We start from the raw sequence: 55,611 nt of genomic DNA, 5'->3' as shown, positions 1-55,611 counted from the left end.
GGAGGCAGAGGCGCCTTCGGCGCCCGCAGCCCCCGCCGCTGCTGCCGCAGCCCCCGCGGCACTGGCTGTGGACCTTGAACCCGATTACCCGGAAGGCACCGAAATGGTGCAGACCACGGTCCGCGAAGCCCTGCGCGACGCCATGGCCGAGGAAATGCGCCGCGACGAAGACGTCTTCCTGATGGGTGAAGAAGTTGCCGAATACCAGGGCGCCTACAAGGTCTCCCAGGGCCTGCTGGACGAATTCGGCTCCAAGCGGGTGATCGACACCCCAATCACCGAGCACGGCTTTGCCGGCATCGCCACAGGCGCTGCCTTTGGCGGTCTGCGCCCGGTTGTCGAGTTCATGACCTTCAACTTCGCCATGCAGGCGATCGACCACATCATCAACTCGGCCGCCAAGACGCTCTATATGTCCGGCGGCCAGATGGGCGCACCGATGGTGTTCCGCGGCCCCAACGGCGCCGCTGCCCGCGTCGGCGCCCAGCACTCGCAGGACTATGCCGCCTGGTACATGCAGATCCCGGGCCTGAAAGTGGCGATGCCTTACTCAGCGTCCGACGCCAAGGGCCTGATGAAGACCGCGATCCGCGACAATAACCCGGTCATCTTCCTGGAGAACGAAATCCTCTACGGCCGCGCCTTCGACGTTCCCAAGCTGGACGACTACACCGTGCCCTTCGGCAAGGCCCGCATCTGGCGCGAAGGTTCGGACGTGACCATCGTCTCCTTCGGCATCGGCATGCAGTATGCGCTGGAAGCAGCGGACAAGCTGGCGGAGGAAGGCATCAGCGCCGAGGTCATCGACCTGCGGACGCTCAGGCCCATGGACCTGCCCACGGTGATCGCCTCGGTGCAGAAGACCAACCGCCTCGTCACCGTCGAGGAAGGCTGGCCGCAAGGCTCCGTCGGCAGCTACATCGCCTCGGAAGTGCAGCGCGACGCGTTTGACTACCTGGACGCGCCGGTTGCGGTCTGCACCGGCAAGGACGTGCCGATGCCCTATGCCGCCAACCTGGAACGCCACGCGCTGATCACCACGGATGAGGTGGTCGCGGCAGTTAAGCAAGTGACTTACCGCTAGAGGCAGAGATGGAGATCAGGGGCCGCGATCCCGAAACCGAATGCTACCGCGTCGAACTGCAAGTCGACGGGCGAACAGTCAAGGCACTGGTTCCCGAACGTCTCGCAGCAGACACAAGGCTGATCGGATCGCGGCCCTCCCATCAGGACGCCTATGTCTGGATGGCGGAACACAAAGCCAAGATCGAAGCCGCGATCACCCTGCTGGCCCGCGGCAGCAAGCGCCCCAAGGCGCCCTATGACCAAATTATACTGATTGAGGAGCGCTGAGATGCCCACCGAAATCCTGATGCCCGCCCTGTCCCCCACCATGGAGGAAGGCACCCTGGCCAAATGGCTGGTCAAGGAAGGCGATACCGTCTCCTCGGGCGACTTGATTGCTGAAATTGAAACCGACAAGGCCACCATGGAGTTCGAAGCCGTAGACGAAGGCGTGGTCGGCAAGATCCTGATCGCCGAAGGCTCCGAAGGAGTGAAGGTCAACACCGCCATCGCGGTGCTGCTGGAAGACGGCGAAAGCGCTGATGACATCGGCTCGGCTCCGGCTGCTGCAGCAGCATCGCCTGCCGCGGCAGCAGCAGAGCCGGGGCCCGCCCACGCACCCTCTCCTGCCGCGGCAGCCCCTGCCCCGGCGGCACCGGCAGCATCCGATGGCACCCGGATCTTCGCTTCGCCGCTGGCGCGCCGCATCGCTGCGGACAAGGGCCTGGACCTGAGCGCGATCACAGGCTCTGGCCCCAAAGGCCGCATCGTCAAAGCCGACGTCATCGACGCCCAGCCGCAGGCTGCTGCTGCCGCAGCACCTGCCGCTGCGCCTGCCGCAGCAGCCCAGGCCCCAGCCGCTGCGGCTGCGCCTGCGCCTGCCGCAGGCCCCTCGGCCGATATGGTGGCCCGCATGTACGAAGGCCGCGACTACGAGGAAGTCTCGCTGGACGGCATGCGCAAGACCATTGCAGCCCGCCTCACCGAGGCCAAGCAGACCATCCCGCATTTCTACCTGCGCCGCGACATCCAGCTGGATGCGCTGCTGAAGTTCCGGGCTGAGCTGAACAAGCAGCTGGAAGGCCGCGGCGTGAAGCTCTCGGTCAACGATTTCATCATCAAGGCCGTGGCCCTGGCACTGCAGGCGGTTCCGGATGCCAATGCCGTCTGGGCCGGCGACCGCGTTCTGAAAATGAAAGCCTCCGACGTTGCCGTCGCCGTTGCCATCGAGGGCGGCTTGTTCACCCCCGTCCTGCAGGACAGCGATACCAAATCGCTCTCGGCGCTGTCGTCTGAGATGAAAGACCTGGCGTCGCGCGCCCGCGAGCGCAAACTGGCGCCGCATGAATACCAGGGCGGCAGCTTCGCCATCTCAAACCTCGGCATGTTCGGCATCGACAACTTCGACGCCATCGTGAACCCGCCGCATGCGGGCATCCTGGCGGTCGGCTCTGGCGTCAAAAAGCCGGTTGTGGGCGCCGATGGCGAGCTGAAGGTCGCCACCGTGATGAGCGTCACCATGTCGGTGGACCACCGCGTGATCGACGGCGCCCTGGGGGCGGACCTGTTGAAGGCCATCGTCGAAAACCTGGAAAACCCGATGGTGATGCTGGCCTGAACCGCCGCCGCCAACCCGCACAAAAGCCCCGGTCAGCAGCCGGGGCTTTTTCTTTTCAAGCGCTCATAACCGCCATTAAGGTAACAAGGGAGCGTGCGCCCCCTTCTTCTTTGCTTAATTACTCAAATGCGCTGCGGCTTCAGCCCGTACGCCGCCAGAAACGGTGCGCCAGAGCAGATCAATACCGGTAGCCCGGTGTCGAAGCCGACAGCGCCGCCTCTTCCGCATCCATCTCTGCAGGGATGCCATCGAACAACGGCGTAGACAGGTACCGCTCGCCGGTATCCGGAAGCACTGCCAGCAGCACCGCGCCTTCCGGCGCAGCTTTGGCCACTTTGACCGCAGCCGCCAGGCTGGCCCCGCCGGAGATTCCGGTCAGAATGCCTTCCTCCGCTGCTAGCCGCTTCGACCAGGCAACGGCCTCGTCGCCGCTCACCGGCTCCAGCCCATCGAAATAGCTCTGGTCCAGCGCTTCCTGCAGAACCAGCGGGATAAAGTCCGGGGTCCAGCCCTGAATCGGATGCGGGTTGAAGGCAGGATGGGTCGCTGCTGGCTCACCCGCGCCGTTGCGCTCCTGCGCCGTGCCCGACTGCACCAGCGCTGCGTTCGCGGGCTCGCTAAGGGTGATCTTCAGGCCAGGGCGGGCATCCTTCAGCACCCGACCCAGGCCCGACACAGTGCCGCCGGTGCCATACCCCAGCACCACATGATCCAGCTGTTCACCCTCAAAATCCCCGAGGATCTCTTGGGCGGTGGTCGCCTCGTGAATATCGGCGTTGTCCTTGGTCTCGAACTGATGCGCCAGGAACCAGCCGTTCGCTTCAGCAAGCTCGCGCGCCTTGGCCACCATGCCCACGGCCTTGTCCTCCTTGCGGGTCAGCACAACCTTGGCGCCGAGCATCCGCATCAGCCGCCGCCGTTCGACCGAGAAGCCGTCATGCATTGTGATTACCAGCGGATAGCCCTTGGCCGCGCAAACCATGGCAAGCCCGATACCGGTGTTGCCGCTGGTCGCCTCCACCACGGTCTGGCCCGGCTTCAGCCGCCCATCCCGCTCAGCCGCCTCGATGATGTTCAGCGCCAGCCGGTCCTTCACCGACCCCGCCGGATTGAACGCCTCGAACTTCACATAGACCGTCACATGCTCCGGCGCGATGCGGTTCAGCCGGATCACCGGCGTATTGCCCACGGTCTCCAGGACGGACCCGTAAAGCCGCCCGCGCCCCTCAGTCGTATAGATCATCGCCTGCTCCTGTCAGGTTGGAATTTCTCTCGCGTTTCCAAGGAAATATGCGGCCGGGCTGGGCCCGGTTCAAGATATGCGGCCAGACCGCCGCGAAAGAAGAACCGCCGTCCAGGCAACCGCCCTGCCGCCCGAACATAACCGCCTGACCCGAGCGTCCTTCAGAAGGCTGGCCGCTTCTTCCCGTATCAGGCGGAAGACCATTCTCCGGCACCTCATCCGCCGGTTCCACACCACAGCCAAAACAGAAAAAGGGGCGTCAAACGCCCCCTTTCATCTTTCCCAAAATACTCATGCCCCGGCGCTGGCGCCGCAAGCCTCACTCCGCGGCGGGAGAGCCTGCCGGCACCACCTGGTCCATGTTGACCGACGGCTGGTCGCACCCTGCCTCGCCAACGATCTTGGCAGGCACACCGGCCACCGTTGTGCACGGCGGCACTTCCTGCAGCACCACAGAACCGGCTGCAATCCGGCTGCAATGGCCAACCTTGATGTTGCCCAGCACCTTGGCACCGGCCCCGATCAGAACGCCATCGCCGATCTTGGGGTGACGGTCTTCCTCTTCCTTGCCGGTGCCGCCCAGGGTCACCGAATGCAGCATCGAGACATTGTCGCCGACCACCGCAGTCTCACCGATGACGATGGAATGGGCATGGTCAATCATGATCCCCTTGCCGATCCGGGCGCCGGGGTGAATGTCGATCCCGAAGATCTCGGAAGTGCGCATCTGGAAGAAATAGGCCAGGTCCTTCTGGCCCTTCTCCCACAGGTAATGGCTGACGCGGTACGCCTGCACGGCCTGGAACCCCTTGAAATAGAGGATCGGCTGCAGCAGCCGGTGGCTGGCCGGGTCGCGTTCGTTGATTGCCATCAGGTCGGCGCGGGCGGCCTCCACCAGTTCCGAGCAATCGGCATAGGCGTCATCCACGATCTCGCGCAGGATTGTCATCGACATCTCGTTCGAGGAAAGCTTGGCGGAAATCCGGTAGGACAGCGCTTTCTGCAGCGATTTGTGGTGCAGGATACAAGCGTGGATCAGCCCGCCCATCAGCGGCTGCGAGGCCACTGCCTCTTCAGCTTCGCGGGTAATCCGGTCCCATACGGGATCGACCGGGGTAACGGCTTGGCGCGTCTTGATCATGGCTCAGCATCCTTTCTTCGCCCACGATAGCCATCTAAGGTGGAATTGCGCAAACGCAAACCCTTGATGGAACATATTTCCAGCAAGAATGAGTCCGGACCGTGAAACTGGTTGCACCGCCGGCCCGCACCGCGCGCATTGGCGCGGGGTGCCATGCCCAACGGCTGGCCGGGCAGGTTTCCTGCACGGATCAGCCGGCGGGAGCACCGCCTTCTGCCTCGTCCGCAAGTGCTGCCACGCCGCCCAGCACCATCTGGAGGCATCTAAGATAAGCCGGGTCGTCCCAGAACGGTTCATCTGCCAGCTGCCACCGCCGGGCCGCCGCCGACTGCGAGCCATCACCCCAGCGCGGATGCGGGCGGCCATACAGCTTTTCGTGCACAAGGGCCTCCACGGCACCGCTGAAAATCCTGCGGCAGACGCCGCCCCGCGCCTCAGGCGCAACCGCCAGAAGCGCCCGGGCGGCCGCTGAGATATCGCCCGGCAGCACCGGCCGCCTCACCCCAGCGCTGCCCGCGCTGCCGGCCCGGCACCATAGCGGGCAGAAAGCTGCGCAACTTCCAGCACATCGCCGGCCAGGACGCCGTCTGCGGCCTGCCCCGCTGCGGAATATGACCATTGCGGTGCAGCTGCGGTTTCCTCGCGCAGCACAGTGGTGCCGCGCATCACCCGGATCCGGTAGGCCTCGACCTCCTCGCCCAACGGCACTTCAGCCAGATCCCAGCTATCTCCCTCGATCCGGGTGCGGCGGATCCAGGAGACCTCAATGTCCGCCCCCAGCTCCCCTGCCACGCGCAGATGCACCGGCGCATACGGCCGCAGCCCGATACCATCGAAACTCTCCTGCAGATGCACAAAGGAGGGATCGTCCAGCGCCCTGCGGGCCGGGCCGATCCGGTAGTGGCGCAGCCTTCGCCGCTGTTCCGGCGCCAGTTCCATCTGCACTGGCGTGCCATCGAGCAGCACCACAAATGACCCGGCCGGCCACACCTCCGGCATCACCGCATCGGTGCCCAGCTGCCCTCTTAGCCTGCCGCGCAGCAGATAGGTTTGCGGCGCGATCAATTCGGCCTCGCGGAACTGAAACAGCTCCCAGTTCTCCGCGCTTCCGTCGCCGATGGCAGCGGCATTGGCGCCGTTCAGCACTGCCTGCGCCTCGCGGCTTTCCAGGCTGCCGAAGATCAGTTTCACCTGCAGATCCGCCCCAAGGTCCCAGCGGCCGCTGCCGCTGGACAGCAAGGGCGTTTCTGTCACCCCAACCACCTGGCGGCCGGCAATCACCTGTTCCAGCCGGTAATTCTCATCTGCCTCAGAGCTATAAACCGCCACGCTGCCAGGCCAGGCTTCTGCGGTGAGCGCCAGATGCGGCGCATGCGGCACCTCATCGCCGCGCATCAGCGGCAAATCCATGAACAGCGGCAGCACTGGCCCGGGCGCCGCAAAGGCGTTCACCCCGGGCATCTCCTCTGCAACCGCCGCATTGTCATACAGGCCCGGCTCGATCCGGACCGCGTCCACCAGCTGCGCGTCCGCCTGCTCCACCCGGTCGATCCGGTAAAGCCGTTCACCGCCCTCCAGCGGCAGAGATATCACGTCCCCCGCCCCGAGATGCAGCATCGACGGCGGCAGCTGCAGCCGCAGAGTATCGCGCGAGATCCGCGCTTCCGCCAGCCAGCGCCCAACCACCTGGCGCGCTTCTGCCCGGGTCAGCGCAAGCGGCAATTCGTTCTGACTCACCGAATGAGTTGCCTCGTCCGGCAGCACCGCCTCGACCGCTGCCGCCGCATGATCTCCACCCCATTCGGTAAAGCGCAGCCGCACCCGGCCTGCCAGCTCTGCCTCGCTGGAGCGGCTCAGCTCAGTGGTGCCCTGCAATTCATCCGTTTCGGCCAAATGCTCCAGCACCAGCGCCTCCGCCCCGGTTCCTTTGCGCATGCGGAATTTCAGCATCCCGTCGCGTTCGATCGCATCAAACCCATGCCGCAGCATCAAGGGCTGCAGCACCGCCCGGGCGTCGCTCACATCCGGGTTCACAAACCCATGAACGACCCCGTAAAGCTCCGAGACATCAAAATCCTCCAGCCCGGCAGCCCGGCAAATCTCCTCAACGACCGAAGCCAGCGTGCGCTGACCGGCCCGCCCGTTCAACCAGTGGCCGCGAAGGTAGTTTTCACCGTCGTTCCAGATATCAAGCCGGCCGGGAAAGGCCGGAAACGGGCGGGCATCCCAGGCCCACACATAGGCGTTTGCCATATCGATCATCCGGCCGCCGTATTCCTCGGACACCGGGTTTCTCGCCGCGTCCCCCCAATAGCCCAGCACCGCCCTCAGGTAATGGATCTGAATAAGATCATCCCGCAAGCCATTGGAATATTTTGGAAGTTTCGATTCCGAACTTTTTGGATCCAGAAACTTGTTTGGCTGATTGGTGCCTTTGTCGATGGCCGCGCAGCCCAGTTCGGTGAACCAGATGGGTTTGGATTGCGGTACCCAGGCGGTCGGCGCCGCCTGACGCACTCCGCCAATTCTGTCGTGATGCTCGTTGAGCCACCAGTTGCGGATATCCTTGTAGCGCCAGACCCAGGGCTCGCCATAGGCGCCATCGGTAATACTAGTCCGGATCTGCGCTGCCTCAGCCTCGGGCGAGTGGTAATACCAGTCATAGCCCTCTCCGCCCTCGACATTGCCTTGCAGATAGTCCGGGTCATAGATCGCCGGCACCCCGGCCTGAGCATCCAGGTGATCCTCCCCTTCGCGCCAGTCGGACAGCGGCATATAATTGTCGATGCCGATGAAATCGATTTCCGGGTCAGCCCACAGCGGATCAAGATGGAAGAAGCGATCCCCTTCAGGCGACTGATAACCCCAGTACTCGGACCAGTCCGCCGCATAGCCGATCCTGGTTTCCGCTCCCAGCAGCAGCCGGGCTTCCGCCGCCAAGGCCTGCATCGCCGCAACAGCCGGAAAACCAGCGGCCCCGCGGATCTGCGTGAGCGCCCGCATTTCCGAACTGATACAAAACGCCTCCACCCCGCCGGCTGCAGCACACAGCGCCGCATAATGCAGGATAAAGCGGCTCAAGCTCCATTCCTCGGGACCGGAGTAAGAGACGGTGCCGTCACCCACCGCGAAATCCGCGGCCGTGACCGTTCCAAAGAAATCAGCCACCTCAGAATCCGCTGCTGGGCTGCCGTCCGGGGAGCCCGGCCGGCCGGGTGCTGCAGACAGGGTAATCCGTCCGCGCCAGGGCAGATGCGGCTGGCTGGCGGCGCCGGTCCAGGGATCCGGCAGGGTATTGCCCTCGCCCTGGTCCATCAGGATGAACGGATAGAACATCACTTTCAGGCCGCGCGCCTGCATTTCACGGATCGCTTGCACAACACTGGCATCCGCCGGGGTGCCGCCATAAAGCGCGCCATCCCCCCCCGACAGCACTTCCCCGGCGGCACTGCGGTCCACTCCGCTGACGCTCCAAGGAATGCTGCCTTCGGCATCCTTATGCTCCACTTTCGGCCGCAGCGTGCATGTGCCGCAGCGCAGGTCATCGCCGAACCAGGACACAATCAGCGAAGCAGAGCCGCAGGAGGGCAACTCTGCTTCCAGTGCATTCAGCGAGGTTTTGAGATCGCTTACCCCTGATGGCGAATGGGCATTGGCAGATTTGGCCGAGCCCGGTCCGCCGGAGTAATGCACCGTATCTGCCGCCAGTGCGTATTCACCAGTGCCCGGCATCAGCGCCACGCCCTTAACCAGCTGGCCCAGATCCTGCGCATAAGTGCTGCTTTCGGGCTGTTCGGGCCGCAGCACATCAAATGAGAACTGCGGCACCCGGTTTCCGAAACGCCCAAGCTCCAGGTTCTCGATCACAACATAGGCGGCGCCGCGGTAGGCGGGCACCTGACCCGGCCCTTCGATTGCTTCCATCACCGGGTCAGGCAGCTGGTCTGCGCTGCCGGTGTAAACGGTCATGCAGAGATCCCCGGGCGACACTTCCTCGCCATCTGCCCAGACCCGGGACACATGGGCGATCTCGCCCTCGCACAGCGCAATCGCCAGTGACACTGAATAGCTGTAGCTGGTCACCTGCGGCTGTCTTGGGCGCCCCTTGCCGCCGCCTCCGCCGCTGGTGGATGCAGTTTCCAGAAAGCGCGAGGACCAGATCACCTGCCCGCCCAGCCGCATCCGGCCGTACAGCTGCTCCTCAGCCGCGCCTTCGCTGGCCTGAGTCAGGCGGAACCGGTCCACCTTGCCTGTTTCCACAGGATCAGAGCCCGAGCCCAGCAGACGCTCGTCGATCAGCCGACCCAGGGTGGCCCCCGCCGCGCGCCCGATCACCGCCGAAGACAACCCGGCAATGCCGCCGCCGATTGTGCCGCCGATGGCTGCGCCTGCAGCCGAAAGAAGGATAGTCGCCATCAGATCTGCTCCTTAAGGAAATCGGAAACGCGCCACGATCCGGCGCTGCCAGGGCGGGCTCAGCGGGCTTTCCACCACCCCGCGGCCTGCGTAAGCATGGATAAATGCAGCCCCCTGAGTGCGGCTTCCCGCCTGGCCGCCAAACCAGGCGGGGCTTGCGCAGGCCGCGGATTGCACCCCCAGGTGCTTGGCCACCGATCCCTGCCGCATCCGGAACAAGATCACATCGCCCGGGGCTGCAGCCGGCAAGGGTTTCTCCACGAGATGCCGCCGTGCGGCCAGCCAAAGCGCTTCCGCGCCCTGCGGTTCAGACCAATCCATCGTGTATGCAGGCGGTATCTCCGGCTCGCAGCCCAGCAGCTCGCGCCACAGCCCCCGGATCAGGCCCAGGCAATCGCATCCCGCGCCCTTGCACGACGCCTGGTGGACATAAGGTGTCCCGATCCAGCCGCGCGCGGCGCTGACCACCCTGCTGCTCACCTCCGGCTTCCCCCGGTATTGGCACCGGACTGGCGCGGCACCGCCATCACCCAATCCTCGCCGGGAATGTCAGGGAAGCCGCGGAAATTCAGCAAATTGTTGAACTTCAGCCGGCAGGTTTCCATGCGCTTGTCGCACCCGGCCTCAAGCCGCAGCAGATCGCCGGCCGCCACCGTAGCCCGGACCGGCTCCCAAAGCGTCACTCTGCGCTCCTCCGCCGTGCTCTGGTCAGACTTGACCGGGGCCCATAAACCCTGGGCCGCACCGCTCAGCACCGTCAGCCGCCCGTCCGCGAACCAGCCGGGTTCAAAGCCCGGCAGGGCCGCCCAGCGGAACACTTCATTGCTTTCAACACCGGCGGCGGGCAGTTCCACCGCATACCCCGGCGTATCCAGGTCAAACCGGCAAGCACTGTCGCCCAGCACCGCCGTGCACGGTTTCTGGTAAATCCGGCCCTGCGGCTGATTCAGCGCTTCGGTCAGCCCGCGCAGCTCCGCCTCAAAGGCGCCGCCCGCGCGGCGGATCTCGCCGATCGAGCCGCGGAACTGCAGCCAGCGCATCGACACATCCTGCCAGTTGACCAGCCAGCACCGTATCTCGGCGCCGTCAAAACGCCCCGCTTCAATGTCCTCTTCGCGCACCGCGGCATCGCTCAGCACGCCAAGCGCTTCGGTATTGTCAACTGAAAGCCCGGTTGCCTGGCTCAGCGCCCGAGCGGTCAGGCCGCTGCCGGGCTGAAATTCCAATCCGTCGAAACCCAGAACGCAATCGTGATCGGTGAATCCAAGCACCGTCCCGTCGCGCCGCTCCAAAGCCCAGGCCCGGCACAGCGTGGTAATGCCGCTTTGAACATGGGCGCGGAAGGCGTCAGACAGCCCGCTCATACCCGCACCTCCACCACTGGCACTGCCGGCGCCTCGCCCGCCTGAAACGAAGCCACACTGGTCTGGATGCTGCCGGTGTCGAACCGCACCGGCACGTCGAACTCAAACCCGGCAACTATGCTGCGGCCCTGTTCGGGAGCATGCGACAAGGTGATCATTCCGGTGGCGGTGTCCAGCTCATAGTCCACCCCCTCCTGCAGCTCATCCTGGTCGATGCCAATCCGCACCGTGCCGGACACCGGCTTGGTGATCGGCCGCTGATAGGTAAAGGCGCCGGAGCGGTAGGTCTTTGCCAGCTGAAATGCCGCGGTGCTTCCATCGCCTGACGCGATCACTTGATCGCGGAAGTCGGCTTCGGCGCTGGGCCGGGCGGATTTGTAGTCGCTCCAATCCTTCCAGCGAAACCCGTAAAGCTGACCCTGGCGCGCCTCGAAGAAGGCGATCAGCGTTTCGATATCCTCCAGCGAGCGCAGCCCAAGACCGGCATCATAGCGGCGGCGCGAGTGCGCCCAGGGGGTGTTTCGTTCCTCGAACCCGTTTGCAAGCGTCACCACATCGGTGCGCCGTTCCGGACCGCCGACCGAGCCGAAGCTGAGAGAAGCGGGAAAGCGGACTTCGTGAAAATTCATTGGGTTACCCTCCGTCTTTAACGGTTTCGCCCGCCGCGGTTCAGCGCGCGGGTCAGCTGTGCGGCGATCTGGCTGCGGCTGCGTTCAAAGCCTTTGACGTCCGGGGTGGAGACATTCATCACCACGTTGATCCCGCCGCTGCCCTGGCTGCGCACACCCAGCGAGCCGTCGGCGCCGCGGGTGAGCGGCAGGATTGCCTCGGGCCCGGCTTCGCCCATCAGGCCGGTCGCGCCGCGCATCGGGAACGCTACAGGGCCGGTCACGATCCCGCCCTTGGCAAAAGGCATCACCTTGCCCTGGCTGAAGGCGGCGCCATCGCCAAAAGGCAGCATGTTCCCGATCAGCGCGCTCAGCCCGTCTGTCACCATGCCGCTGACGTGGTTGGTTACCGGCTTCATCGCGGCGTTGTAGGTGGTGCGGATTATCGAGCGCGCCAGCGTATCCATCGCCTCCGACAGGTTGTCGCCGTCGAACACCAGACCGTCAAAAGCGCGCCGCAAGCCTTTGGAAAGACTGCGATCCAGGATCTGCGCATCACGCCCGGTTTCGGAAAACCCTTGTTTAACCCGCCCCAGCACTTCTGCAAAGGCAGAGGCCATTCCTGAGGCGCCGTCCAGCGCTTCGCCCAAAGCTTCGCCCTGCAATTCCAGTTCGGCTATCGAGGATGTGTCAGCCATCTTTTGTCTCCATTTCCAGCGGTGGTGGAAAATCCGGAAAGTCCTGCATCAGCTCCGCCAGCCGGTTCCGCGCCATCGGTTGCGGTTGCGCCGCCTCGCCCAGCATCAGCCGCAGCTCGGCCGGGGTGAGCTGCCAGAAATCGCGCGGCAGCAGTTTCAGCCCAGCCATCCCGGCGCGCATCAGCGCGGGCCAGTCGAGCGTGCTCATGACGCGTCCGGCACCGAGAAGCTGCGAACCAGCAGCTCAGCCGCTACCTTTGCCGCCTGGAGCGGGCCGCCGCCGATGCTGGCGCTTGCCAGCTCCTCGCGGCTGAGGTCATGGCCGCCGCCCTGCAGGCCGGCCACCAGTAGCGCCAGCACGTCACGGGCGGAGAAGCGGCCCTGCTCAAACCGCTGCACCAGCTCCACCAGGGTGCCTTCCTCCAGCGCGGCCTCCAGCCCGGCCAGCGCGCCGAGCGTCAGCTTCAGCACGTAAGGTGTTCCATTTACGAGCAGTTCCGCCTCACCAGCATGCGGGTTCACCATCGGATCAGACCGCGGTGAAGCTCAGCGCGCCGGCGCTGGCGAGGCTCAGCTCATAGGTCGCTTCGCCATTGTGGCTGCCGGCATATTCCAGCGCGGTCACCTGAAAGGCGCCCTGCACAATGCCGAAGTCGGGGATGATCACCTGGAACTCCGGCGTGAGGCCGTCAAAGAACAGCTGGCGCGCCCTTTCGTCGGTCGCCTCGTCGCGGAAAATACCAGAGCCCGAGATGTTAGCGGAACGCACGCCCGCGCCCGCCAGCAGCTCGCGCCAGCCGCCCTGGCTTTCGAGGCTGGTCACATCGACGCTTTCAGCGTTGAAGCTGATCCGCGTGGCGCGCAGGCCGGCGATGGTCTCGAACAGGCCTGCACCGTTCATGTCCACTTTGACCAAGAGGTCTTTGCCGTTTTGAACTGTCATGGGGTTTCTCCCGTAATTTCAACAGGTTTTTAGAGGTTCGTGAGATCAGACATCATCCACACGCGCCCTGAAGCGCAGGGTGATCTGCCTGCCGCCGCCGCTGAGGCGTTCGGCCTTGGCCCGGTCGAACCAAAGGCCTGTCAGCTGGCCGCGGGTCAACGGCACCGAAGCGCCGACCAGCGCGTCGCAGACCGCTGCAGCCGCCGCCTTGGCTTCGGCAAAACCAGCGGTGTCGGTTGTGACGGTGATGAAGAACCGGTGCTCTGCGCCGCCCGCGGTCTTGTCGGAGCGGTCCAGCACCTCTTCGCTGCCGAGCGCCACATAGGTCTGAGGCAGAGCGCCCGCAGGGACCGCATCATAGATTGCGCCGCCCACCAGCGCCGCCAGCGCCGCGTCTCCGGTCAGATGCGTGTAGACGGCGGATTGCAGCCCGCCGGCGATGGCATAGGTCATCCGCTCACCTCCTCAACCGCGAAACAAGTGAGGTAGCGGGCTTCGGGGCCGGCATCAGCAACCGCATCAATACGGTAAAGGCGGTTTCCCTCCCGGAACCGCTGATCCGGCCGGGGACGGGATGCAAAGCCAACCGGCGAAGCGCGCAAGGTAATCCGGTATTTCTGCAAAGAAAGGCTGTCTCCGGCCACGCGGCCCGAAAGCGCCTTTACCTCAGCCCAAAGCGAACCAAGCGCCACCCAGGTTTCGGTATAGCCGCCAGCACCGTCGGAGATGCGCTGCGGATCTTCCAGCATCAGCTGGCGGGACAGTTTGGGGAGGTGCTTCATGAGACACCTCCCAGGGTCAGCCGCTGGCTGCGGTAGCGTTCAATCAGGCTGGTGACGCCAAAAGGCATACAGCCGCTGTGCAGGCCGGTGTCGGCACGGTATTCGTAGTAATGCGCGGCCAGGAGCATCACCGCCTGGCCCAGATCGGCAGGCAAGCCGCCCCAGTCCGCGGCCATGCCGGCCTGCATTTCAATCCGCGCCAGCCCGCCGGAGGGGATCGCAGGCAGCAGACTGCCCGCCGGAAGCAGCCGCGGCCTGTGGGTGTCGCCCTCAAACCGGTAGAGAGCCCCATCCAGAACCGTCTCGCTGCCGCCTGCATCGCGCAGGGTCACCTCGGTCACAGCCTGCACCGGGGCAATCGGCAGCACCGCTTTCTCCCGGTCACGCCAGTGCCGGATCTCCAGCGAGAATTCACGGATAATCAGCGCCTTGCCGGTCCTGGCTTCGATCGCCGCCAGGGCTGCTCGCAGAAAGCCAAGCAGCACGTCATCCTGCAGGCTGTCCTCGCCGAACCCGGTGCCCAGACGCAGATGCGCCTTGAACTGGGCCAGCGGCAGGGCGGCCTCGGGCACGGGGGTTACTTCGCTCAGCATCATCATCTCACTCCTGTGGGCGTCCCCCATTCCGGCCCTGATCTGATGTCCATGTCAGGTTTTGGCCGGCACGCACCGTCTCCTGCCGCTCGGACGGAGGGGGAGCAGCTAGACGGCAGAAGAAATTGTGGTGCGTGCCAGCCGGCAGACCGGGCTGCCGGTCCGCCATCAGCGGTGAGCGGTTAGCTCACGCCGAATTTCATCAGCTTGATCGCAGCAAAGTCGCTGACGTCGCCGCCGACGCGCTTGGTGGCATAGAACAGCACATGAGGCTTGGCGCTGAAGGGGTCGCGCAGCACGCGCAGGTCCGGGCGTTCGGCGATGGTGTAGCCCGCCTGGAAGTCGCCAAAGGCAATGGAGAAGCTGTTGGAAGCCGGATCCGGCATGTCCTCGGCGATCAGCACCGGGTAGCCCATCAGACGCGCGGGCTCACCCGCGGCCAGCCCGTCGGACCACAGGAAGCGGCCGTCGGCATCTTTCAGTTTCCGCAGGATTCCCGCCGTCTTGGAGTTCATGATGAAGGTTGCATTGGCGCGGTATTCCGCCCCCAGCGCATAGACCAGATCAATGATGGCGTCGCCGTTGCCGGCATCACCGTCCACGCCCGATGCCTTGTAGCCGAGGCTTCCCCAGCTCCAGCTGTCATTCTCTGCCACCGGGTGGAACAGGAAGCCCTTGGGCTTGTCGATGCCGTCGCCGTTGATGAAGGCGTCGGCCTCGGAGCGTGCAAATTTGTCAGCGATCCGGCCGGCCAGCCAGCTCTCGATGTCAAAGGCGCTGTCGTCCAGCAGCCGCTGCGAGGCCTTGGGCAGCGCGCTCAGCTCATGCAGCGGGATGGCGATGCGGTCGATGGTGCCAGTGGCGGTTTCCGCCGAGGGGTCGGTCTCGGTGGCCCAGCCGGCGCCCATCTCGGAGTGGTCGATCAGCACGTCATAGGAGGTCGCCTCCACATGCACCACCGAGGCCACCGCGCGAATTGAGGCCGAAGAGTTCAGCACCGACTTCACGGTCTCAGCGGTCTGCGGATCGACCAGGTAGCCGCCTTCGCTGTTGACGGCCGTGGACATCGCCTTGCCTTCCAGCTCGAGGCCGCGCAGGCCATCGTCATCGCCGCTACGCAGATAGGCATTGAACGCCTTCTGATGCGGCGCGCCCGCGTCCTGGGTTGCGGCCAGATGGGGGCGGTTCTGAGAGATTGTCTTACGGTCCAGCATGTTCACTCGCTCTTCCGCCTGTTTCAGCCTTGATTGCACATCGTCCTGAAACCCCTTGAATTCATGAAGAAAGCCAGCCATCGCCTGCTTGACTTCATGCGCCAGGGGCGCTGCGTCCCCGGTGTGGGCCGGGAGATCCTGTTTGCTTATGCGTTCTGTCCTGCTCTGGTTTTGACCGGCTCTAGGTCTGGCCTGTCTTGAGGTCCTGGGTAATCTTGCGCAGGCCGTCAGCCAGAGCGCGCAGCGCCTCGGCCTCGGAGGCTGCGGATTTGGCGTCCACCCGGGCAGCGGGCAGCATAGGGAAAGTGACCAGCGACACTTCCCACAGTTCCACTTGGGTCAGGCGGCGGGTGCCGTCTTGGCTGCGGGAGGATTTTACGGTTCGGTACCCGATTGAAAGGCCGTCGATGGCGCCTGCTTCGATGAGCGCGGCGGCTTCGGCGCCTTTTGGTGTAGCCGTCAAAAGCCGGCCCTTCACGTAAAGCCCGCGCTTGTCCTCGTGCACCTCATCCCAAACGCCGATCGGCTGGGCCGGGTCGTGCTGCCACAGCATCTTGACAGTGCGGCCCTGCGCCTTGAGCGTTTTCAAAGAGGCCGCATAGGCGCCGCGCTCCACCACATCGCCGCCCTGGTCCGTCTGGCCGAACAGGCTGGCATAACCTTTGATTTCACTTGCATCCTTCAGCGAGAGATCCTCGCCGAAACGTGCGAATTTATGTTCAAGCTGGGGCGTTCCCTGCATAATATCTGCCTCGCAAGTTATTGTTGTTACGGCAATTGCACCGTCAAAAAGGATTGGAAGGCCTGCGCCAGGATCACCGCTGCCACGCCGTAGACGGTGAGCCACAGGCGTTTCTCCAGCCTCTCCATCATCTGCTCGATCCGGTCGAGGCGGCGGTTCACGGCTTCATGCTGGATCTGGGCGACCCTCTCATGGGCGGACAGGCGCAGCCCCGGTGAGCAGTCGAAGGCATGCATCGGGTGCTCAGTCATCCTGTCCGCCCTCCGGTTGCGGCGCAGCCGGGGCTTCTGTGGGCAACCCCAGCAGCTGCCGCTTTTCCGCAGTGGAGAGGAAATCAGCGGAGGACACCCGGCGCCACTGCGCCTCCCGCTCTGCCGCCAGGGCGGGCAGCTGGTCGAGATCGGCTTTCAGTGTCAGCTCTTCGCCAGTCCACCCCGCCAGCCAATCCGCCAGCGCAGCGGTGACCTTTGCCACCAGCGGCAGCACTGTCAGCCGGTAGAAAGCGCGGTTGGCTTCCTGATAGTTGGCGTAAGTTGCATCGCCCGGAATACCCAGCAGCATCGGCGGCACCCCGAAGGCCAGCGCAATTTCGCGGGCGGCGGTGTCCTTTGTTTTCTGGAATTCCATGTCCGAGGGCGAAAACCCCATCGGTTTCCAGTCCAAGCCGCCTTCCAGAACCATTGGCCGGCCGGCATTCTTGGCGCCCTGAAAGTTCGATTGAATCTCGTCGCTTAGCAGGCGGAACTGCTCTTCGGACATGCGCCCGTGCCCATCCGAGCCCTTCCAGACCAGCGCACCAGAAGGCCGGGCTGCATTGTCCAGCAGCGCCTTGGACCAGCGCGAGGCCGCATTGTGGACATCAATCGCCATCGCCGCGGATTGCAGCGGCGAGAGGCCGTAGTGGTCATCCTGCGGGTGGAAGCTTTTGATATGGCAGATCGGGGACTTCACAGCCTCCGTGGCAAAACGGTGCTTGCGCGCGCCCACTGCATATTCGAAGCCGGCGGGCCAGCCGTCCGGCCCCGGCACCACGCTCATCCGGTCAGAGCGCAGTACATGCAGCTCGGCGGGTACGCCGGCGTCAGCCGTCACTGCCTCGACATACGCATTGCCCGAGAGCAGTAGATGGCCGTACAGCGCCTCCAGCAGCTCAGCCTGGCCCTGGGCCGGATTGGGGCGGGCCAGCAGTACCAGCCAGGGGTGGGTCTCATAGCGCTGGCGGCTGTCCTGCAGAACCAGCGGTACCGCAGCCGCGGCCTCGGCAATCAGCCGGATCACCCGATGGCCAACCGGATTGCCGGCAAAGCCGCTGCGGGTCAGGGATACGCTGTCGCGCGGGCTCCAGGCCACGCGGCCGGACCCGTGCCAGGAGACCACCCGGGCGGTCTGGCTTGCTTTCTGCTCCAGAGACATCTCCGGGGGTTCGGGCTTGTTGCGCCGCAGCAGGTCAAAGACCATGGTCCGCTCCTTGTTCCTCGGGGTCTGGCGCGGCGGGCCGCAGGGGCCGGTGCGCCTTTGCTGAGGATAATTAATGGCAGAAAGGCCTGAAGATTTGCCGAGGGCAGCGTACGCAGATGACGCAACACCCTGCCATAGACTATTGTTTTAAAACAAAAACCGCCTGCAAATCTGCAGGCGGCTCCTAAGTTTCAAAGGCGGTTGCCCAGCCTGAGACGGGCGCGGATTACGCGCTCACAAAACCCGCACCTGCGGCATCCGGTGGTGCGCAGCGGGGGCAATAATGAGCTCGTGCAGGGCCCAGACCAGCGCGTCCAGCCGGTCGGGCGAACCTTGCCCCTGATACCCTTGCGGCGTCATCTGGCACATCTGCTCCTCCAGTTCGCCCAGCCCCGGCAGGTGACGGACCCGGCCCTGCTCATACAGCGCCGCCACTGGTTCCGCCCGCGCCGCCTTGCCTTTTCCTGCGTGCAGGGCCCGGAATGGCACCAAGGGATCCGCCTGCCGCAGCACCGTCTCCACCAGTGCCCCGCCCTGGTTGACCTCGGCGACCACCCGCTCGGCACCAAAGGCATCGCGGGCGGCAATCACCGCCTGGGCCCAGGCCAGCGGCCCGACGCCCTGCACCGTCCGGTCGGCCAGCACATAGGCCTGCCAATCCTGCGGCTTGCCGCGGGTGACGGCGCCGGCCACGGCTATACCGCAGGCGTCCGAAGACTTACCCGCGCTCACCGCCGGGTCGACCGCCACCACCACCCGGTCGAGCGGCGGTGCCTCCGCCACCTGCGCGGCCTCCAGCAAGGCCGTTGACCAGAGCGCCCCCTGCACATCCGACAGAAGCACCCCGTCCAGTTCCTGCCGCCCCAGCCTTGTGCCGGCATAGCGCGCCCGCATCTCTTCGATGAAAGACGGGGCCAGGTTGGCGCTATTTGCCTCGGTCTTCGCATGGCTGCGCACCGTGCTGGGCGACGCCAGCAGCCGCTTCAGCACAGGCGCATTGCGGGGTGTGGTGGTGACGCAGACGCGCGGGTCCCGGCCTAGCCGCAGGGCAAACTGCAGCATATCCCAGCACTCCTGCCCCTTTTTCCACTTGGCCAGCTCATCCGCCCAGGCGGCGTCGAACTGCGGACCGCGCAGGGCTTCGGGATCGCTGGCGGAAAACGCCTGTGCCTCGGCGCCGTTAGGCCAGATCAGTTTTCGCTCGGAGGCTTTCCACTTGGGCCCCCGGTCCGGAGGCGAGCAGGCCAGGATGCCGCTGTCGCCGTGGATCATCACATCGCGCACCTGGTCATAGGTCTCGCCCACCAGCGCAACCCGGCGCGCGGTGCCGGGATCGCCGGGCCGCGCGCCCTCGGCCTGTGCGCGCACCCATTCAGCCCCGGCCCTGGTCTTGCCCGCACCGCGGCCGCCCAGGATAACCCAGGCGCGCCATTTGCCTTGCGGCGGCAGCTGATGCCCGAGCGCCCAGAACGCAAACAAATGCGGCAGCGCACAAAGCGACTTCTGCGGCAATTCATTCAAGAACCAATTCTGGAGAAAGGGAGGCACGGATGCCAGCCAGGCGGCTTTCGACATCTCTGCGGGCGGCGCCGAAGTCGAGCTCGTGTTCGGATTTGAGCATACGGGCGAATTCACTGCTTTGTTCTGCAAGGAGTCTCTCCACTTTCTGGCAATCCCGGATCAGCGCTTCCAGCTTGCTGACCTGTGATTTGGCGCCGGTGGTGTCATCGGCGCCTTCGGTTTCGAGCTGCTCCCGTAAGTCTTCCGCCTCATTCCGCAGGCGGTGGATCGAATCCTGCAGCGAACGCAGGAGATCCGCAGTGTAATGGACCTGCCGTTTGAGGACGGATCCGCCATCCTCATCAGTCTGCTGTTGGGTCATGGGGGTGTCTGCCTTATGCGTGGTTCACCCGCACAAGAGAAAGAAAACGGCCGCCAGACATGCGCCTGAGGACCGTCCCTATTCTTCCAGCTGCAACACAACCTATACACGATTTTCGAGTAAATGTCAATGGTTACCCAGGGTAAAGTTCGCCTTCCCAGCAAAGAAAACGGCCCGGAAAGCATACGCTTTCCGGGCCGTTATTTTGCAAAAGCCGAACTGCTGGTCAGTTGTTTTGCTGCTGCTCCGCTTCGATCTGGCGCCACTTGGCCACGTTGCGGTTATGCTCCTGCAGAGTTTCGGCAAAAGCATGGCCGCCGGTGCCGTCCGCCACAAAGAAGATGAAATCCGTTGCATCCGGGTTCACCGCGGCCTCAAGGCTTTCCATGCCCGGGTTGGCGATCGGCGTCGGCGGCAGGCCTTCGATCACATAGGTGTTCCACGGGGTAGCCCGGCGCAGTTCGCTCTGGCGCAGGCCGCGGCCAAGCACGCCCTCGCCCTTGATGACGCCGTAAATCACCGTCGGGTCCGTCTGCAGCCGCATACCGCGGTTCAGGCGGTTGGTGAATACCGAAGCCACCACGCCCCGCTCGGAGGCCACGCCGGTTTCCTTCTCGATGATCGAGGCAAGGATCAGCATCTCTTCCGGCGTCTGCACAGCCGCATCTGCCGAGCGGCCTTCCCATGCGGCGTTGACACGCAGCAGCTGGCGCTCCTGCATCTCGGCCAGTACCGCAGAACGTTCAGTGCCCGGTGACACTTCATAGCTGTCAGGCGCCAGCAGGCCTTCGGCCGGGCGCTCGCCCGGGTCACCCGCAAGCACATCCATCGCCTTCAGCGCCTCAACCACCTGCCAGCTGGTCACGCCCTCGGCCAGCGCGATCCGGTACCGGGTGTCGCTGTCCTGGCGGGTGTCGGTGTAGGCTGCCGGAACGTCTTCCGCGCCCAGAATAAATTCTGCCTTCTGGGCAAACTTGTTGGTCGCCGGGTCCAGCTCCCGCACCACGGCCTGGGTACGGGTCACCCCGACACGATAGACGATCTCGGTGCCGCACGTGGACGCGCCGGAAGTGGTGATCTGGGAGACGATCTCTTCCATCGAAGAGCCCGGCGCAACCAGAAAGCTGCCCGCCTTCAACTGGCTGGTCTTCTCGCTGTATTTTGCGCCGAGGCGGAACATGATGCCGGATGCAACCGCGCCCTGGGTCTCCAGGTCGCGGCTCACCCGTGTCATATTCGAGCCCCGCTCCACCCGCAGGCAGATCGCTGTCTCCAGCGGCCCGTCAGCGGTGTATTGCGATTTGCCCCACAGGATGACGCCGCCCAGCAGGAACAGCGCCGCAATGAGGACCGTCAGCATGTTGGAAGCGAGGCTGCGCCACATCAGTCAGCTTTCCCGAAGATCACCGAGGCGTTGGTGCCGCCAAAGCCGAAGGAATTGGACAGTGCCACCTCGATCTTGCGCTCGCGCTTGGCATTCGGCGCCAAGTCAACGGCGGTGTCAACGGCGGGATTGTCCAAGTTGATGGTCGGCGGCGCAACCTGATCGCGGATCGCAAGGATCGAGAAGATTGCCTCGATCGCGCCAGCTGCGCCCAGCAGGTGGCCGGTGGCGGATTTGGTCGAGGACATGGTGACATTGCCCGCGTGATCGCCCAGCAGCCGCTCCACAGCGCCCAGTTCGATGGTATCGGCCATGGTCGAGGTGCCATGGGCGTTGATGTAATCGATCGCCGACGGCTCCAGCCCTGCGTTTTTCAACGCCGCCTTCATCGAACGCTCGCCGCCCTCGCCATCCTCGGACGGGGCGGTGATGTGGTAGGCGTCGCCCGACAGGCCGTAACCCAGAACCTCTGCATAGATTTTGGCGCCGCGGGCCTTGGCGTGTTCGTAGTCTTCCAGGACCACAACGCCGGCGCCTTCGCCCATGACAAAACCGTCACGGTCGGCGTCATAGGGGCGCGAGGCTTTTTTCGGATCGTCCGCGCGTTTGGTCGACAGCGCTTTGCAGGCATTGAAGCCCGCGATGCCGATTTCGCAGATTGCCGATTCCGCACCGCCAGCAATCATCACGTCCGCATCGCCGGACTTGATCAGCCGGGCCGCGTCGCCAATGGCATGTGCTCCGGTGGAACAGGCGGTCACAACCGAGTGGTTCGGGCCTTTGAAGCCGAAGCGGATCGAGACCTGGCCGGAGATCAGGTTGATCAGCGCGCCGGGGATAAAGAACGGCGACACCCGGCGGGGGCCCTTCTCCTTGATCATCACGGCAGTGTCCGCGATGGAACTGAGGCCGCCGATGCCCGATCCGATCATCACACCGGTGCGCAGGCGGCTGTCTTCGTCCTCCGGCGTCCAGCCGGCGTCGCGCACGGCCATGTCGGCGGCAGCGATACCGTAGAGAATGAAGTCATCAATCTTCTTCTGCTCTTTCTTGATGACCCAGTCATCCGGGTTGAAAGACCCTTCGGTGCCGTCGCCGCGCGGGACCTCGCAAGCATATGTGGTGGTCACGCCGCTGGCTTCAGCATCAAACAGCGTGATCGGTCCAGCGCCCGACTGGCCGTCCAGCAGCCGCGACCAGGTTTCTTCAACACCGCTGGCCAGCGGGGTGACCAGGCCCAGTCCGGTGACAACTACTCGACGCATTCCTTGCTCTCCTTTGCCTCGGCAATCCGTCCGTTCAAATAGCTTGGAATGACCAGCTTGCGCAAGAGCGGGCGGAACAGGGAATTCCCCCCGTGCTGAGCGGTTTTTTGCGGTTTTTTTTCTGAACAAGAATACTCGATTAACTAATCGCTTCTAGGTTGACAGTATTCCGATTAAATAAACTCGGCATCCGTCCTCTTGGAATGCCAACGCGGGTTGGAGTTCTGGGCCATTTTGCTCCAGCCCGCTTTTTTCCCTCTCCCACGCACCGATTCAAATCTCAACGTGTCACTGGCAACGAACAGAGACCGCGGCTGCAGCAGCCCATCGGCTTGCAGCGCCGCAGTTACAATTGACCGCCAAGCCGGAAGCTCCCGCCCCCGCGTCAGATCAGCAAGCTGATCAGACTGGCCGCGTTGGGCATGGCACCGCGCCTAAGGCGCGGTGCGCGCCGCCCGGCGGGCGGCGCCGGGCCCAACAGCCTTGCTTGTTCCTGCCAAGGAACAGGCGAAGCTGGCGGGAGAACCGCGTGGCGGACTCTGCCGGGCTGACCGCGTTAACCGCAAATTCGCTTCTTTGAGGTAGCGTTCAGCCTGGAAGGAATGAAGGAAGACCCCCGCCATGCGTCAATGGCTTGCTATATCTGCTTTCCTGATGGCTGCGGGCCTGTTTTCCGGGCCCGTCAGCGCCAGTTGCGCCGTTCATCAGGATCTGTCGAATCTGCACCGTGCCTCAAAGGGGTTTCTCACCTACCTTAGCACCGGCCAAGGCGCGTACCATGTGCAGCAGCTGCAAAGCTGGCTCCGCAGTCATCAGCCGCAGCCGCTGCGCCAGCGCATGCGGGCCGTGGGGATTCAGTCAGTGGAAGCCGGGACACTTCAATTGCTGCAGCAGCAAAAAGCCCTGCTGCAAATCTTATCCAGCCAGGGCCGCACCGCTGCCATGGAAAGCGCCCGCCACATGGGGGTTCATGATTTAGCTCAGGAATTCGGCATTCAGGTCGAAGCCTTGCCCTGCGACCGGGTCAAGGAAACCGGAAACGGCAGCAAATTGGTCGCCGTAGCCGCTGATGATGCCCGCCAGCGCCAGCAAATGATCAATGCTGCGATCGCCTGGATCTCATTTCTGGTTCTGGGCGGCAGCATCCTGTATTTTCTGGACCGTATCGGCATCCGCAGGATCCGCCGCACCAAACGCTACCCTTGTGCAGTGCCTTGCACGTTTCAAGCAGGCCCCAAGACTGTCCAGGCCCAGCTGGTTGATCTCAGCCGGGCGGGTGCAAAGGTTCGTCCGGACGTCCACTGCGAGGTCTCAGGCCGCGTGACGCTCAGTTTTGGCGGCTACACAGTACCGGCGCAAGTAAGGTGGCAAACCGCTGATTATTTTGGAGTCAGTTTTTCAAAGGACTTCAATTTCCTGCAGCTGCACCGCCTGCTGGAAGCGTTTCCGATGGAAGACGATGAAACCCGGCAGTCTACAGCCCGTGTTCCTCCTGGCCTCGGTGTCTAGCCGCCCGCGCCGCAAATCCGAGTCCCTGATCGGGGCCGCCCTGCCGGAACAGAACGGCCCCAGGTGTTCTCCAAAGCGTCCTTGGCTGCCGCTTACAGGCCTGCCGCAGCCGGAGGATTACTGAAACTCAGCGACAGGCTCGGGTTCCGGCCGGGCGACGTCCAGGGCCTCTTCCACAGTCAGCGATTTGCGGAACAATGCCCTGCCCACCATGGCACCGGAAATGTTGTAAACATACTTCAGCCGCGAGATATCGTCCGAACTGCGGACCACACCGCTGGCAATCACTGGCGTGCGGGACTTTTCAGCAAGGCCGGAGATCAGACCTAGCTGGGCCTCCAGATCCGACATGTCGCTATCAATGTCGGTGACGATTATTCCTGCCAAAGGCGCGGTATCAAACGCCGCAATGAAATCCTGCGGAGAGATCGCCCCTGCCTGGCGCCAGCCATCGGTCATGACCTGACCCTGGTAGACATCCACAGCCAGCACAATCTGATCCGGGTGATGCTTGGCCAGATCCTGGACCAGATGCGGATCGCGTGCCGCCAGGGTCCCGATCACGATGCGGCCTGCGCCTTTGTCAATCCAATGCTCGATATGCTCGCGCGAGCGCATGCCGCCGCCCAGCTGCACCGGAATCCCCGCGCCGCGAATGATGTCGCAGATCAGCTCCTCATTGCTGTAGTCGCCTTCAATTGCATTGAAATCAGTCAGATGCATCCATTCCGCGCCGGAAGCAGCAAAGCCCTTGGCGGTTTCGACGGGATCCACATGCCAGATCTGAGGTTCGTCCAGGCGGCCTTTTTCGAGGGTTACACAGCGGCCGTTCTGAATCTCCATTGTGGGGTAAATCATCATAGTGCCTATCTCCTCTGTTTTTGCCTCTTGAGGAGAGCTTAGCACAGAAGCGGCAATCCGATACGGCGCATCCTGCGAATTTACGCGTGGATTGCGGCGCCTGACCTGCGGTTATGATAGCGATAGCAAACCGGGCAGGCTGAGCAGTGCAGAGAGAGATTCTCCAAACAGAAAGCGGCGCCTTCCCCGCTGGGAAGACGCCGCTCGATCCGGTTCCCCGGAAGCGTGGCTTAGGACGCTTCGGAGATGAACTTGACCGCGTCGCCGAAGGTCTGGATGGTTTCGGCTGCGTCGTCCGGGATTTCGATGCCGAACTCTTCTTCAAACGCCATCACCAGCTCAACGGTGTCCAGGCTGTCTGCGCCCAGGTCGTCGATGAAGGAGGCGTTTTCGGTGACTTTGTCTTCTTCAACACCCAGGTGCTCAACAACGATCTTCTTAACGCGATCTGCGACGTCGCTCATGTCTCTTCCTCGTCTTTCAGGGCACTCTGCCCGGTTCTGCCCTTGCCCCTGCGGGCGGCGTGGTTTTTGCCCGGAGCGGGCGGTGTGATCCCCGCCGGGCGGGGACAGTGCGGCGTTTCCGTTAGGAAATGCCAGCGCGAATATGGGCCGCCTATAACATAGACCGCGGCCAAGGCAAACGATTTCGCTTGGTCACTTGCGCCGCAGCAGCCCGCGTCTGGCCGCTATGAAGCGTGCAGATGGCCCCGCAATCAAGTCCTTGCAAGGGCGACACGGGAAATTTTTCGCAATTTCGCCGTTTTTCAACCGCTTGGCGGCGAAAACTGACTGCGGGCAGCGGCCTTTGCCCAAGCACGGCGACGAAAAAAGCCCTGCATTCAGCTGCAGGGCTTCCAAAACAACAGAGCGGATCTGATCTTAGATCATTGCCATGCCGCCATTCACATGCAGGGTGGTGCCGGTGACATAGCCGGCTTCCTGGCTGGCCAAGTAAAGAACCGCTGATGCGATTTCTTTCGAATCCCCCATACGGCCCGCGGGGATCTGGGTCAGGATCGCGTCTTTCTGAGTGTCGTTCAGCTTATCGGTCATCGCGGTGGCGATGAAACCCGGTGCAACTGCGTTCACGGTAATGCCGCGGTTGGCGACCTCATAGGCCAGCGACTTGGACATGCCGACCATACCGGCCTTGGAGGCCGCATAGTTGCCCTGGCCCGGGTTGCCGGTGGCGCCGACCACAGACGAGATGTTGATGATGCGGCCCCAGCGGGCCTTCATCATCCCGCGCAGCACGCCGCGGCACAGCCGCATGGTAGAGGTGAGGTTCACGTCCAGCACAGACTGCCATTCCTCGTCCTTCATGCGCATGAACAGGTTGTCGCGGGTGATGCCTGCGTTGTTCACCAGGATGTCGACCGAGCCCATGGCCTCAGCCGCCTGTTTCGGCAGCGCCTCAACCGACTCCGCATCGGACAGGTTGCAAGTCACCACATGGGCACGCTCACCAAGTTCTGCAGCCAGCGCCTTCAGCGGCTCTTCGCGGGTGCCGGACAGGGCAACGGTGGCACCTGCGGCGTGCAGGGCACGGGCGATCTCGCCGCCGATGCCGCCGGACGCACCGGTCACCAGTGCATTCTTGCCAGTCAAATCAAACATGTTCTTGTCCTTTAAGTCTGAACCCCGGCGCAGCCCGAAGCAGCGCCGGGAAAATCGGATTAGGCCTCTGCAGCGGCTTTGGCGTCGTCGGGAGTGCCGACCTGGCGGCAGGTCAAAGCCCGGTCGATCTTGCGGATCATGCCCGACAGGGCCTTGCCTGCACCGATCTCCCAGAATTCAGTGACGCCCTTGGCGCTCATCGCCTGCACGCTTTCGCGCCAGCGCACCGAGCCGGTGACCTGCTCGACCAGCAACTGGCGGATCTCGTCCGGGCTGGTGACTTCGTCAGCGCGGACATTGGCGATCAGCGGGACTGCGGGGGACTTAATGTCAACGCCGGCCAGCGCTTCAGCCATAGCGTCAGCCGCAGGCTGCATCAGGGCGCAGTGGAAGGGGGCGGATACCGGCAGCATCACTGCACGCTTGGCACCTTTTTCCTTGGCGATCACTGCCGCGCGCTCTACCGCAGCCTTGGCGCCGGAAACCACGACCTGGGTCGGGTCGTTGTCATTTGCCGCCTGGCAGACATCGCCCTGTGCCGCTTCCTCCGCCACCGCACGCACGGCGTCCAGATCAAGGCCCAGAATTGCGGCCATCGCGCCCTCGCCCACCGGCACGGCGCTTTGCATCGCCAGGCCGCGGGTGCGCAGCAGGCGCGCGGTGTCCGCAACCGAAATCGCACCGGCGGCAGCCAACGCGGAATATTCGCCAAGCGAATGGCCCGCAACGAACGCGGCTTTTTCAACTGTGACGCCTTCGGCCTCCAGCGCGCGCATGGCAGCCATCGAGGTGGCCATCAGCGCAGGCTGGGCGTTCTGGGTCAGGGTCAGGGTTTCGATCTCGCCCTCCCAGATCAGCTGGCTCAGCTTCTCTCCCAGCGCGTCGTCCACCTCGTCAAAGACGGCCTGGGCGGCCGGATAAGCCTCGGCCAGCGCCTTGCCCATGCCGATGGTCTGGGCGCCCTGCCCGGGAAACACGAATGCGATCGTCATTGATGACCTCGTCTGTTTTAGCGTTTTGCCTGATGTAACGGCCCTTTTCCCTGCGTACAAGCAAAGCTGCACTTTGCGCACCAAGCCTGTGCGCCGGATGACAGAGGCTTTGATTGCAACGCAGCCTGCCATCGCTAGGTTTAGGACAACCGGAATCTGACAAGGAAATGCGCGCCGATGTCCCGTGCCAATACGTTCTCTTCTTACGGAAGCGTCGCCAAGAGTTTTCACTGGCTGACCGCCCTGCTGATCTTTACAGCCTTTCCGCTGGGCTATTTCGCCAACGAGCTGGCGCATGAGATTCAGAGCCCTGGCTTTGACGGCAGCCAGGCGGTGATCGAGCGGGCCACCCTGCTGTTTTCGCTGCATAAGACAATCGGCGTCACCGTTTTCTTTACAGCACTCCTGCGCATTCTGTGGGCGCTGAGCCAGCCCAAGCCGGGGTTGCTGCATCCGGACCGCAAAGCGGAAGCGCTGGCCGCGGAGATGGTGCATTGGCTGCTCTATGGTTCGCTGGTTGCGGTGCCGCTGAGCGGCTGGATCCACCATGCGGCCACGTCCGGTTTTGCGCCGATCTGGTGGCCGTTGGGGCAGGACCTGCCGTTTGTGCCGAAATCCGAAGCAGTTGCCGCGGTCTTTGGCGGTCTGCATTGGGTGCTGGTCTGGACCCTGGCAATTTCGCTTGGCCTGCATGTAGCGGGCGCGCTGAAACACCATGTGATCGACCGCGACTCGACCCTTCGCCGGATGCTGCCTGGCACCGGCAGCCTGCCAGTGCCGCCTGCGCAGTCCCACAGCTTGGCGCCGCTGGCGCTGGCGTTGCTGGTCTGGGCGGGCGCCTTGGGCGGCGGTGCAGTGTGGGGCGTCTTTGGCGGCCATGACAACAGCCAGGCGGAGGCCCGGGATCAAGGCGAGACGCATGTTTCAGGCACTGCGGCGCCCGTTGTCGCGGTTCCCGCTGCGGCCGGAGCGTGGGCCGTGCAGTCCGGCACGCTGGCGATTTCGGTCACCCAGATGGGCAGCGTGATCCAAGGCAGCTTTGCCGAGTGGACTGCAGTCATCAACTTTGAAGAGCCCGCTGCGCCGGGTCCTGCCGGGGATGTGGAAGTAACCATTGCCATTTCCTCGCTGGAGCTGGGCTCAGTCGCTGGGCAGGCCATGGGGGCCGATTACTTCGACAGTGCGAATTTCCCTACCGCCGTGTTCAAGGCGGACATCGAGAAACTGGCAGAGGGGTATCAGGCTGCGGGCACATTGACCATCAAAGGGGAAACTGTCCCTGTCACCCTGCCCTTCACTCTGGACCTTGACGGCGGCACCGCAAAAATGGCCGGAGCGCTGACCGTGAACCGCCTGGACTTCGGCGTCGGCAAGAGCCTGCCGGACGAAAGCTCGCTTGCCTTTGCGGTCGAGGTTGCCGTCGAGCTGGAAGCCAAGCGCCCCGATTGACCTGAAAGGAAGCCCGCAACGGCGGGCCTCCCGCGCCTGCGGGTGCCGCGGCTGCGCCGCAGTACCCTGGCAGCCTTGGGCCTGGCGCCGCGCTGACGCGCGGCGCTTTGCCGTTTGGAGGAGCTGTTCAAGCTGATTTCAGAAGGTCCGTTCCAGGATCACCACATCAATTTGCGGCAGGTTCGGGTCCCGGCCCGGGAACACACCGCGGCCGGTCTCCGAGAAACCCCATTTTGCGTAGAAGGGAACGGCGTTCAAAGTGGCCTCGATCCGCACGTGGCCGCTGCCATTTGGCAGCGCATCTTCCAAGGCGCGCTGCATCAGCCCGGCACCAGCGCCGCGGCCTGTATCCCCGGCAGCAACAAACAGGCGTTTGATCTCGCCCGGAACGCCATGGGAAAAGCCCACGGGCCTGCCGCCTGCCTCGGCAATCCAGATCTCTCCGTTGCTGCAATCCGCCAGATAGTCCGCGGGCGACCGGCCTGCCATCCAGCTGGCAACCACCTGCGGCGGATAAGGGGCTGGCGTCAAACGGCTGACGGACGCAGTCACGAGGTCGAACACGGTTTCTGCATCCGCACTGCCGGACCGGCGGTAGCACAGGCTGTCCGCCCGGGTTGTACTGCTCACCATTGGCTGCTCTTTGCTCCCGGACCGCACAAGCCTTTGCCTGTTTTTTACCCAGCCACAGCGTCGCTATCAACCCGCGCAGATTGCACCCGACCGGAGCTTTTCACCAAAATACTGATTCAGTGCCTGTGCCGGTAGTAGCCGCCATGGCGGGAGCGGTGGCGGTGAATGCCGCGGTAGTGGTGCCGGTGATGCCCGGCGTGATGCCGCGGCCGGTGAGGATGGGAATAGCTGCGCGGCTGATAGCTGTAGCTGCCGCTGTGGTGGCCCTGATTGTGATTGTCCAGGCTTTTGACAATGATGCCCAGGGCAATCAGCCCGGCGATGGCGCGTGCCGCATCGCTGCCGGAGTCATGGGCAGCTGCGGGTGCCGTAAAGGCCAGATTGCCGGCGAGGGCCAAGGCCGCGGCGGCTGAAGTGAAATAGCCAAAGCGGATCATGGTGCCTCCTTTCCGAGGTGGCCGCTGGGGCCAGTTTCAGAATGCGGCGGCCAAACCCAAAAGGCCAATGAACTCCTGTCACGCTTTCGGGATGCGCTCCTGCCCAGGTGCAGCGCAAACAAAAACGCCGGCCCCTGCTGGAGCCGACGCTGCGGTTAAAAGCCTGACACGCTGATCAGCTGTCTGCTTTCATCGCTTCGATCGAAATCTTGATGTTCACCTCGTCGCTGACGAAGGGTGCGAACTGACCCAAGTTGAAGTCGGACCGCAGCACGGTGGCGGTGGCGTCAAACCCGGCCCAGGGCTTTTTCGCCATCGGGTGCTCGCCGGTCTGGTTCAGCTTGGCATCCAGCACCACCGGTTTGGTGACGCCGTTGAGGGTCAGATCGCCGGTGATCTTGGCGGTCGAGTCACCGGTCACCTCGATCGCGGTGGAGGAGAAGCTGACGGTCTCGTCTTCGGTTGCGTCAAAGAAATCCTTGGTCATGAAGTGGTCAAACCGCGCCTGCCAGCCGGTGAACATCATGTTCAGCGGCATGCTCACATTGACGCTGGAGGCCGCGGGGTTCTCCTGGTCGAACATGATCTCGCCTTCAAAGCCCGAGAACATACCCCAGGTGGTCGAAAAGCCCAGGTGGTTATAGTCGAACAGAATCTGGCTGTGGCTGGCGTCCAGCATATATTTCTCGGGTGCAGCGGCGGCACCGGTTGCAGCGGCAGCGGCCAGGGCGGCGGCAAACAAAGTCGATTTCATGGGGTAGGCTCCGTCTGATCAATTCGTGGTGAAAGAAATGGGGACAGGCTTCCCAAAGGGGAAGCCCGCAAAATCCAACAGTACCTGTGAGAGGGCGAACACAAAACCCTGCAAAAAATGCGACGGAAGCCGCGGAGCTCAGCGTATCATCCCGTTAGGTCAGAATCCGCACCGCGCCGCTCAGCTGGTCGCGCAGGTGGCTGCGCATGGCCGCGGACCCTACAGGAAGCTCGATCAGGAGGCTGCCGTCGGTTTCAAACATCTGCACGGTGGAGGCCGTCAGCCGCACGCCGCCCAGGGTGTCATAGCTGCGGCGCAGCACCGTGCGCGGGCGGCCGCGGCTGTCCCGCTGCAACACACGCAATTCCCGGCGCACCGGGTCAAAACAGGCCTCTGGCCGGTTTTCTGCCTCATGCGCTGTCATCAGCACCAGGCCGGCCAGCAGAAATGCCACCGAGATACCGATCCGGATCAGGTTCATTTCGGGATCAGCCCCTGCCCCCGGGACCAGCCACAGCCCGGTAGAACTGAGGATCATCGCCGCCCCCAGCACCCGCAGCAGCACAAGACGCAGCTTCCAATTCGCCTCCAGCCGCAAGCTCAGCGGCACGGCACCGGCCACCGCGCTGAATTTTGCGGCACCGGGAACCCGGGATACCTGCGGCGGGGTTTGATCTGTCACTGCCATTTGACTGCCCTTTCTAAAGCTGCCCCGGCCCGGTCTGTTCCGGCCGCGCGGCACTTCTCCGCGTTAAGGCTTCGTTAATCAGTTGAAGACCGGTAATGGGGCACGAATGAGGCAGGCATGCGGTAAAGCCGCGGCGGCGGCCTCCCGCGCGCCGGAAGGCACCGATTTGCCTTGCTCTTTCGGCCCCAGCCTGTATAGGAGGCCTGCTTCCGCAACACTTTCGATCCGCGCAGCCTCTCGTGACCTGGCAGCGGAAGCATCAGATGCCCGGTCTATGAAATGCGCCTAGACACAAACAGGAGTTCGCATGCCACTCTATGAGCATGTCATGATTGCGCGTCAGGACCTGTCCAACTCGCAAGCAGAAGGCCTCATCGAACACTTCGGTGCTGTTCTGTCCGACAACGGCGGCAAGCTGGTCGACCAGGAGTACTGGGGCGTCAAGACCATGGCCTACAAGATCAACAAGAACCGCAAAGGCCACTATGCCTTCCTGAAGTCCGACGCCCCCGCCGGCGCCGTTCAGGAAATGGAGCGCCTGATGCGTCTGCATGATGACGTGATGCGCGTCCTGACCATCAAGGTCGACGAGCACGCCGAGGGCCCTTCGGTCCAGATGCAGAAGCGCGACGAACGCGACGGCCGTCGCGAGCGCCGCTGATCAACGCTTGAGAAAAGGACGCTAAATCATGGCAGCCAAACCGTTTTTCCGCCGCCGCAAGGTTTGCCCGTTCTCGGGCGACAACGCGCCGAAGATCGACTACAAAGACACCCGTCTGCTGCAGCGCTACATCTCTGAGCGCGGCAAGATCGTTCCTTCGCGCATCACCGCCGTTTCGGCCAAGAAGCAGCGTGAGCTGGCCCGTGCTATCAAGCGCGCCCGCTTCCTCGCCCTGCTGCCCTACGCCGTGAAGTAAGGAGATCAGCAGATGCAAGTTATCCTTCTTGAGCGCGTTGCAAAGCTGGGCCAGATGGGCGACGTCGTAGACGTCAAACCCGGTTACGCCCGCAACTTCCTGCTGCCGCAGGGCAAGGCAAAAACCGCGTCGGAAACCAACATCGCCGCATTCGAGGCCCAGAAAGCGCAGCTGGAAGCGCGCAACCTGGAGACCAAGAAAGAGGCAGAGGCTCTGGCAGAGAAGCTGGACGGCCAGCAGTTCATCGTGATTCGCTCCGCATCGGACGCGGGCGCGCTGTACGGCTCGGTCACCCCGCGCGACGCTGCTGAAGCGGCCACCGCGGACGGTTTCACCATCGACAAGAAACAGGTTGCTCTGATCGCTCCGATCAAAGAGCTGGGCCTGCACTCGGTCGCTGTGAAGCTGCACCCGGAAGTCGAAGTCGAAATCAAGATGAATGTGGCCCGCTCGCCCGAAGAGGCCGAGCTGCAGGCATCCGGCAAATCGATCCAGGAGCTGGCCGCCGAAGAGGAAGCCGCTGCGGAATACGAGATCGCCGAACTGTTCGACGATATCGGCTCTGCTGCGTCTGACGACGACGACGCACCGGCAGCTGAAGCCGCTGGCGAAGAAACCAACTGATCCCTTCCGGATCGGATGTCTTGGGAAAGGCCGCCTGTTTGGCGGCCTTTTTCTTTTGCTCTTAACACCTTCAGAAGACTTCTTAATTTTTAGAAGCTTCCCCTGCCGGGCGTAAACCTTTCGTTTGCCCTTCGCCGCCACGATGGCCGCGGGAGATATGAAAGGGGGTGTTCCATGCAAGATGCATTGGAGCTGGAAGAATTATCGCTGCGCCGCAGGCTGCTGTTCAGGCTGCTGCGCGGGCACAGGTTCGACCGGCCAAAGTTCAAAACCGATGCCATCTCGGACCTGGTGCCGCAAGGCATGATCCAAACGGGTGCTGAGATGTTTGAGACGGGCGGCCCTGTACCGGTGCAGCACAGCTGACACCCGCCTGGACCGGCCCTGCGGCAATGAGGCAAACTCATGAGGCCCCAAGGAAATATCACGTGGCGCCAGCTGTGATCAGCGGTAAGTTCCTGCCGTGACGGAACATACTAGCGGCAGGGCTCATGCTGACACATCCTCCACTGACCCGGGCTGATATTCTGCCCGAACCGGAACTGCCCGCCGGCCGCCAGCTTTTGGATGAAGGCCGGCAGATGGCCGACCTTTGGAGCGTCGGAGACTGTGCCTTTCTGCGCGCGCACGGCTGTGCCAGCGAGGCTGAGTACAAGCGCCGGAAAATGGCAGAGGGCACCGTGATGCAGCACGCGCATCTCGGTTTCCGGGACTTGCAGCGCTCGGTCTCGGCAACAGCTTCCGTCTACGAGGCCTGCGCAGAGCGCGGCGCCGTGATCGACCGTTTCGGCATGTGCCTGGATTGGTCGATGGGCTTTCCCCGTGCGCAGCGCTCGCACCAGACCCGCGGGACCGGCATCCTGCTGAACAGCGATGAGGATTTTGCCCGGCTGACCCAAGCCGCCCCGGCGGCGATGCACTTTGGCGACTTTATGCTGGGGTTTCCGGCGGCCCTGGAAAACACCTGCTCTGCTCTGGCCGCGGGCGCCACTGCCATCGGCAATCTCGGCCAGTATTTCACCTTCCGCCTGCCCGGTTACACAGATGATGTGGAAACCACCGCTGCCACGGTCAAAGCGCTTGGCCTGATCGCGGCGCAGCCGGTTGAGGTGCTGGTGCATTCCAACCTTGATGACGGTTATGCCGCTGTCTACGAAGACCTCACCAGCGCGCTCGGCCAGGCAATGCTGGAAAAATACATCATCACCGATCTGATCGGCGCACCCTATGCCGTGTGCTATGGCCACCATTTCACCGAGCCCTTGACCCGGATCGCCTTTCAACGGGCGCTGGCCATGGTCTGCGACGGCGTTCCCGGCTCCCAGGTCTATGGCGCCACCGTGCTCTATAAGGGCAACCACGCCGAAAACTATGCCGGTCTTTCTGCCTATCTTCTGGCCGATATCGCAGCTCAGCAGCTGCAGCCCACCGGCCACGCAGTAAACCCGGTGCCTGTCAGCGAGAACGAGCGTATTCCTGACCCGCAAGAGATCATTGACGCTCAATGCCATTTGAACCGCATGAAAGACCTCGCAGAAGGGTATCTGCCTCTTCTGAATCTGCAGGCCGCAGACCAGGTCCGCGACACCTTGCTGTCGGAAGCCTCAGGTTTCCGTGACAGGGTCCTGCACGGGCTGCGCGAGGCCGGGATTGACACATCCGACCCTTTTGAATTGCTGCTGGCCCTGCGGCGGCTCGGCGGCAGAGCGCTTGAACAGCGTTACGGTGCCGGCAGCCAGCGCCCGGACATGCCCGGGCGGCGCCAGCCGCGGGTTCCAGCTACCACTTTCACTGAACTCGAAGAAGCTGCCGAAGCGTTCCTGGACAGTCAGCCTGGACAATCGCTCTGTGCCTTGGCCCGCCCGGAGGTTTGCATACTGACGGCGACCACCGACGTTCATGAACACGGGAAAATGCTGCTGGACACGGTCTTTGCCCGCGCAGGTTTCACCGTGGCTGACGGCGGCATTTCCAGCGACCCGGCGGACGTGGCCGCTTCTGCGGTTGCCAGCGGCGCGGCTGCCATCGCCCTCAGCACCTACAACGGTGTTGCCCTTCGCTATGCCCGGGACCTTCTGGACGCGCTGGCACAGCAAGGGGCGGACATTCCGGTCCTGATCGGCGGCCGCCTGAACGAGATCCCTGCTGCCAGCAACACCAGCTTGCCGGTAGACGTGTCGCGCGAATTGCAGGAGCTCGGCACCTATCCCTGTCCGGACCTCCCGGCCGCCACTCAGCGCCTGACGCAGCTGCTGCCCGCGGCGGCAGAAAAACAGCCGGCCGGCTCTGGCCGGACCCCTTAGTTCAAGATACGTTCTGACAGGCATTTCCTGTATCCGATTGAAGAAAGGAGCCATTTCATGCGGTTCCGGGCACTCACATTTTCTACCCTATGCTGCGCCGCTCTGGCAGCTTGCGGGACATCTTCCCTTAACGCCCCGCTGCACCTCTACGCAGCTCCGGGCGCGGGCTATGATGCGGACCTGGCTTCTTGCCGCGACCAGGCGGGCCGGGTTGGCGCCCAGCACATAGGCAAGTCGGCGGCATTGGGGGGCGTCGGCGGAGCGTTGGCAGGCGGCATTGCCGCGGGCGGTGACAACGTGCCGGACAAAGCTCTGGCCGCAGCAATCGTTGGCGCTGCTGCCGGGGCGGCCATCGGCGACGCCCAGATCCAGGACGCGCAGCGCCGGTATCTGGTGCAATGCATGCAGGACCAGGGGCATCCGGTTTCCGGCTGATCCAGCCTCTTCAGTACGGGGACGTCGCATTTATAGGGACCGCGGAAAATTGGGAAACAGCCGCGGCCCCCTCTGCCCGACTTGGTCAGCTGCCCCACAGGCGTGAGGGGCAAACTGCCCTGAGGGTTGGTTCTGCCTCAATGCGCACCCCCAACATGTAGTGTTTACACCTATTTAACAATTGCATTGATGTTAAAGTTTGACACAAATCCCCGGCACTGTCCGGCAGCCGTGCCCCGGGCAGCCGGCCAACCGGCACTCCGCTCTGCATGAGAGGAAAAATGCCGCTGCGGCAGGGTTCCGGTTGCAGCCCGGCCACGCCGCTGTAGGCTGCAGCAAGCCCTATCCCCGTTTAAACCGCCGGAGGCTCGATGAAACGCCGGGTTTTGCTTTCTCTTTTCCTCGCGGCCGGTGTCCTGGCCGCCTGCGGCAGCCGGGCTGATGCGCCGCCGCCTGCCTATGATCCGCCCCTGTTTCCCAATGAAACGCCCGAACTGCGCCAGAAAATCAACCATTGGGCGGATCACTACGAAGTGCCGCGCAGCCTTGTGCACAGGCTGGCAGTACGCGAGAGCACCCACCGGCCCTGGGCGGTGAACCGGCCCTACTACGGGCTGCTGCAGATCCTGCCTGCCACCGCGCGCTCGATGGGGTTTCAGGGCAAGCCCAAGGATCTTCTCGATGCGGACACCAACCTGAAATACGCGGTGAAATACCTGCGCGGCGCCTGGCTGATCTCCGACGGCAGCCAGGACCAGGCGGTCAAGCACTACTCCCGCGGCTACTACCACGAGGCCAAGCGCCGCGGCATGCTCAAGGAAACCGGCTTGCGGCCCTGACAGAGGCCATCAGAGTCGCCCCCAGCGCCCCGCAGGGGCGCTGCCCGGCCCAACGGGACGCGCTGCCTTGCGCAGCAATGCAGAAAGGACGGGCGGGAGCACTTCCCTGCCCGCAGATTTTAGGGGAATTGTAACGGCCGGCCGCTTAACTGGCGCCATGCTGAGCCTGATCAACCTGCTGCTACCCGCGCTGATGCCCTCCTGGCGCTTTTTCAAGGCGGTCGACCCGTCACCCCGCGTGGAATGGGCCTTGCTGGCAGATGCCCACAGCACCGCATCTGATTGGCAGGAATTCCGCCCCCGCCCGCAGCACCTGTCCCTTCTGCAAATGGCGCGGCGGATGCTGTGGAACCCGCGCTGGAACGAAGCGCTGTTTTTGGTCAGCTGCGCCGAACGGCTGACCCTCGCGCCGTCAGAACACAGCCGCCAGGAAATCCTGCACCGGATCGAAGCCGCACTGCCATCGCCCGCAGCCGGGGAGCAGAAGCGCTACCTGCAATTCCGCCTCGTTTTCATCGACCGGGAGGAAGACGGCAGCCTGGTGAAAGCCGTCACCTACCAATCCGACCCCCATCCGATCTCCCGAGGGCCTGCGGCATGAGCTTAGAGCTTGCACTGCGGGCAACCGAAATTCTGATGGGATTTGCCTTTGTGCTGCAAAGTCTTGAGCATTTGGCCAGCTTCCAGAATGAGCAGATCATTCACGGCCCGCGCCTGGTGCTCAGCGGCCTCCTGCTGGCAGGCATCGCCACGCCATGGGTTCTTCTGGGGCTGCTGGCCTTGGGGCTTCTGCATCTGCAGCGCTTCCAAGGCCCCTACAACGGCGGCAGCGACAAGATGAGCCTGCTGATCCTCTGCTGTCTCACCGCCGCCCGCTGGCTGCCCTCGGAGCATTGGAGGGAATACGCCTTTGCCTATCTCGCGGGCCAGCTGGTGATCTGTTACTTCATCTCCGGCCAAGTCAAGATCGTGAACCCCGAATGGCGTTCCGGCCGCGCCCTGCAGGATGTGTTCCGCTTCTCGACTTACCCGGTCAGCGAAAGCCTGAGAGCCTATGCTGACCGCCCGCGCCTCCTGTGGATGATGGGCTGGGCTGTAATGCTGTTCGAACTGGTCTTTCCTTTGGCGCTGTTCAGCCGTGAGACACTGATCCTGGCCTTGCTCACCGCCGCACTGTTTCACCTGGCCAACGCCTGCCTGTTCGGGCTGAACCGGTTTTTCTGGATTTGGCTTGCCGCCTACCCGTCCCTTTTGTGGCTGCAAGAGCGGCTGATCCTGTAACAGGCAGCATCACGAAAAAGGCCGCCCATAAGGCGGCCTTTCCGTAATTCCGAGAGCGGTTGAGGATTAATCCTCGTCCAGCGCCTCAACAGCCTTCTGCAGGTCGTCCTTGGAGACTTCTTTCTCTTCCACTTTCGCCTGCTCGACGATGTGGTCGACAACCTTGTCTTCAAAGATCGGCGCGCGCAGCTGCTGCTGCATCTGAGCGTTCTGCTGGATGAACTCGAAGAACTGGCGCTCCTGGCCCGGGTACTGGCGTGCTTGCGCCATGATCGCCTGGGTCATCTCAGCGTCGGTGACTTCGACTTCGGCCTTCTGGCCCAGTTCGGCCAGCAGCAGGCCCAGGCGCACGCGGCGCTCGGCCAGGGTGTTGTGCTCGTCGGTGGCTTCGATCTCACCGTGGTCGTGGCCCTGCACTTCCGGGTTTTCCTCGTGCCACAGCTGGTGCGCGATCTGCTTTGCTTCGGCTTCCACCAGCGACGGCGGCAGGTCGAAGGAGACCAGGGTGTCCAGCTTGTCCAGCAGCGAGCGCTTCATCACGGCGCGGGCAGCACCGGCGTATTCCGCTTCCAGACGCTCGGTGATCTGGCCTTTCAGGCCGTCCAGGTCCTCGGCGCCGAATTTCTTCGCCAGCTCGTCGTCGATCTCAGCCGCTTTCGGAGCTTTCACTTCCTTCACCTTGCAGGTGAAGACAGCCTCTTTGCCGGCCAGATGCTCTGCACCGTACTCTTCCGGGAAGGTGACGTTCACGTCTTTTTCTTCACCGGCCTTGGTGCCGACCAGCTGTTCTTCGAAACCGGGGATGAAGGAGTTGGAGCCCAGGGTCAGCGGGTAGTCGTCGCCTGCGCCGCCGTCAAAGGCTTCGCCGTCAACCTTGCCCAGGAAGTCGATCACGACCTGATCGCCGTCTTCAGCAGCTGCGCCCTCTTCGCGGGCTTCGAATTCCTTGGCGGTTTCCGCCAGGTTGTTCAGCGCTTCGGTGACGGCTTCGTCTTCGGCCTTCACAACCAGCTTTTCCAGCTCAACGCCGGAGAAGTCGACTTCGGGGATTTCCGGCAGTGCCTCATAGGACATCTCGACGTTGACGTCGTCGCCTTCTTTCCAGTCTTCGTTGGTCATCTTGACGTCGGGCTGCATCGCCGGACGGTCGCCGCTGTCCTCGAAGTGCTTGTTCATGGCGCCGTCGACGGCTTCCTGCATGGCTTCGCCCATCAGGCGCTGGCCGAACTGCTTTTTCAGCAGTGCCATCGGCACTTTGCCCTTGCGGAAACCTTTCATTTCGATTTCCGGCTGCGCTTCGACGAGCTTTTCGTTGACCTTCTCGTCCAGCTCAGCAGCAGTGACGGTGATGGCGTAGCCGCGTTTCAGACCTTCGTTCAGCGTCTCGGTGACCTGCATCCTATTCCCCATAGAGATTCGGGGCTCCTGCGCAGAGGTGCCCCCAGACAATTTGCGGTCTTCTATGTCCCCGCGGGCCGCGGCGCAAGAGGCATTGCTTTTCTGAGGGCTTTTATCGCCTCTCTCCGGCAGACGCAGCCAAACGGCCAGGCTCCGCCCCCTATCGCCGCTTGGCCTGAAACAGGCCGCCCCGGACACTGCCTCTGGCATGTGGCAGAGTGATGAAGCCAAAGTTCAGTAGGCCTGCAGCAACCTGATCCAGCCAATGCACGAAACCGGTGATGCCAGCCGGTCCCTAGCCCGTGGTGACTCCAACGCTCCACGAAAATATCTGATAGGGTTCAGCTTTGCGGCTTTACTAGTGAGGAGTTGGAGAGTCATTTCCGGCGCAGCAACCAACACCGGCCATGTCTGCGGCATCGCCACAGTGGCCGTAGGCCAGACCGTTACTCTGGGCGAAGTCACCTCCGGCTCCCCGCAACTGAATCAGATCACTCAGCACGATGCCGCCCGCCGTGGCAGCGCAGCCCGCGGCCGCCAGCCAGGTGCCGGGCAATGACACCGCAAAGCCAGCCGGGCGTGGTTCAGTTTCCTGAGCCGGAAGAACTGTCACTGAGCCTGTCGAACAGGCAGCGACGGAGGCGGAAACCGCCTCCCGGCCGGCCCGAAGCGATGCAGCGGAAGCAACCTCCTGGCACGAGGGGAACCAGGAGGCCGTCTTCCCCTTTTCGCGGGCAGCAGGCCGGGAGGATTTCTGACCAGCGCGCAACTGCGGCCCGCCGTATCAGAGCGGGTGCGCGCACAGCTTGGGCGCGCACCGTTTTCTTAGGCCCCAGGCCAGGTTCAGAACTTCCAGCGGGCGCCGGCCAGGATCACGTTGGCATCCTGGTAGGTGGTGGCGCTGGTGTCCGAGTAGGAATATTCGCGGTAGGCCAGATAGGTTTCGACGTTCAGCGCGTCGATTTTCTGGACTGCCGCAACTCCCCAGGACTCGGCACTGTCGCCGGAGGTGACCATGTCGGAGCCATCATAGTAATCGACCGAGAACGCCGTGGAGCCCGCAGCGATCAGATCCGCCTTATAGCCAAGCTTGGCATAGGCGTAGCTGCCTGCGATGTCGCGTTCCCCGGCCGCCACGTTGAACGACAGACCGGTTGCCTTGTGCAGCAGCCCGAAGGAGCCGGACAGGTCACGGCGGTCTTCCTCGCCGGTACGCTCGGTCCAGGAGGCTCCAAGCCCAGCATCCACGGCAAAGGCACCGGCTTCATCGTTGGCGTAGCGCACGGCAACATCATAGCTTTCGCGGTCGTTGTCGTCGTTCAGGATGTCCGTGCCGTAGGAGGTGGAAACCGTGAAACCTGCCAGCTCGGGCGAGTCATAGCGGATCCGGCCCAGGCGGCCGCCGTCGAGATCTGTGAAGGCATCGCCGATTTCGACGCCGCTGAGAGCCCCGGCGCCGGTCCGGAAGGCATAGCCGCCAGCGGAATCAGCAACCGAGTTGGATGCCCCCAGGCCGGTGCCCGAAAAGTCGGCGCCGGTAATGCCATCGGTCGCCATCGACCCCTGACCTGCCGAAAAGCGGCCATAGCGGGCGGTGTCGAACTGAAAGTCCACGTGGCGAATGTTGGTCCGGTCCCAGCTCAGATTATCGCCGGTGGTCAGCTGATTTACCCCGTCCGAGCTGCGCAGGCCAAAGGCGGTCTCGAAGTTGAAGCGCAGCGTGTTCTCACCATAGCTCTGCTCCAGCCAAAACCCGATGCGCGAGTTGGAGGCAGTATTGTCCACCAGCCTGTTGAAGTCTTCCTGACCGTCGTCGAAGGACTGAAAGGAGGGGTTGAATTGGCCGTACCAGCGGAAGCTGCCGCCGTTGTCATTGGTGTAGACGGGACCGGCCAGAGCCGGCGCCGCCAGGGCGGCTGCCAGCGACGCCGCACCGGCACGGGCTGCAAATTTGGTGCTCATTATTCCTGAGTCTCCTGTTCCATAGGCAGCGAGCCGCTCCATCCCTGAGACCGCTGCCCGGAGCGATTGCTATCACGCAGATTTCGAGGTCTTCAGGGTTGAAAAAAATGCTTCAAACCAGCCAATTATGATCGGCGAATTTTCGCTCACCGCATCAACCTCACAGGCGAACACTCGCCTTATTTCAATACCATAAGTGAAGTCGTTCACGTTCAACACGGCACTAGACGCAATCCAGCCATTCCACCTGCGCAACCCTGTGCTGGCACCAATCCTCCGCAACTGAAACTGCCGGTTAAAATCCTTGGAAATCTGCCGGAGCCTCTGCAGTAAACAACGCCCAGGACAGGAGCAGGATCATGCATCGGCCTTTTCGAAAAGAACGGTTCGTTGAGATAGCCCGCGCCGGCACCGAATTGCCGAAGGCGCAGGGGATCATCGCGGTAGTCTGCTCAGAGGATCGCGTCTCCCCGGACAACATGCACGGGAACTGCCGGCCGGTTTATGCTCACGACTGGTGGAGCGCCGAGATGCGGGCAAGATTGCTCGCTCTCTTTTATGGTCTCTGGCCGCAAGACTCTTGAAACGGTCAAAAAGTCCCGCAGCCAAGCGGACCAACGGCAGCTGTTCGAAGCAGCCCAGGCGCAACAGACCAAAACGTGAACAGAACATGATTCCGGGAAATCCGAAATCCCGCGGCTTTCACCGCCTGTTGAATTCCCGGATTTCCTGTTTGAAATCAAAGTGGTGCGGGTGAAGGGACTTGAACCCCCACGCCTTGCGGCGCCAGAACCTAAATCTGGTGCGTCTACCAATTCCGCCACACCCGCACGTTCCGCAGGGCGCTAAGCCTTGCGTGCAGCGCTCAATAGCAAAGCTTTTCCAGGGATGCGAGAGGAAATCGCATGTTCTGCCAGCGGTGCAACCGCGCAACAATCCGTCCGCATAATTGCAACAATAAGCGGATTTCTGCCGGAAGCGCTGGGCCTGGAATCCAGTTGTGGCGTACATTTGGAAAAAAATCTGAGGCAAACAGAGCGAGCAACATCATGAAACCGTTTAGCAATGCGGCCTTGCGCGCGCAGCTGGCTGCGCGTGGCCAGGCTCAACCACGGCGGCTGTTTCAGGGCAGTCAGAACATCAGCCTGTTGCGCGGCACAATCGTGCTCACCCGCGAGGGCGAGCGCGCGGCAGAAGAAATCAAGGCAGGCGACAGCCTGATCACCCGTACTCAGGGAATGGCGCAGGTGGAAAGGGTTCGAACCCGCCGCGCGATGCTGCAAGCCGTTTGTATTTCAGAAGGTTCCCTTGGCGACACCCGGGCCGATGGCAATCTGACCGTGCCCTGGGATCAGCGGATTCTCGTGCGCGACTGGCGCGCAAAGGCAATGTTCGGCCAGCCGCAGGCAGTGGTGCCGGCCTATGAACTCGTGGACGGCGAGTTTATCCGCGACATGGGGCTGCAGATGATGGATCTGACCATTCTCGAGTTCTCCCGCCCGCATGTGATCTATGCAGGCGGATTGGAATTGGCGGCGGCGGCGCAAGCCTCCGAAGACCTGCGCCCGGCAGCCTGATACAGCGCTACAGTCCCAGTTTTCTGAACACTGCGGGGATCTGCTCCGGCAGGTCCTCGGCGATCAGGCCAGGGCCGAACTCGAGCGCGCATTCGACATGAATGTATGCAGCGGTTTCTGCCGCCTGCATCGGGGAAAACCCCCGCGCCATCAGCCCGGTGATGAAACCCGCCAGCACGTCGCCGGCCCCGGCGGTTGCCAGCCAGGGAGCGGAACGCTCGTAATGGGCGGAGTTGACCGAGCAGCGTCCATCCGACGCGGCAATCACTGTGTCCGGCCCCTTGAACAGAACCACGCAGCCTGCGCGTTTGGCGGCTTCGCGTGTGGCGTCCACCTTGGAATAGGCGGGGCCTGTGGTGGCAGGCGCGTTCAGCTTTTCCGCCAGGTCCGGGAACAGCTTGGCGAACTCGCCGCCGTGCGGTGTGAGCACGCACATTTCGTGCAGTTGCTCGAACAGCGCTTCCGGTTTCCGCTCGAACCTTGTGAGCGCGTCCGCGTCCAGAACAGTGGCGCGGTTTTCCTTCAGCACTGCCATCACCACCGCCTGCGTGTCGGCGCCGCGCCCGAGGCCGGGGCCAAGGCAGACCGCGTTGAACCGCTTGTCCTCCAGCAATTCGCTGACCCCATGCGCCCCGTCGATCTGCTGCAGCATGATGGCGGTCAGGTTGGCGGCATTTTCAAACATCGCCGAGCGCGGCGAGCCGACGGTGACCAGCCCTGCCCCGATCCGCAACGCTCCTCGGGCGGCCAGCCGGGCGGCGCCGGTCTTGCCATGGCCGCCAGATAAGATAAGCGCGTGACCCTCGTTGTATTTGTGGTTCCAAAAGGACTTGCACAGGCTGGGAACTGCAGGCTCACACAACTGGACCCGATCACTCGCCCAATTAGACCCCTTCGGTATCCCTATTTCCATTACAACCAGCTTTCCGCAGTTTCGGGTTCCGCCGCCAAGGAAGTGTCCAATTTTCGGCGAGTGGAAAGTAACCGTCAGTTCGGCTTCAAACACGTGGCTGGGCGTTCCGGGCGACAGAGGCGTCTTCTGACAGTCAGACAAAACATAGCCGCTTTCTGAGCATGTGCCGGACGGCACATCTATGGCGACAATTCGTGGAAGGCCAGTGTCTGCGTCAAAGACCTGCCAAAGCTCATTGTGCAGATCGCCTAGCGGCCGTTTCAAACCGGTACCGAAAATCGCGTCAACATAGATATCGGCGCTAAAGCCCAGCGGTCTCTGAAACTCTGCAATGGGCCTCGCCGGTGCAAATTCCAGCCACCGCTCATAATTCATCTTCGCATCCGGCGGCAGGTTTTCCGGGTCTCCATAAAGAAACACCTCCACCTCCCAGCCGCGCTCCTTCAAGAGCCGCGCCACCACAAAACCGTCGCCGCCATTGTTGCCCGGCCCGCACAGAACCACCGCCCGGCGCGCCTCTTCATCTTTCCCCAAATACTCCGGGGAGCGCGAGGGGCCGGCCCCTCGCCCGGCTTCAACAGGCTCAGCCAGCTCCGGCCACTCCTCGAAGATGGCCTCAACCACCCCCTGCCCGGCCCGTTCCATCAGTTCCAGCCCGGTCACCTCGCCGGACTCGATGGCGGCCTGCTCAATTGCCCGCATCTGGGCTGCGGTCAGCAGTTCGGTCATGTTTTGCCCTTCCCCGATTCAATTCTGCGCATTTTGCGGGCGCAGTGCTTAATTTTTAGGCAGACAGCTTCAAATCCCGCCTTCATTTGCCGCAGCTGCACAGCCCTGCATTGCTGCCTTCATTTAGAAGTGAAATGACACCCCCAACAAGCTTGCGAGGAGCCCACGCATGAAAAAGATCGAAGCCATCATCAAGCCTTTTAAACTGGATGAGGTGAAGGAAGCGTTGCAGGACGTCGGCGTCCAGGGTCTTTCCGTCATCGAGGTCAAAGGCTTCGGCCGCCAGAAGGGCCACACCGAGCTGTACCGCGGCGCCGAGTATGTGGTCGACTTCCTACCCAAGGTGAAGGTCGAGGTTGTGTTGGACGACGATCAGGTCGACCAGGCGATTGAAGCCATCGTCGATGCTGCCAAAACCGACAAGATTGGCGACGGCAAAATCTTTGTCTCGCCCGTCGAGCAAGCCATCCGTATCCGCACCGGCGAGACCGGCCCGGACGCACTCTAAGAACACTCGAAATCTCCAGATACCTATATCAGAAGGACCAAGGGAATGAGCGTAGACGCAGTTCTCAAGACTCTCCGTGAGGAAGACGTCGCTTATGTCGACATCCGTTTCACTGACGTGCGCGGCAAGCTGCAGCACGTGACCGTGGACGTGGACCTGGTGGACGAAGACTTCCTGGAAGAAGGCTTCATGTTCGACGGCTCCTCGATCGCCGGCTGGAAGTCGATCGAAAACTCCGACATGAAACTGATGGCGGACACCACCTCGGCTTATATCGACCCGTTCTACGCGGAAAAGACCCTGTGCCTGCACTGCTCCATCGTTGAGCCCGACACCGGCGAAGCCTATGAGCGCGATCCGCGCGGCACCGCCCAGAAGGCCGAAGCCTACCTGAAGTCCTCCGGCATCGGCGACGTGGCCTATATGGGCCCGGAAGCGGAATTCTTCCTGTTCGACGACGTGCGTTACTCCAACACCATCAACAAGGTGTCTTATGAAGTCGACGCAACCGACGGCTCCTGGAACACCGACGCCGAGTTCGAAATGGGCAACATGGGCCACCGCCCGGGCCTGAAGGGCGGCTACTTCCCGGTTAACCCGACCGACGAAGCCCAGGACCTGCGTTCCGAGATGCTGTCGACCATGAAGCGTCTGGGCATGAAAGTGGACAAGCATCACCACGAGGTGGCGTCGTGCCAGCACGAGCTGGGCCTGATCTTCGACTCGCTGACCAAACAGGCGGACGAGCTGCAGAAGTACAAATACGTGATCCACAATGTGGCGCACGCCTACGGCAAATCGGCCACCTTCATGCCGAAGCCGATCTATGGCGACAACGGCTCGGGCATGCACGTCAACATGTCGATCTGGAAAGACGGCAAGCCGCTGTTTGCAGGCGACAAATATGCTGACCTGTCGGACGAGGCGATCTACTTCATCGGCGGCATCCTGAAGCATGCCAAGACCCTGAACGCCTTCACCAACCCGTCCACCAACTCCTACAAGCGCCTGATCCCCGGCTTCGAAGCTCCGGTTCTGCGCGCCTACTCCGCCCGCAACCGCTCCGGCTGCGTGCGTATTCCGTGGACCGAAAGCCCGAAAGCCAAGCGCGTCGAGGCCCGCTTCCCCGATCCGGCGGCAAACCCCTACCTGTGCTTTGCCGCGCTGCTGATGGCCGGCCTGGACGGCATCAAGAACAAGATCGATCCGGGCGAAGCCATGGACAAGAACCTGTACGATCTGCCGGCCGAAGAGCTGGAAGGCATCCCGACCGTCTGCGGCTCGCTGCGCGAAGCCATCGACGCCCTGGCCGCCGACCACGACTTCCTGCTGCAGGGCGACGTGTTCACCAAAGACCAGATCGATGGCTATATCGAGCTGAAGATGGAAGAGGTCCACAAGTACGAGCACACCCCGCACCCGGTGGAATTCGGCATGTACTACAGCTGCTAAGCTGAAGCAGTAAAACAGAAAAGGCGCCCCAACCGGGCGCCTTTTTTGTTGCGGTTCTCTTGCGACGGCGCCACCCCGGCTGCCCCGGACAACAACTGCCCGCTGTACAAACGGGCGCAATGCGCCTCTCAGTCAGGGCGCAGACCGCTACGGCCTGCTAAGCCGGCCGTTCAGAGTTTACGCACGTAATTGCCCTTGGAGGGCCACCCATAAGATCCCGCAGCTTTCTTGTTGAAGCCTTTCTTCGACTGAGAGAACTCATAGACGGTGCCGTTCTTCACCGCGATGCAATGGGTTGACCACCAAGCGATATAGGTGCCGCTTTTGCCGTCCTTGCCGAAGAACTCCACGACTTTGTCCTTGGTTACGTCCTCCATATCGACCTTGGAGGCACCTAGGTGGGCCGCCAGCCCATCGCCGCGCCCGCCCATGCCGCTCATGGTTTTCATGGCACTGCCGACATAGGTGATGCAGTCGAACCCGCGCATTTTCGGGTCGCGCTCGAAATTCGGACCGTACTTCAGGAAATACCAGCCGTTGATCGGTGCCGTATAAAGATACCGCCCCTTGCCGTTGCCGGTATAGGTCATGCCGGTGTCCTTGCCGATGCCCTCCAGCGACACGGTGCCCTTGAACGGCGCCACCGGAGTGGCCAGCACCACCGCCTTGGAGCAGGTCTTCATGTCGGGTTTGCCGTCGGTGGTTTCCACCGCATAGAACGAGACGTTCTTGCCCCATAGCTTGCCCTGGTCGAGCAGTTTGAACAGGCCCACCATGGATTTCTTGTCCCAGCCCTTGGTGATGTCCAGCGTCAGCGAGAACTTGTCCGGCACCAGCAGGATCTTGGCTTTTGGATCGGGGCTCATGCCGCTGACCTTGAAGTCGAAACAGCCCCCCTTGATGGTAGTAACCGAGCCCTTGAGGGTCAGCGGCACTTTGGCGTCCGGCTGAGACTCCTGGCCGCCCAGCAGGTAGTCAAAGTTGGCCAGCGCGTCCTTCAGCACCTTGTCGGCATTTTTGACCAGGCACTTCTGGTCGGCAGGCCCTTTTTTCTCTTCCTTGCCCATATAGGCAAACCATTGTTCGGTCGCGTATTTCTCCAGGTCGGAATACAGCGACTTCCAGCTTTTTGAATCCACCCCCTGCTTCTTGGCCGCCTTCTCGGCAAGCTTTTTGACCGAGGCCATGGTCTTCTTGTGCTGGTCTTCCTTGGCTTTTTCGTGCTTCTTCTCTTCTGCCTTCTGCTCCGCTGCCGCCTTGGCCGGGCCTGCGTTCAGCTTCTTGAGCGTCGTCTTTTTCGGATCGACCTTAAAGTCAGGGCGGAATTTGCACACCTGCTCTTGAAATTTGCCGATTGCGGTTTCCAGTGCCTTGCTGGGTTTGCCGTCGGTTTTGAGCTTGGAAAGCTTCAGAAGCTTGGCAAAAGCATTCAACAGCTCTTGCACTGATTTGACATCCTCAGGCGTGTTCTTGCCTTTGCGCCCTACGGATCCGGTGAGTGTGACAGCCATGGCGTCCCTCCGGGAAATGGGGAATGCACGGCGCAATTCATGCCGCGTATCCCAAGTTACGCATGTGCCGGTTCTTGAAATGGCCGGTGCTTGTTGAACTGCCCGGCGCGCCCCAAAAGGCGAGGTCCTCAAGCTCAGTGTACCGCCTTGGTCCGGATTCGGGCAAATCCGCCGCTGCAGCGGGCCTCTTGCATTCCGTTTCAACTGCCGGTAGTCAGCCCCGCTCCCGCTGCTGACAGGAGCCTTCCCATGACCGCCCCCAACACCCTTGGCATCGATTTCGGCACTTCCAACTCGGCCGCCGGAATTGCGGTTGCAGGCCGTCCCTGGCTGGTGGAGATGGAGCCGGGAGAAACCACCCTGCCCACGGCGGTTTTCTTTGAAGAAGACGCACGCCGCATGCGGATCGGCCGCAGCGCGACCCGTGCTTTGATCAGCGGTGAGGAAGGGCGTTTCATTCGCGCGCTGAAAAGCCTGCTGGGCACCCCGCTGCTGCATGAGGAACGGCGGCTGGGCGGCGAGCGGATCTCCTTTGCCACCATCATCTCCCGCTTTCTTGCAGAGATGAAGACGCGGGCCGAAACAGCCACCCATATGCAGTTTACCCATGCGCTGTCAGGCCGGCCGGTGCGGTTCCATTCCAAGGACGCGGACCGGAACATTCAGGCCGAAAAGGATTTGCGCGCCTGTTACCTGGAGGCCGGTTTTCAGGACGTGCTGTTCATGTACGAGCCCGAAGCCGCCCTGCGCGCTGCAGCACCGGCCCAGGGGCTGGGGCTGATTGTCGACATCGGCGGCGGCACGTCGGACTTTACCGCCTTTGAGCAGCAGCAGGACGGCAGCACCCGCATCCTTGCCTCAAACGGCGTGCGCCTGGGCGGCACCGATTTCGACCGGCAGCTCAGTATTCAGCACGTGATGCCCTTGCTTGGCCGGGGCAGCCAGATCCGCAATACCTTCGGCGGCGGCACGCTCCCGGCGCCCAACCGGCTGTTCAACGATCTGGCAACCTGGCAGATGATCCCTTTCCTTTACACGCCCGAAAGCCGGCGTGCGGCGCAGGACCTGGCGGCCAATGCGGCAGAGCCCGCAAAACTTGCCCGCTTGGTGTCAGTACTGGAGGATGAGCTAGGCCATGAGCTTGCCTTTGCCGTCGAGCGCGGCAAGATCCGCGCCAATGGCCCTGACCGCAGCGCTGCCATCGACCTGAAACTTCTTGAGCGCGGGCTGTCGGTGCCGCTGGCTGCGGATGTGCTGAATGAAACCCTGGCCGGTCAGACCGCTGCCATCGGCAACTGTGCAGCAGAGACGCTGACGCAGGCAGGCATTTCCCCCGGCCAGGTGGACCGGATCGTCCTGGTCGGCGGCTCTTCGCTGCTGGCTGCAGTCCAAACACAGATGCAGGCCCTGTGCCCAAACGCCCGTACGGAAACAGCAAATGCCATGACCGCCGTGGCCGATGGCCTGGCGCTGGCTGCTGCCGGAGCCTTTGCCTAGGCGGATGGGAACCTAAGCCAGGAATTCCCGTTAGACAAAGGGCGCGAGCACGCTAGGCTGCAGGCGCACGAGTCACATTTCGAGAGTTCCTTCATGCGCTGCCTTCTGGCCCCTGCCCTGATTTCCGCCCTGCTTGCTTCCCCTGCCCTGGCCGCCAGCTGCGGCAATACCTCTGCCGGATTTGAAGCCTGGAAGCAGGAATTCAGCCGTGACGCCAAGCGCGCCGGCGTCCGCAAGGCCGGGCTGCGGGCTCTGGCCGCGGCGCAATACGCCCGCCGGACTATCGCAGCTGACCGCAACCAGAAGAGCTTTAAGTACTCGCTGGAGAAATTCATGCAGATCCGCGGCTCCGCCACCATCGTGGCGCAGGGCCGCAAGCGCAAGGCGCGCAATCCCGAGTTCTACGCGGCCCTGGAACGCCAATACGGGGTTCCTGCCGGCATCCTGATCGCCATCCACGGAATGGAAACCGCCTTTGGAAATTACATGGGCGACAGCCAGGTGGTTTCGGCCATTGTCACGCTGACCTATGACTGCCGCCGCTCGGATTTCTTCCGCCCGCATGCCTTGGGCGCCCTTAAGCTTGTCGACCAGGGCGCGATCAGCACCTCCACGCTGGGCGCCAAACACGGTGAACTTGGCCACACTCAGTTCCTGCCCGGCAATGCGCTCACTTACGGTGTGGATTGGGACGGCAATGGACAGGTCGACTTCTACAACATGGGCGATGCTCTGGCCTCAACCGCCCATTATTTGCGCAAGAAGGGCTGGAAACCCGGAAAAGGCTACCAGCCCGGCGATCCCAATTACCGCGTTCTGAAAGAGTGGAACGCAGCCACGGTCTACCAGCAGTCGCTGGCGATCATGGGACGCCAGATTGACGGCTGATTAACCTTTGCGGCATGGCTCCCGTGGCCCGCCGTATACAGGGCTGCGGCAGCCACCCTCGTCCGGTCCCTGAAAACAGTGCGCTTGATTCCCGCGGCATTGTAAGCTCTTGGGCGCCAATGTGTCAGGCCGCTGCCACAGTTGGGCCGCATTCCCGCCTTCCCTCGGTGAAAATTGTCGTTAATTTTGTTTAAAAACAGGACACTACGGACCGCCCAATTTTCCGGCAGGCGGCAAGCCAAGTTTCCGTTCCAGCGCCTTTCGCTGCCCCACTTTCAACTATTTCAAATTTTAATGTTCCTTTATCGGCACCCTGAATGGAGGAACCGGACGGTGGCAGACAATGTGCATTTCACGGGCAGGCTTGGGCTTGAGAGCCGCGATTCCGGAACGCTTTCTTCTGCTGTTTCGGCGGTTGTGGATTCGCTTGAGGATTTCGGCCACCCGGCCGACAAGATCGAAGCCCGCGCCGAGAATACAGCCAAACTGCAATGCGACCATTACCTGGTGACTGTGCGCTTGCGGCGTGTGCCGCTGCGCCGCGCAAGCAAGCTGACCAGCGGCATGCTGCAGCCTGCGGCCTTGCTGGAACTGTCCCTGGCCCCGCTTTATCCGGAACATTGCGATCAGGAAATTTCGGAGCTGCTTCTCGCCGAGATGCTGCGGCGGCTGCTTCCGGCGGTCGAAGCCACCTCCGTGGAATGGCTCGACACTGACATAGCCTTGACCTGCGACCAGTTCCTGGGCGTGTTCGAGCCAGAGCACCGCCAGCCGGCCGAACCGGCTGCGGCACCTGCTCCTGCGGCACTGCCCGCGCAGCAGGCTGAACCCGCCCGGCCGCGCGGCCGCGATTGCTTTACGCCAGTTGAAGAAACCGCGCAGGAGCTTGAAGCCCATTGCGACCTCGCCTTCCAGGCTGCAAAGGACCGTCAGGCCAGAGCCGGCGCCTCCGAGGCCGCTGTCCGCGCCAGAGCCCGCGTTCGCAATCCCCTTCCGGCGACCAGTCTGCAACCCGGCTGGGGAAGCCAGCTGAGAGCATCGTTCCTGGCAGCAATCAGCTTGTCAGGCACCAGGCGGATGCGTTTCATCAGCCATTTGATACTGCTTGCCGCTCTGATCCTCTTCCTCGACAGCGCAGGTATGGTCCAAGCCGCCCGGCCGCTCGTCCCCTAGGGCTCAGAGGGGGCGTTTGCCTGGTCTTGCCCACCGCCCCATTGCCGCAAGACATCCTCGCGCGCCAGCACGTAGGTATGGATGGCAAACACCACAGCGCGGGTTTGCGGCAGCCGCAGGATCATCTGCCTTTCGCTGCGAAGGTACCCGGCCTGTTTATTATCCGGCTTATCGCGCGGCGCATCCTTGCTGCGCGGCTGGAACAGCGCGGGATCCTGGTACCACAATGCATTGAAACGCCACAAAGGCCGTTCCGCCTGGACTCCGTCGAACAACCGCTGCACCCGGGCGGCGATCCCGGAGTCATAGCTTCCGACCGGCTCATGGATGCCAGTCAGCGGCCGCATGAATTTCTCTGACAGCATCCAGCTCGCTGGAAAGCACAGAACCGCGCCGGTCAGAACATGTTCCTCCGTCCCCTCAGGCTTTTGCAGAATGCAAAAGTCCTGCTGTGCGATCCGCCCCAAAGTGCCCAGAGGATCCTCCCGGTCCACCGGCACCTGAACACCATCCGCCCTCACCACTGCGCCGCCGGCACTGCGGCCGCCCGTGTCCAGCACCATTTGCAGCAATTCCTGTGCGGCAGCCATAGCACTGGCATCCAGCTGCAAAACATCCGTCCTGCGGGCCTCCAGCAAAGCCTCCCGCTCTGCCATCTGGCCTGCAAAAGCGTCATCCGCAACCAGCCATCCGTAGGGTGCAAGCGGCTGAATACCAGGAAGTTTCCTTTCCTCCAGCGGATTGTAGGGAATTGTTTTCTGAAGAATCGCAGTCATTCCTCTCCGATAGCATCCAGGCCGCCCGTGTCCATGCGCGACGTTGCATCATAGGTCAGAAACGACCGCCGAATCCGTCGTTTTCTGCAGCGCTTCCAGATGCGGCAGCAGCCACATTGGACAGAACTGTGCAGCGAGGACTTCCCAGCATGAACGAGCATTACCGCGACATCCGAAAGATCGACCCCACCCGCGGCGCCAATCTGGGCGACAACACCCCAAACGACAACGACCGCGTCGAGATCGGGCCGACCCAGCTGGCGTTCTCCGAATGGGCCGAGGCCGGGCTGCAGCTTCCCGACCTGCAAGCAATGCGCAAATTCCGCTGGGAACGGCTGGTCAAGCACATCAACGACCGCGGCTATGCCGGCCTCTTGGTGTTTGATCCGCTGAACATCCGCTATGCCACCGACAGCACCAACATGCAGCTGTGGAACACCCACAACCCGTTCCGCGCGCTCTTGGTCTGTGCGGACGGCTACATGGTGCTGTGGGATTATAAGCAGTCGCCCTTCCTCAGCGAGTTCAACCCGCTGGTGCGCGAACAGCGCGCAGGCGCCGACCTGTTCTACTTCGACCGCGGCGACAAGGTCGACGTGGCGGCCGATGTCTTCTCCAACGAGGTGCGCAAGCTTCTGGAAGAGCACAGCGGCAGCAACAAACGCCTGGCGGTGGATAAGATCATGCTGCACGGCCTGCGGGCGCTGGAGGCGCAGGGACTGGAGATCTTCCCCGGCGAAGAGCTCACCGAGAAATGCCGCGCAGTCAAAGGCCCCGATGAAATCCTGGCGATGCGCTGCGCCAGCCACGCCTGTGAAACCGCTGTGGCGGAGATGGAAAAATTCGCCCGCGAAAACGTGCCCGGCGGCAATATCTCCGAGGATGACGTCTGGGCCGTGCTGCATGCGGAAAACATCCGCCGCGGCGGCGAATGGATTGAAACCCGCCTGCTGGCCTCAGGCCCGCGCACCAACCCCTGGTTCCAGGAATGCGGCCCCCGCATCATCCAGAACAACGAAATCATCAGCTTTGACACCGATCTGGTTGGTTCCTACGGGATCTGCATCGACATTTCCCGCAGCTGGTGGATCGGCGACCAAAAGCCGCCCGCGGAAATGGTCTACGCCATGCAGCACGGGCTCGAGCACATCCGCTACAACATGGAAATGCTGAAGCCCGGCGTGAACATTCAGGATCTGTCCAAGGCCTGCCACCCTCTGGACGCGCAGTTCCAGAAACAGAAGTACGGCTGCATGATGCACGGCGTCGGCCTGTGCGATGAGTGGCCGCTGGTCGCCTATCCGGATGCGATGGTCGAAGGCGCTTTCGACTACGAGCTTGAACCGGGCATGGTGCTTTGCGTCGAAGCCCTGGTTTCCCCCGAAGGCGGCGATTTCTCGATCAAGCTGGAAGACCAGGTGCTGATCACCGAGGACGGCTACGAGAACCTGACCAAATACCCGTTCGACAAGGAACTTCTGGGCGAGGCGTAACGCTCAGCGGCCGGTCCCTCCCTTCGGGAGGGGCCGGCTCTCCCAGCGGCGCCATCAGGCGCCACCGTTTAACAATAGCTGCTCAGGAACGGCTGCAGCTTGTCCCTCAGCACCAGGGCGCCGGGTGAGTCCGTCACCTCTTCCAGCTGCTCCAAGGGCACCCAGGCCAGAGCGTGCGATTCTGCGCTGGCAGCAATGTCTCCCGCTTCCGCCTGAAACAGGTAGCGCACGTCGTAATGCAGATGGGCGCAGTCAGTGGCATTTGCCGGGATTTCATGAATATCCACGTCGAACACACGGTCTGACAGTGGCCTGATCCGAGTAAGCCCGCTTTCCTCATAGGCCTCTTTCAGTGCCGCAAAGGGCACATCTGCAATTCCGTCGCAATGGCCGCCCAGCTGGAACCAGCGGTTCAGTTTCCGGTGATGGGTCAGCAGCACGCTGGTCTTGTCCGGCGACATGACAAAGGCTGAAGCGGTCACATGGCCGGTCCCGGGATTGCGCCCGAAAGCCTGCGGCTCGCTATCGCAGAACCGCTGCAACCGCCGCCACATCTCCCAGTCCCGGCTGTCCCGCGGACTGTAACAACCGATGCCCGCTATGCTCATGCCGCTCATCTGCCTTCACCTTCCCGTGACGTCCGGGTCTGTTGCCTTGTTCATGACCCAATGAGCGCTCAATCTAAGCGGAACACCCAACAAAGGCCACGCCCATGCCCACCGAACGGATCACTTTCCCCGGCCATGCCGGGACCAGCCTCTCCGCGCGCCTCGACCTCCCCCAAGGGCCGTTGCTGGCAACCGCTCTCTTTGCGCATTGCTTCACCTGCTCTAAGGACATCCCCGCAGCCCGGCGTATTGCCGGGCGGCTCGCAGCCATGGGCATCGCGGTTTTACGCTTCGACTTTACCGGCCTGGGTCATTCGGAAGGTGAATTTGCCAACACAACCTTCAGCTCCAACGTAGCGGACCTGATCATGGCCGCGCAGTATCTGGCCTCCCGCAACATGCCGCCCTCATTGCTGATCGGCCACTCCCTTGGCGGAGCCGCGGTGCTTCGGGCCCGGGCGGGTATTCCGACGGTCAAAGGGGTGGTCACTCTGGGCGCGCCCTTCGACCCCGGCCATGTTTCGCATCACTTTGGCACCGCCTTGCCGGAAATTGAAGCCAAGGGCCAAGCCGAAGTCTGCCTGGGCGGGCGGCCCTTTGTGATCGGCAAGGAGTTTGTCGACGATATCACCGCCGAGGCGCTGGAGCCTGCCATCGCGGACTTGAAGGCGGCTCTTCTGGTGCTGCACGCACCGCGCGACGAAACAGTCAGCATCGACAATGCCGCGTCGATCTTCACGGCCGCCAAACACCCCAAAAGCTTTGTCACGCTTGATGATGCCGACCACCTGGTCTCGCGGCCTGCAGATGCGGAATACGCGGCCGAGGTGATCGCAGCCTGGGCCGGCCGCTATATCGGAATGTCGCCGCCCGCTCCGCCGCCCGGAGCCCCGGAAGGCATCCTGCGCGTGACCGAAGCAGATCCGGACGGTTTCCTGCAGGATGTTCAATCCGGGCCCGGCCACCATACTTTCGCCGATGAGCCCCTGGCCTATGGCGGCACCAACCGCGGCATGTCGCCCTACGGGTTTGTGGCGGCCGGACTTGGCGCCTGCACCTCGATGACCCTGCGCATGTATGCCCGCCGCAAGGGCTGGCCGCTGGAAGGGATCAGTGTCGATGTCAGCCACGACAAGGTGCATGCCCAGGACGCCCAGCCCACAGGCCCCGCCAAGATCGACCAGTTCACCCGGGTGATCCACCTCTGCGGCCCCTTAAGCGATGAGCAGCGCGCCAAGCTGATGGAAATTGCCGACCGCTGCCCGGTTCACAGGACCCTGGAAAGCGGCGCCAGAGTCATAACCCATCTGGACGCAAAACAGCATAAGGCCGCTGTGTGACGGAGCCACCGGGGAGCTCCCGCGCCCGG

The 55,611-nt window shown here is 62.8% G+C and carries 59 protein-coding genes and 1 tRNA gene; 23 read left to right on the top strand and 37 right to left on the bottom strand.

All coding sequences use genetic code 11. The features are described from left to right. The 3 genes from RA19_RS20585 to RA19_RS20575 form a co-directional block, all read left to right on the top strand. The coding region (locus tag RA19_RS20585) for a pyruvate dehydrogenase complex E1 component subunit beta (RefSeq protein ID WP_039166318.1) at window positions 1-1,084 on the top strand (1,084 nt) is incomplete at its 5' end. Window positions 1,085-1,092: 8 nt separating this feature from the next. Beyond that, complete coding sequence (locus RA19_RS20580) at window positions 1,093-1,353, top strand: hypothetical protein (RefSeq protein ID WP_039166316.1); 261 nt, start codon at window positions 1,093-1,095, stop codon at window positions 1,351-1,353. A gap of 1 nt (window position 1,354) precedes the next feature. After that, entirely contained in the window at window positions 1,355-2,683 is a 1,329-nt protein-coding gene (locus RA19_RS20575; protein ID WP_039166314.1) for a pyruvate dehydrogenase complex dihydrolipoamide acetyltransferase, read from the top strand. A gap of 178 nt (window positions 2,684-2,861) precedes the next feature. On the opposite strand, the gene cysK is transcribed toward RA19_RS20575, so the two are convergent. The 22 genes from cysK to fabF all read right to left on the bottom strand — a co-directional run bounded on the left by cysK (window position 2,862) and on the right by fabF (window position 22,416). Beyond that, on the bottom strand, window positions 2,862-3,926 hold the full coding sequence (gene cysK / locus RA19_RS20570) for a cysteine synthase A (protein WP_039166312.1): 1,065 nt from the start codon (window positions 3,924-3,926) through the stop codon (window positions 2,862-2,864). A gap of 319 nt (window positions 3,927-4,245) precedes the next feature. Beyond that, entirely contained in the window at window positions 4,246-5,067 is an 822-nt protein-coding gene (gene cysE / locus RA19_RS20565; protein WP_039166310.1) for a serine O-acetyltransferase, read from the bottom strand. Between the two features lie 190 nt (window positions 5,068-5,257). Further along, complete coding sequence (locus RA19_RS20560) at window positions 5,258-5,557, bottom strand: DUF7742 family protein (protein ID WP_342586090.1); 300 nt, start codon at window positions 5,555-5,557, stop codon at window positions 5,258-5,260. 8 nt (window positions 5,558-5,565) lie between these two features. Beyond that, window positions 5,566-9,483, bottom strand: a complete 3,918-nt coding sequence (locus RA19_RS20555; RefSeq protein WP_039166304.1) for a baseplate multidomain protein megatron — start codon at window positions 9,481-9,483, stop codon at window positions 5,566-5,568. A 12-nt stretch (window positions 9,484-9,495) separates the two neighbouring features. Further along, a complete protein-coding gene (locus tag RA19_RS20550; protein ID WP_039166301.1) occupies window positions 9,496-9,963 on the bottom strand; it encodes an NlpC/P60 family protein in 468 nt (155 codons plus the stop codon). Next, window positions 9,960-10,847 carry a DUF2163 domain-containing protein gene (locus RA19_RS20545; RefSeq protein ID WP_039166298.1) on the bottom strand — a complete coding sequence of 296 codons (888 nt, stop codon included), beginning with the start codon at window positions 10,845-10,847 and terminating at the stop codon, window positions 9,960-9,962. The genes RA19_RS20550 and RA19_RS20545 overlap by 4 nt, the downstream gene beginning before the upstream one ends. Continuing rightward, complete coding sequence (locus RA19_RS20540) at window positions 10,844-11,476, bottom strand: DUF2460 domain-containing protein (protein ID WP_039166296.1); 633 nt, start codon at window positions 11,474-11,476, stop codon at window positions 10,844-10,846. The genes RA19_RS20545 and RA19_RS20540 overlap by 4 nt, the downstream gene beginning before the upstream one ends. A 17-nt stretch (window positions 11,477-11,493) precedes the next feature. Then, window positions 11,494-12,153: a phage tail tape measure protein gene (locus tag RA19_RS20535; RefSeq protein WP_039166293.1), complete on the bottom strand. Its 660-nt coding sequence runs from the start codon at window positions 12,151-12,153 to the stop codon at window positions 11,494-11,496. Further along, on the bottom strand, window positions 12,146-12,361 hold the full coding sequence (locus tag RA19_RS20530; protein ID WP_039166290.1) for a rcc01693 family protein: 216 nt from the start codon (window positions 12,359-12,361) through the stop codon (window positions 12,146-12,148). The genes RA19_RS20535 and RA19_RS20530 overlap by 8 nt, the downstream gene beginning before the upstream one ends. Beyond that, the gene (locus tag RA19_RS20525) at window positions 12,358-12,678 is read right to left on the bottom strand and encodes a gene transfer agent family protein (protein WP_039166288.1); all 321 of its coding nucleotides are present in this window, start codon (window positions 12,676-12,678) and stop codon (window positions 12,358-12,360) included. Before RA19_RS20525 ends, RA19_RS20530 begins: the two co-directional genes overlap by 4 nt. Window positions 12,679-12,682: 4 nt before the next feature. Continuing rightward, on the bottom strand, window positions 12,683-13,096 hold the full coding sequence (locus RA19_RS20520) for a phage major tail protein, TP901-1 family (RefSeq protein ID WP_039166284.1): 414 nt from the start codon (window positions 13,094-13,096) through the stop codon (window positions 12,683-12,685). A 45-nt stretch (window positions 13,097-13,141) separates the two neighbouring features. Further along, window positions 13,142-13,549: a tail completion protein gp17 gene (gene gp17, locus RA19_RS20515; RefSeq protein ID WP_039166281.1), complete on the bottom strand. Its 408-nt coding sequence runs from the start codon at window positions 13,547-13,549 to the stop codon at window positions 13,142-13,144. Beyond that, entirely contained in the window at window positions 13,546-13,878 is a 333-nt protein-coding gene (locus RA19_RS20510) for a head-tail adaptor protein (RefSeq protein WP_039166279.1), read from the bottom strand. The genes gp17 and RA19_RS20510 overlap by 4 nt, the downstream gene beginning before the upstream one ends. Next, window positions 13,875-14,474: a head-tail connector protein gene (locus RA19_RS20505; RefSeq protein ID WP_039166618.1), complete on the bottom strand. Its 600-nt coding sequence runs from the start codon at window positions 14,472-14,474 to the stop codon at window positions 13,875-13,877. The genes RA19_RS20510 and RA19_RS20505 overlap by 4 nt, the downstream gene beginning before the upstream one ends. A gap of 179 nt (window positions 14,475-14,653) precedes the next feature. Continuing rightward, window positions 14,654-15,835 (bottom strand): phage major capsid protein, encoded by a 1,182-nt coding sequence (locus RA19_RS20500; RefSeq protein WP_039166276.1) that lies wholly within the window; start codon window positions 15,833-15,835, stop codon window positions 14,654-14,656. A gap of 31 nt (window positions 15,836-15,866) precedes the next feature. Further along, the gene (locus RA19_RS20495) at window positions 15,867-16,427 is read right to left on the bottom strand and encodes an HK97 family phage prohead protease (RefSeq protein ID WP_039166273.1); all 561 of its coding nucleotides are present in this window, start codon (window positions 16,425-16,427) and stop codon (window positions 15,867-15,869) included. A gap of 26 nt (window positions 16,428-16,453) precedes the next feature. Continuing rightward, window positions 16,454-16,678, bottom strand: a complete 225-nt coding sequence (locus tag RA19_RS20490; protein WP_024090123.1) for a GTA head formation protein, RCAP_rcc01685 family — start codon at window positions 16,676-16,678, stop codon at window positions 16,454-16,456. Then, entirely contained in the window at window positions 16,671-17,885 is a 1,215-nt protein-coding gene (locus RA19_RS20485; protein ID WP_039166270.1) for a phage portal protein, read from the bottom strand. The genes RA19_RS20490 and RA19_RS20485 overlap by 8 nt, the downstream gene beginning before the upstream one ends. 234 nt (window positions 17,886-18,119) lie before the next feature. Beyond that, a complete protein-coding gene (locus RA19_RS20480; protein WP_039166269.1) occupies window positions 18,120-19,406 on the bottom strand; it encodes a DNA-packaging protein in 1,287 nt (428 codons plus the stop codon). Then, window positions 19,399-19,767, bottom strand: coding sequence for a hypothetical protein (locus tag RA19_RS20475; RefSeq protein ID WP_052261954.1), 369 nt, complete (start codon window positions 19,765-19,767; stop codon window positions 19,399-19,401). The genes RA19_RS20480 and RA19_RS20475 overlap by 8 nt, the downstream gene beginning before the upstream one ends. Before the next feature lie 226 nt (window positions 19,768-19,993). Then, on the bottom strand, window positions 19,994-21,151 hold the full coding sequence (gene mltG, locus RA19_RS20470) for an endolytic transglycosylase MltG (RefSeq protein WP_039166267.1): 1,158 nt from the start codon (window positions 21,149-21,151) through the stop codon (window positions 19,994-19,996). Then, entirely contained in the window at window positions 21,151-22,416 is a 1,266-nt protein-coding gene (gene fabF / locus RA19_RS20465) for a beta-ketoacyl-ACP synthase II (RefSeq protein ID WP_039166265.1), read from the bottom strand. The genes mltG and fabF overlap by 1 nt, the downstream gene beginning before the upstream one ends. 780 nt (window positions 22,417-23,196) lie before the next feature. Between fabF and RA19_RS20460 the strand changes: the two genes are divergently transcribed. Further along, window positions 23,197-23,925 (top strand): PilZ domain-containing protein, encoded by a 729-nt coding sequence (locus RA19_RS20460; protein ID WP_241479113.1) that lies wholly within the window; start codon window positions 23,197-23,199, stop codon window positions 23,923-23,925. A 117-nt stretch (window positions 23,926-24,042) separates the two neighbouring features. Here the strand turns inward: RA19_RS20460 and RA19_RS20455 are convergent, their stop codons facing one another. The 4 genes from RA19_RS20455 to fabD all read right to left on the bottom strand — a co-directional run bounded on the left by RA19_RS20455 (window position 24,043) and on the right by fabD (window position 27,397). Then, a complete protein-coding gene (locus RA19_RS20455) occupies window positions 24,043-24,786 on the bottom strand; it encodes a 1-(5-phosphoribosyl)-5-[(5-phosphoribosylamino)methylideneamino]imidazole-4-carboxamide isomerase (RefSeq protein ID WP_039166261.1) in 744 nt (247 codons plus the stop codon). Between the two features lie 230 nt (window positions 24,787-25,016). Beyond that, entirely contained in the window at window positions 25,017-25,250 is a 234-nt protein-coding gene (locus RA19_RS20450) for an acyl carrier protein (protein ID WP_005982462.1), read from the bottom strand. A gap of 417 nt (window positions 25,251-25,667) precedes the next feature. After that, complete coding sequence (fabG, locus tag RA19_RS20445) at window positions 25,668-26,405, bottom strand: 3-oxoacyl-ACP reductase FabG (RefSeq protein ID WP_039166257.1); 738 nt, start codon at window positions 26,403-26,405, stop codon at window positions 25,668-25,670. A gap of 59 nt (window positions 26,406-26,464) precedes the next feature. Continuing rightward, on the bottom strand, window positions 26,465-27,397 hold the full coding sequence (gene fabD / locus RA19_RS20440; RefSeq protein WP_039166255.1) for an ACP S-malonyltransferase: 933 nt from the start codon (window positions 27,395-27,397) through the stop codon (window positions 26,465-26,467). A 177-nt stretch (window positions 27,398-27,574) separates the two neighbouring features. Between fabD and RA19_RS20435 the strand changes: the two genes are divergently transcribed. Then, window positions 27,575-28,846, top strand: coding sequence for a cytochrome b/b6 domain-containing protein (locus RA19_RS20435; protein WP_039166252.1), 1,272 nt, complete (start codon window positions 27,575-27,577; stop codon window positions 28,844-28,846). A 138-nt stretch (window positions 28,847-28,984) separates the two neighbouring features. On the opposite strand, the gene RA19_RS20430 is transcribed toward RA19_RS20435, so the two are convergent. From RA19_RS20430 to RA19_RS20415, 4 genes are all read right to left on the bottom strand, one after another. Then, window positions 28,985-29,476 carry a GNAT family N-acetyltransferase gene (locus RA19_RS20430; protein ID WP_193748309.1) on the bottom strand — a complete coding sequence of 164 codons (492 nt, stop codon included), beginning with the start codon at window positions 29,474-29,476 and terminating at the stop codon, window positions 28,985-28,987. Window positions 29,477-29,595: 119 nt separating this feature from the next. Further along, the gene (locus RA19_RS20425) at window positions 29,596-29,916 is read right to left on the bottom strand and encodes a hypothetical protein (protein WP_039166247.1); all 321 of its coding nucleotides are present in this window, start codon (window positions 29,914-29,916) and stop codon (window positions 29,596-29,598) included. 175 nt (window positions 29,917-30,091) lie between these two features. Then, on the bottom strand, window positions 30,092-30,670 hold the full coding sequence (locus RA19_RS20420; protein ID WP_039166240.1) for a YceI family protein: 579 nt from the start codon (window positions 30,668-30,670) through the stop codon (window positions 30,092-30,094). 154 nt (window positions 30,671-30,824) lie between these two features. After that, window positions 30,825-31,358 (bottom strand): hypothetical protein, encoded by a 534-nt coding sequence (locus RA19_RS20415; RefSeq protein ID WP_039166237.1) that lies wholly within the window; start codon window positions 31,356-31,358, stop codon window positions 30,825-30,827. A gap of 307 nt (window positions 31,359-31,665) precedes the next feature. On the opposite strand from RA19_RS20415, the gene rpsF reads away from it, so the two are divergent. From rpsF to RA19_RS20370, 9 genes are all read left to right on the top strand, one after another. Continuing rightward, on the top strand, window positions 31,666-32,019 hold the full coding sequence (gene rpsF / locus RA19_RS20410) for a 30S ribosomal protein S6 (RefSeq protein ID WP_039129994.1): 354 nt from the start codon (window positions 31,666-31,668) through the stop codon (window positions 32,017-32,019). A gap of 28 nt (window positions 32,020-32,047) precedes the next feature. After that, on the top strand, window positions 32,048-32,275 hold the full coding sequence (gene rpsR, locus RA19_RS20405; protein ID WP_005982441.1) for a 30S ribosomal protein S18: 228 nt from the start codon (window positions 32,048-32,050) through the stop codon (window positions 32,273-32,275). A gap of 12 nt (window positions 32,276-32,287) precedes the next feature. Next, entirely contained in the window at window positions 32,288-32,899 is a 612-nt protein-coding gene (rplI, locus tag RA19_RS20400) for a 50S ribosomal protein L9 (protein ID WP_039166235.1), read from the top strand. A 174-nt stretch (window positions 32,900-33,073) separates the two neighbouring features. Further along, the gene (locus RA19_RS20395) at window positions 33,074-33,265 is read left to right on the top strand and encodes a hypothetical protein (protein WP_039166234.1); all 192 of its coding nucleotides are present in this window, start codon (window positions 33,074-33,076) and stop codon (window positions 33,263-33,265) included. A 125-nt stretch (window positions 33,266-33,390) separates the two neighbouring features. Further along, window positions 33,391-35,202: a cobalamin-dependent protein gene (locus RA19_RS20390; RefSeq protein WP_052261953.1), complete on the top strand. Its 1,812-nt coding sequence runs from the start codon at window positions 33,391-33,393 to the stop codon at window positions 35,200-35,202. Between the two features lie 57 nt (window positions 35,203-35,259). Further along, window positions 35,260-35,637, top strand: coding sequence for a hypothetical protein (locus RA19_RS20385; RefSeq protein WP_039166231.1), 378 nt, complete (start codon window positions 35,260-35,262; stop codon window positions 35,635-35,637). A gap of 371 nt (window positions 35,638-36,008) precedes the next feature. Next, complete coding sequence (locus RA19_RS20380) at window positions 36,009-36,476, top strand: lytic transglycosylase domain-containing protein (protein WP_039166228.1); 468 nt, start codon at window positions 36,009-36,011, stop codon at window positions 36,474-36,476. A gap of 157 nt (window positions 36,477-36,633) precedes the next feature. After that, entirely contained in the window at window positions 36,634-37,077 is a 444-nt protein-coding gene (locus RA19_RS20375) for a hypothetical protein (protein WP_039166225.1), read from the top strand. After that, window positions 37,074-37,757: an HTTM domain-containing protein gene (locus RA19_RS20370; RefSeq protein WP_039166223.1), complete on the top strand. Its 684-nt coding sequence runs from the start codon at window positions 37,074-37,076 to the stop codon at window positions 37,755-37,757. The genes RA19_RS20375 and RA19_RS20370 overlap by 4 nt, the downstream gene beginning before the upstream one ends. A 66-nt stretch (window positions 37,758-37,823) precedes the next feature. On the opposite strand, the gene tig is transcribed toward RA19_RS20370, so the two are convergent. After that, window positions 37,824-39,155 carry a trigger factor gene (gene tig, locus RA19_RS20365; RefSeq protein WP_039166220.1) on the bottom strand — a complete coding sequence of 444 codons (1,332 nt, stop codon included), beginning with the start codon at window positions 39,153-39,155 and terminating at the stop codon, window positions 37,824-37,826. Between the two features lie 361 nt (window positions 39,156-39,516). On the opposite strand from tig, the gene RA19_RS26680 reads away from it, so the two are divergent. Next, a complete protein-coding gene (locus RA19_RS26680) occupies window positions 39,517-39,714 on the top strand; it encodes a hypothetical protein (RefSeq protein WP_152615839.1) in 198 nt (65 codons plus the stop codon). Between the two features lie 284 nt (window positions 39,715-39,998). Here the strand turns inward: RA19_RS26680 and RA19_RS20360 are convergent, their stop codons facing one another. Further along, window positions 39,999-41,117 (bottom strand): porin, encoded by a 1,119-nt coding sequence (locus tag RA19_RS20360; RefSeq protein WP_039166218.1) that lies wholly within the window; start codon window positions 41,115-41,117, stop codon window positions 39,999-40,001. Between the two features lie 745 nt (window positions 41,118-41,862). Then, a tRNA-Leu gene (locus RA19_RS20350) sits at window positions 41,863-41,947 on the bottom strand. A 219-nt stretch (window positions 41,948-42,166) separates the two neighbouring features. On the opposite strand from RA19_RS20350, the gene RA19_RS20345 reads away from it, so the two are divergent. Then, window positions 42,167-42,694 carry a Hint domain-containing protein gene (locus RA19_RS20345; RefSeq protein ID WP_039166213.1) on the top strand — a complete coding sequence of 176 codons (528 nt, stop codon included), beginning with the start codon at window positions 42,167-42,169 and terminating at the stop codon, window positions 42,692-42,694. A gap of 7 nt (window positions 42,695-42,701) precedes the next feature. Here RA19_RS20345 and RA19_RS20340 read toward each other — a convergent pair whose 3' ends face one another. Continuing rightward, window positions 42,702-44,336 (bottom strand): bifunctional ADP-dependent NAD(P)H-hydrate dehydratase/NAD(P)H-hydrate epimerase, encoded by a 1,635-nt coding sequence (locus tag RA19_RS20340; protein ID WP_039166211.1) that lies wholly within the window; start codon window positions 44,334-44,336, stop codon window positions 42,702-42,704. 169 nt (window positions 44,337-44,505) lie between these two features. On the opposite strand from RA19_RS20340, the gene RA19_RS20335 reads away from it, so the two are divergent. After that, a complete protein-coding gene (locus RA19_RS20335; protein WP_008554830.1) occupies window positions 44,506-44,844 on the top strand; it encodes a P-II family nitrogen regulator in 339 nt (112 codons plus the stop codon). 45 nt (window positions 44,845-44,889) lie between these two features. Further along, a complete protein-coding gene (gene glnA / locus RA19_RS20330) occupies window positions 44,890-46,296 on the top strand; it encodes a type I glutamate--ammonia ligase (RefSeq protein WP_039130030.1) in 1,407 nt (468 codons plus the stop codon). Between the two features lie 170 nt (window positions 46,297-46,466). Here glnA and RA19_RS20325 read toward each other — a convergent pair whose 3' ends face one another. Beyond that, complete coding sequence (locus tag RA19_RS20325) at window positions 46,467-47,807, bottom strand: hypothetical protein (protein WP_039166208.1); 1,341 nt, start codon at window positions 47,805-47,807, stop codon at window positions 46,467-46,469. A gap of 249 nt (window positions 47,808-48,056) precedes the next feature. Here RA19_RS20325 and RA19_RS20320 point away from each other — a divergent pair, with 249 nt between their 5' ends. From RA19_RS20320 to RA19_RS20310, 3 genes are all read left to right on the top strand, one after another. After that, the gene (locus RA19_RS20320; protein WP_039166205.1) at window positions 48,057-49,304 is read left to right on the top strand and encodes an Hsp70 family protein; all 1,248 of its coding nucleotides are present in this window, start codon (window positions 48,057-48,059) and stop codon (window positions 49,302-49,304) included. A 93-nt stretch (window positions 49,305-49,397) separates the two neighbouring features. Then, entirely contained in the window at window positions 49,398-50,192 is a 795-nt protein-coding gene (locus RA19_RS20315) for a lytic murein transglycosylase (protein WP_039166203.1), read from the top strand. A gap of 174 nt (window positions 50,193-50,366) precedes the next feature. Further along, on the top strand, window positions 50,367-51,365 hold the full coding sequence (locus RA19_RS20310; RefSeq protein ID WP_152615838.1) for a hypothetical protein: 999 nt from the start codon (window positions 50,367-50,369) through the stop codon (window positions 51,363-51,365). Here the strand turns inward: RA19_RS20310 and RA19_RS20305 are convergent. Further along, window positions 51,362-52,141, bottom strand: a complete 780-nt coding sequence (locus tag RA19_RS20305) for a heme-dependent oxidative N-demethylase family protein (protein ID WP_039166196.1) — start codon at window positions 52,139-52,141, stop codon at window positions 51,362-51,364. The genes RA19_RS20310 and RA19_RS20305 overlap by 4 nt on opposite strands. Before the next feature lie 149 nt (window positions 52,142-52,290). Between RA19_RS20305 and dddP the strand changes: the two genes are divergently transcribed. After that, window positions 52,291-53,634, top strand: coding sequence for a dimethylsulfonioproprionate lyase DddP (dddP, locus tag RA19_RS20300; RefSeq protein WP_039166193.1), 1,344 nt, complete (start codon window positions 52,291-52,293; stop codon window positions 53,632-53,634). 68 nt (window positions 53,635-53,702) lie between these two features. On the opposite strand, the gene RA19_RS20295 is transcribed toward dddP, so the two are convergent. Continuing rightward, on the bottom strand, window positions 53,703-54,242 hold the full coding sequence (locus tag RA19_RS20295; protein WP_446720300.1) for an NUDIX hydrolase: 540 nt from the start codon (window positions 54,240-54,242) through the stop codon (window positions 53,703-53,705). 104 nt (window positions 54,243-54,346) lie between these two features. On the opposite strand from RA19_RS20295, the gene RA19_RS20290 reads away from it, so the two are divergent. Continuing rightward, window positions 54,347-55,582, top strand: coding sequence for a bifunctional alpha/beta hydrolase/OsmC family protein (locus RA19_RS20290; protein ID WP_039166188.1), 1,236 nt, complete (start codon window positions 54,347-54,349; stop codon window positions 55,580-55,582). Window positions 55,583-55,611 lie beyond the last annotated feature (29 nt).

The organism is Leisingera sp. ANG-M1, from assembly GCF_000813745.1.
GTDB lineage: Bacteria > Pseudomonadota > Alphaproteobacteria > Rhodobacterales > Rhodobacteraceae > Leisingera.
This window is presented reverse-complemented; position numbering and strand designations above follow the sequence as displayed.

Coding starts and splice junctions, on each gene's coding strand:
- RA19_RS20580 (WP_039166316.1), top strand. CDS start 1,093: ATGGAGATCAGGGGCCGCGATCCCGAAACCGAATGCTACCGCGTCGAA.
- RA19_RS20575 (WP_039166314.1), top strand. CDS start 1,355: ATGCCCACCGAAATCCTGATGCCCGCCCTGTCCCCCACCATGGAGGAA.
- cysK (WP_039166312.1), bottom strand. CDS start 3,926: ATGATCTATACGACTGAGGGGCGCGGGCGGCTTTACGGGTCCGTCCTG.
- cysE (WP_039166310.1), bottom strand. CDS start 5,067: ATGATCAAGACGCGCCAAGCCGTTACCCCGGTCGATCCCGTATGGGAC.
- RA19_RS20555 (WP_039166304.1), bottom strand. CDS start 9,483: ATGGCGACTATCCTTCTTTCGGCTGCAGGCGCAGCCATCGGCGGCACA.
- RA19_RS20545 (WP_039166298.1), bottom strand. CDS start 10,847: ATGAGCGGGCTGTCTGACGCCTTCCGCGCCCATGTTCAAAGCGGCATT.
- RA19_RS20540 (WP_039166296.1), bottom strand. CDS start 11,476: ATGAATTTTCACGAAGTCCGCTTTCCCGCTTCTCTCAGCTTCGGCTCG.
- RA19_RS20535 (WP_039166293.1), bottom strand. CDS start 12,153: ATGGCTGACACATCCTCGATAGCCGAACTGGAATTGCAGGGCGAAGCT.
- RA19_RS20530 (WP_039166290.1), bottom strand. CDS start 12,361: ATGAGCACGCTCGACTGGCCCGCGCTGATGCGCGCCGGGATGGCTGGG.
- RA19_RS20525 (WP_039166288.1), bottom strand. CDS start 12,678: ATGGTGAACCCGCATGCTGGTGAGGCGGAACTGCTCGTAAATGGAACA.
- RA19_RS20520 (WP_039166284.1), bottom strand. CDS start 13,096: ATGACAGTTCAAAACGGCAAAGACCTCTTGGTCAAAGTGGACATGAAC.
- gp17 (WP_039166281.1), bottom strand. CDS start 13,549: ATGACCTATGCCATCGCCGGCGGGCTGCAATCCGCCGTCTACACGCAT.
- RA19_RS20510 (WP_039166279.1), bottom strand. CDS start 13,878: ATGAAGCACCTCCCCAAACTGTCCCGCCAGCTGATGCTGGAAGATCCG.
- RA19_RS20505 (WP_039166618.1), bottom strand. CDS start 14,474: ATGATGCTGAGCGAAGTAACCCCCGTGCCCGAGGCCGCCCTGCCGCTG.
- RA19_RS20495 (WP_039166273.1), bottom strand. CDS start 16,427: ATGCAGGGAACGCCCCAGCTTGAACATAAATTCGCACGTTTCGGCGAG.
- RA19_RS20490 (WP_024090123.1), bottom strand. CDS start 16,678: ATGACTGAGCACCCGATGCATGCCTTCGACTGCTCACCGGGGCTGCGC.
- RA19_RS20485 (WP_039166270.1), bottom strand. CDS start 17,885: ATGGTCTTTGACCTGCTGCGGCGCAACAAGCCCGAACCCCCGGAGATG.
- RA19_RS20475 (WP_052261954.1), bottom strand. CDS start 19,767: ATGACCCAACAGCAGACTGATGAGGATGGCGGATCCGTCCTCAAACGG.
- mltG (WP_039166267.1), bottom strand. CDS start 21,151: ATGTGGCGCAGCCTCGCTTCCAACATGCTGACGGTCCTCATTGCGGCG.
- fabF (WP_039166265.1), bottom strand. CDS start 22,416: ATGCGTCGAGTAGTTGTCACCGGACTGGGCCTGGTCACCCCGCTGGCC.
- RA19_RS20455 (WP_039166261.1), bottom strand. CDS start 24,786: ATGATGATTTACCCCACAATGGAGATTCAGAACGGCCGCTGTGTAACC.
- RA19_RS20450 (WP_005982462.1), bottom strand. CDS start 25,250: ATGAGCGACGTCGCAGATCGCGTTAAGAAGATCGTTGTTGAGCACCTG.
- fabG (WP_039166257.1), bottom strand. CDS start 26,405: ATGTTTGATTTGACTGGCAAGAATGCACTGGTGACCGGTGCGTCCGGC.
- fabD (WP_039166255.1), bottom strand. CDS start 27,397: ATGACGATCGCATTCGTGTTTCCCGGGCAGGGCGCCCAGACCATCGGC.
- RA19_RS20435 (WP_039166252.1), top strand. CDS start 27,575: ATGTCCCGTGCCAATACGTTCTCTTCTTACGGAAGCGTCGCCAAGAGT.
- RA19_RS20425 (WP_039166247.1), bottom strand. CDS start 29,916: ATGATCCGCTTTGGCTATTTCACTTCAGCCGCCGCGGCCTTGGCCCTC.
- RA19_RS20420 (WP_039166240.1), bottom strand. CDS start 30,670: ATGAAATCGACTTTGTTTGCCGCCGCCCTGGCCGCTGCCGCTGCAACC.
- RA19_RS20415 (WP_039166237.1), bottom strand. CDS start 31,358: ATGGCAGTGACAGATCAAACCCCGCCGCAGGTATCCCGGGTTCCCGGT.
- rpsF (WP_039129994.1), top strand. CDS start 31,666: ATGCCACTCTATGAGCATGTCATGATTGCGCGTCAGGACCTGTCCAAC.
- rpsR (WP_005982441.1), top strand. CDS start 32,048: ATGGCAGCCAAACCGTTTTTCCGCCGCCGCAAGGTTTGCCCGTTCTCG.
- rplI (WP_039166235.1), top strand. CDS start 32,288: ATGCAAGTTATCCTTCTTGAGCGCGTTGCAAAGCTGGGCCAGATGGGC.
- RA19_RS20395 (WP_039166234.1), top strand. CDS start 33,074: ATGCAAGATGCATTGGAGCTGGAAGAATTATCGCTGCGCCGCAGGCTG.
- RA19_RS20390 (WP_052261953.1), top strand. CDS start 33,391: ATGCTGACACATCCTCCACTGACCCGGGCTGATATTCTGCCCGAACCG.
- RA19_RS20385 (WP_039166231.1), top strand. CDS start 35,260: ATGCGGTTCCGGGCACTCACATTTTCTACCCTATGCTGCGCCGCTCTG.
- RA19_RS20380 (WP_039166228.1), top strand. CDS start 36,009: ATGAAACGCCGGGTTTTGCTTTCTCTTTTCCTCGCGGCCGGTGTCCTG.
- RA19_RS20375 (WP_039166225.1), top strand. CDS start 36,634: ATGCTGAGCCTGATCAACCTGCTGCTACCCGCGCTGATGCCCTCCTGG.
- RA19_RS20370 (WP_039166223.1), top strand. CDS start 37,074: ATGAGCTTAGAGCTTGCACTGCGGGCAACCGAAATTCTGATGGGATTT.
- tig (WP_039166220.1), bottom strand. CDS start 39,155: ATGCAGGTCACCGAGACGCTGAACGAAGGTCTGAAACGCGGCTACGCC.
- RA19_RS20360 (WP_039166218.1), bottom strand. CDS start 41,117: ATGAGCACCAAATTTGCAGCCCGTGCCGGTGCGGCGTCGCTGGCAGCC.
- RA19_RS20345 (WP_039166213.1), top strand. CDS start 42,167: ATGAAACCGTTTAGCAATGCGGCCTTGCGCGCGCAGCTGGCTGCGCGT.
- RA19_RS20340 (WP_039166211.1), bottom strand. CDS start 44,336: ATGACCGAACTGCTGACCGCAGCCCAGATGCGGGCAATTGAGCAGGCC.
- RA19_RS20335 (WP_008554830.1), top strand. CDS start 44,506: ATGAAAAAGATCGAAGCCATCATCAAGCCTTTTAAACTGGATGAGGTG.
- glnA (WP_039130030.1), top strand. CDS start 44,890: ATGAGCGTAGACGCAGTTCTCAAGACTCTCCGTGAGGAAGACGTCGCT.
- RA19_RS20325 (WP_039166208.1), bottom strand. CDS start 47,807: ATGGCTGTCACACTCACCGGATCCGTAGGGCGCAAAGGCAAGAACACG.
- RA19_RS20320 (WP_039166205.1), top strand. CDS start 48,057: ATGACCGCCCCCAACACCCTTGGCATCGATTTCGGCACTTCCAACTCG.
- RA19_RS20315 (WP_039166203.1), top strand. CDS start 49,398: ATGCGCTGCCTTCTGGCCCCTGCCCTGATTTCCGCCCTGCTTGCTTCC.
- RA19_RS20305 (WP_039166196.1), bottom strand. CDS start 52,141: ATGACTGCGATTCTTCAGAAAACAATTCCCTACAATCCGCTGGAGGAA.
- dddP (WP_039166193.1), top strand. CDS start 52,291: ATGAACGAGCATTACCGCGACATCCGAAAGATCGACCCCACCCGCGGC.
- RA19_RS20295 (WP_446720300.1), bottom strand. CDS start 54,242: ATGAGCATAGCGGGCATCGGTTGTTACAGTCCGCGGGACAGCCGGGAC.
- RA19_RS20290 (WP_039166188.1), top strand. CDS start 54,347: ATGCCCACCGAACGGATCACTTTCCCCGGCCATGCCGGGACCAGCCTC.